The following is a 57,671-nucleotide window of genomic DNA, read 5'->3' on the forward strand; positions in this document are numbered from 1 at the left end:
TGCGCAAGCATCCTAGCTACAAGAGTGGCTTGGCCCCTCTCTTGGTTGGACTTGCACCAACTAGATAATGCGTGCCTCTGGGCACGCCCCAAACACAAAAAAGCCACCCAATGAATTGGATGGCTCTCATCACTTTTGTTCCTGCCTGTTATGGTGTCTCCAGCGTGAACGTCCCCAGCTTGCCGGCACGCAGCTCGTGCAGGAGTGTCCGGGAGGCCTTCTCCAGATCGACACGGCCTCCGCTGATCAGACAGCCGCGCTTGCGTCCGACCGCTTCCATAACGGCCACAATCTCGTCCGGATTTTCCGTGTCCTCAGGAAGCTTGTCAATGCCAAAGCGCTCCTGGAACCGGGAACCGTAATCCTTGATCAGATATTTTACCGCATAATAGGCGATGTCCTCAACGTTGAGAACCTCTTCCTTAATCGCTCCTGTGATAGCCAGGCGGTAACCAACTTCCTGGTCCTCAAACTTGGGCCATAGAATCCCGGGCGTATCAAGCAGCTCCAGGGTGCCGTCCGTCTTAATCCATTGCTGGCCCTTGGTCACGCCCGGACGGTCGCCGGTCAAGGCAATATTGCGTCCCGCCATCTTGTTGATCAGCGTCGATTTGCCGACATTCGGAATACCGACGATAAGCGCACGGTTCGCCCGCGGGTTCATGCCCTTGGCAATCTGCCGGTCAATCTTCTCTTTGAGCAGCAGCTTGACCTGTTCGGGAATTTCCTTTATGCCGGTTCCTGTGGAAGCATCCACCGGATGGGCAACATGCCCCTCAGCCCTGAAATACGCCAGCCATTTACGTGTCGCTTCAGGATCGGCCAAATCGCTTTTGTTAAGAATAATCAGCCTTGGCTTATCCCGTAAAATATCGTCAATCATCGGATTGCGGCTGGAAAGCGGCAGACGGGAATCGAGCAGCTCAATCGCAACATCAATCAGCTTCAGCTTATCTTCAATTTGCCGTCTTGCCTTCGTCATATGACCGGGAAACCATTGAATGGCCATAGCCGTCACCTCCTTCTTGACTTTTGTCAGCATCATTTAGTGGTTAATAATCGAAATATCCTGAATCGGCCAGAATATCAGATCCGCACGGCCGACAATATCACCAAGCGGCACGTAGCCGATCATCCGGCTGTCTGTACTGTCTGAACGGTTATCCCCCATTACAAACACATGCCCCTCAGGTACAGTACCGTCCGGAACCTCTTCATTCGGGAAGTCCTTGTTATTATAAAGGGCGTTATTGGCATGTCTGGCGTCAATGGCCTCCTGAATATACGTTTCGTCCACCGGTTCGCCGTTAACAGTAACAACATCCCCTTCAACCTTTACCGTATCTCCGGCTACCGCAATAACGCGTTTAATAAAATCTCTGCCTTCGGAAGGCACATGGAATACAATAACCTCACCGCGCTGCGGAGAACGGATGTCGTATAAAATCTCATTCACAATGACCCGCTCACCTGTATGGAAATTCGGCTGCATCGAAGGCCCGTCCACAATAAACGGCTTGAACAACAGCCATCTGATCAGGACCACCAGAACCAGTGCAATCGCTATCGCCTTGATCCATTCCAGCACTTCATTTTTTTGCTTCTGGGGTGGCTGCCCGCCCGGGTCCACCGTTTCTCCTTGTCCCTGCTGTAAATCCTGCTGCATAGTTCACCGTCCTCTCTTTATGCTACTCTCACCATACCTCCAATATACAACAAAAAAAACTTCTGCCAAAAACGCCTCCACGAATACTCCTTCAGGAGGCCTTTTCGGAAGAAGCTGATCCTAAGGCATTTATGTTCAAGTCTGGCTTTGTATACAAGGGCCGGAGATGCCTGTAAGAATAAAGAAAAGGGCTTGAAATCAAGCCCCTTTCTTTGCCGCTGATTCTAGCGACGGATTTCTTTAATTCTTGCAGCTTTACCGCGAAGTTCACGCAGATAGTACAGTTTCGCACGGCGAACTTTACCACGACGAGCCACTTCAATTTTCTCGATCTTAGGCGAGTTGATTGGGAACGTTCTTTCCACACCAACACCGTAAGAGATTTTACGAACCGTAAAAGTCTCACTGATTCCACCGCCGCGACGTTTGATTACAACGCCTTCGAACAACTGGATCCGTTCACGAGTTCCTTCGATAACTTTTACGTGCACCTTCAAAGTATCACCTGGACGAAAACTAGGGATATCTTTACGAAGTTGCTCTTGTGTAATAGCTTGTAGGATATTCATTTAGGACTTCCTCCTTCCGTACAGGTGTTCATGCCTCTTCCGGAGAGACCCAAGCTCTCCCTCATTATCCGCAGCGGACCACCGTATTCCACACAACAGAAATAATATTATCATAAAAGATAGGCTTGTGCAATAGCGAGTTTTCAGGTTATAGCGGCATCATATCCCGCTTCTTCGCTTTCACCTTGCAGTCTTTGCATAGTCCGACCACGCTTCCGTCATCCTGGGCATAAAAAATCAGCTTTCCGTTCTTTTTCCGGCACGAGGAACAGGGCTGTATGGCAGCACTCTGTTTAGCTTTGCGGTGTCTGTCCATGGATATAACATTGCTGGGCATGCCCTGCTTCGGGCTCTCCGGCTTGCTGCTGCGGCTCCGGGATCTGAAAGAAACAGCAACAATAACAAGCAATACCACAAAAACCGCTGCATATCCCATTTGCTCATCCGCTCCCTTAACCTTTACTGACTGCATGGTTGGCAATTTTCCTGCCGGCTGGCTCCGCTGCACTTGACAGTTCATCTTTTAGCTATTTTACCATAAAAAAAGTCCGAGTTACAGTTGGTCTGACTGCCCCCCGACTTTAGTCCAGTGAGCAACCCGTCTGCGGCCCGTTCTTCAATTATTTACCATAATATATACTTATGACTATACATAAGCAAATCAGAGATTACACTAGGAGGGTTACCATTGAGAAAAAAACATAACACAGCTATTATCGCTGCCGTTACCGTATTCTCGCTTGTTCTGCTTGCCGGCTGCCGTGAGCTTCCGGGCAAGGAAGCTGCTGACCAGCAGCTCGAAGAGCGCTTATCCGGCAGCAGCAGCGCAGGGTTTCTTGAATCACTAAGTCTGGACGCCGGCGTGGCTGCAGAGGATCTTGGCAGGGAGATTGCCGAGGCTGCAGACGATATGCATGACGCTGTTAAGGAAACTGCAGCAGAAGCGGCGGAACAGATTAATGAGAACAGCCTGAGGCAGGAGCTTACCACCTCGCTGACAGCGGGCGGGTCTACCAGACTCCAGCTGGACAATGCCGTGGGCAAGATTGAGCTTATTTCCGGTAAGGGCGACATCCTTACTGTATCCGCAACCCTCATCGCGCATAATCCGCTTACCCGGGATACAGACCGCAAAATTCTGGACAACGCCGAGGTTTCAATCGAAAATAAAAGCGGCAGCCTGACCGTCTCCGCTCATCCCAAAGAGAATCCTGACAAAAGCCTCTGGACATGGGCACAAAAAGAATACGGCCACTCCGATTTCAGCATCAATTATGTAATTGAGGTTCCTGAAACGGTCACAGCCTATGATATTGCCAATAACGTCGGCTCCATAGAGCTAACAGGCCTTGAAGGCGGCTTTGATATTACCAGTGATGTCGGTACCATCACCCTGAAGGATGCGGTAATTACCGGCAAATCCAAAGTGCAATCCGAAACGGGAAGCATTGTACTGGACCTTGAGGGAATGGACAGCGGCAGCAGCCTTACAGCCAGCAGCACAATCGGTGCCATCAAAACCAGTCTCTCCGGCGGTTTGAACTGCACGGTTAAAGCTGACAGCGAGCTTGGAGCCATTAACGGAGTAACGGACGGCAGGCAGGATTACAACGGGGGCGGGCCCATACTCTCACTCTCTACGGAAATCGGAGCCATCTCTGTTCAGCAGTAGCCAGTATAGTCAGTTACCTGTTCATTCATTCGTTATGTATTAAAAAAGCGGGCTGTCCCGGGTATACCGGGAAGTCCGCTTTTTTGACGTCAGATCAGCGCAATGGCCAGCAGTGTGAACAGGCTCAGGGTTAAAATCTCGCTGCCATAGCCGTAATATCCGCCGTAATAGCTTCCGGGATAAAAGGCCGACGTTTTCATCCGCCCGTTACCCTTTGTTTTCAGATACACATTATTCCGGTCAACATCGACGATGATGCCTTCATGCTTCTTTCCGTCTGTTGTCAAGATACGCACCCTTTTGTTTTTGCAGTACAGACAATTGTAATAAGCTTCCACCAGAGTATCCCTCCTCCTTCGTTTGCTGTATTTTATGAGGGACGTGATATTGCGGCAACGGCAGGGGTACAGGTATACGGTAGGAGGCAGCTTTTTTTTGAGAATCGCACGACAAAGTGAATTTATTGTGAAATAAAGTACTTGTGAACAAAGTGTGTCCTTTTCTGCAGAAAAGGTTTATAATTATTACAAATAGTAAAACGCTTACGGACTTGTACATCTACTATTATAACGACTTTGAGGAGGCAGGAATCATGAGCACAGCAAGCAAAAAATTTATGAATGAAGGGGTCCTCCGGATCGCCATCTTCATCATGTTCGCGTCCCTCACTTATAGCGTGCGGAATTACACCTGGGCCATTGTTGCCTTGCTGGTTGTGGGAACCTATTCACTGGTTACCGGCATTATTCAGCTGAGACGCAGCCGGCATACAATAGAGTAGCCGGACATTTTACAACGCCAAAAACCGCTTCCTCAGGACTTATCATCCTGCAGAAGCGGTTTTTTATCGGAGTAACAGGATTTGAACCTGCGGCCTCACCCACCCCAAGGGTGCGCGCTACCAGACTGCGCTATACCCCGGCGACTTTCTTCACCTGTATTTATATATACTCCAGAGAGGGTTTTCATTCAAGAAAAATTTTCTTTTTCTGCAAAAATATTATTTGAAATTATTGTTTAAATTTTATAGATTTTCAGATTGGGCTGTGCTATACTCTTGTCACAAGGAAAGGAGGTGCGTTCACATCTATCATGATATGCTGAACGTATCCCTTACCCGGACCAACGGCTGATCAGCTTAGCCTTGGTGGCGCGGGATACGGATCACAGTTTTACAAAGCGCCTCGGGTAGAGAGACCGTCTTCGGACGGTCTTTTTTATGTTTTTCGTGGTTATCCTCGAACCAGAACAAAAAAAACTTTAAAGCTGCACCCGCCGGGTACGTCTTTAAAGTTTTTTTGATAAACCCCGTCCTGCCCTATTCAACCTGTCACCAGGTTATTTAAATGGAGAATTTCGATTTACGGTTTGTATAAAACTCAATAATATCGTTAACGGTGCGGAGCGGCTCCGCTTCCTTGTGGACAGTGTCCACGTCAGGCTTGAGTGGTTCATGCGTATTCGTAGTCACTAGTGTTCATTCCTTTCAATAGTTAAACTGCTGCTGTAAGAGTTGTGTACTGCGGCACCTCTATTTATTACCCTAAAATAAGGATGGCAACGCACATTTGCTCGCATTTTATTGTGAAGCTTCTGTGTCTGCTCTCGCAGGTCTGAATCTGATCCGCTGAGATGTATATACCCGTTTGGACATAACAAAAAACGCCTCCTCAACGTAATATACGTTAAACAGACGTTAGATATGACTACTTTTGCAAAAATATGCTTATGCCTTTCCTTGATGCTGCTGCTTCAGTACCTCCAGCGTCTTCTTGTCCTTCGCCGTAAGCTCAGCCGTCTCCAGCAAATCGGGTCTGCGCTCCAGCGTGCGCTTGAGCGCCTGCTCCCGCCGCCACAGCTCAATATTGGCATGATGGCCGCTCAGCAGCATATCCGGTACCTTCCAGCCGCGGAATTCGGCAGGCCGTGTATAATGCGGATACTCCAGCAGTCCGGTGCTAAATGAATCTGTAATAGCCGAAGTCTCATTACCGAGCGCTCCCGGCTGCAGCCGTACCACAGAATCAATAACCGTCAGCGCCGGCAGTTCTCCCCCTGTCAGCACATAATCCCCGATGGACAGCTCATCGGTCACCAGATGTTCTCTGATCCGTTCGTCATAGCCCTCGTAATGGCCGCAGATGAAGATCAGATGCTGCTCCTTGGCCAGCTCCTCGGCGATTTGCTGGTTGTACATTTTCCCTTGCGGGCACATGAGAATTATCCGCGGCTTAACCGGCGCAGCAGTAACCTCAGAAGCTTCAGCCAGTTCTTCGGCAGCCTGAACTGCCCCTGTTGCACCGCCAGCTTCTGCTGCAGCTGCTTCTTCGGCCCGTACAGATTCTGACGTAACCGGAGGAATGCCCAGCACATGCTCCACCGCTGCAAAGATCGGGTCCGGCTTCAGCACCATTCCCCCACCTCCGCCGTATGGCGTATCATCCACCGTATTATGCTTGTTGCCCGAGAAGTCACGGAAATTGACCGCATTCAGGGAAACGATGCCTTTGTCGCGTGCCTTGCCCAGAATGCTTGTGCTGAACACGCCCTCACACATTTCCGGGAAAAGCGTCAGCACATCGATCCGCATCATGGCAGCAGCCCTTCCATCAGATGCACGGTAATCTTCTTGGCGGCAATATCCACATCCAGCACCACATCATTGATAACCGGGATCAGGATATCCTGCCCCTTGGCAGGCTTCACTACCCAGACATCGTTAGCGCCTGGCTGCAGAATATCTGTAATCGTGCCCAGCGGCTTGTCCGCTTCCTGATCGGTATAGACTTCGCAGCCGACGATCTGATGGAAGTAATATTCATTCTCCGGAAGCTCGACCAGATCATCGCCGGGAACCTTCAGCAGGCTGCCTTTATACTTCTCGATCTGGTTGATGTTCGTGTAGCCCTTGAGCTTGGCAATATACATGCCCTTATGTTCTCTGGCCGATTCCACAATAACCTCGAATTTCGGGCTGCCGTCCGCCGGAATGACCAGCATTTTTGAGCCGGGTGCAAACCGCACTTCCGGAAAGTCGGTATGCGACAAAATTTTGATCTCTCCGCGGATGCCGTGTGTGTTAACCAGCCTGCCTACGGTTAATTCTTCTGCCATTCTATCCACTCCTTTAAAGGTCACTTCTCTATATTTGAACAAAAAGGAGCCGGGATATACTATCCCTAGCCCCTCCTTGTGCGTATCAGTTATGATAAAATATCCACGGTTACGCGTTTATCGCTCTTGACTGCTGCTGATGTAACGACTGTGCGGAGCGCTTTGGCGATCCGGCCCTGCTTGCCGATGACCTTGCCGACATCATCAGGATGTACGGAGAGCTCATATACAATCAGGTGATCCTTCTCCACAGTCCGCACCGTTACATCTTCCGGATGATCCACTAAAGCCTTAGCAATTACTCCAACTAATTCTTCCATAGAGGACCCTCGCAATCAGTCATTATTTCTGTTGCTTCAGCTCATGGAACTTCTTCAGCACACCAGCTTTGGAAAGCAGGTTGCGAACGGTATCAGATGCTTGTGCACCTGTCTGAAGCCATTTAAGAGCTTTTTCCTCATCGATCTTAACTACTGCCGGTTGTTCAACCGGGTTATAGTAACCGATTTCCTCGATGAAACGACCGTCACGAGGGGACCGGGAATCGGAAACCACTACACGGTAGAAAGGCGCTTTATGTGCACCCATTCTCTTCAAACGAATACGTACTGCCACGAAATTCACCTCCTTAAAAAAGTATCGAAATATTGGGAAGAGTTTAGGGTAAACCTTTTTTCGAACCCTCCCAAACCCTCCCTTCCAAGGGAGGGCCCCAAGGGCTCTGCCCTCTGGACACCCGCTTAAGTGCAACTGGCGTGGGCGTTCAGACTGGCGGAATCTTGGACTGGGGGAGCAAGGATCGCTTTTCGTCCCTTACGGGACCCGCTTGACTACGGCGGTACCGGGCGACGGGTTTAACACAAACTACTGCTTAAAAGATTAAGGGCAAAAGATTAAGAGCGAAAACCGCTCGATCATCTGATGTTGTACTATGTCTGATCTGTTAAGATCAAAACCTTAGATAAAACCTTAAGATCAACGGAACGGGAACTTCATCCCGGCCTTGCCGCCAAGATTCTTGAGCTGCTTCATGGCGTTTTTCTTACCGCCCTTGCCGCTCATTCCACCCATCATGCCGGAGAACTGCTTCATCATCTTGCGCATTTCATCAAACTGCTTGATGAGGCGGTTGACCTCGGCCACGTTCGTTCCACTGCCGGCGGCAATCCGCTTGCGGCGGTTGTGGTTAATGATCTCAGGCTGGGCTTTCTCGGCTTTGGTCATGGAATGAACAATCGCCTCGACACGGCCCATCTGCTTGTCGTCCACCTTCAGGTCCTTCATACCCTTGGCCTTGTTCATGCCAGGGAGCATATCGAGAATCTGGTCGATCGGTCCAAGCTTCTTGACCTGGTCCATCTGCTCCAGGAAATCGTCGAACGTAAATTCCGCATTGCGCATTTTACGTTCCATTTCCTTGGCTTTCTCGGTATCGATGTTGGCCTGAGCCTTCTCGATCAGGGAGAGCATGTCGCCCATACCCAGGATACGGGAGGCCATCCGTTCCGGATGGAACGGCTCCAGTGCGTCGATCTTCTCGCCGAGAGCGGCGAACTTGATCGGGCAGCCGGTTACAGCCTTGACAGACAGCGCGGCACCGCCGCGGGTGTCGCCGTCGAGCTTGGTCAGCACAACGCCGGTAAGCTCAAGCTGCTTGTTGAAGCTCTCAGCTACGTTTACGGCATCCTGACCGGTCATAGCATCGACTACAAGCAGTACTTCATCAGGCTTCACTGTACTGTGAATCTGCTTCAGCTCATCCATCAGCGCTTCATCAATATGCAGTCGGCCTGCGGTATCGATGATGACGTAATCCAGATTATTATCCTTCGCATGCTGGATACCCTGTCTCGCAATCTCTACCGGACTGACTTGGTCCCCGAGTGCGAATACCGGAACTTTAATCTGCTCACCCAGGATCTGCAGCTGCTTGATCGCTGCCGGGCGATAAATATCGCCTGCTACGAGCAGCGGGCGGTGATTGCCCTTCTGCAGGAGCTTGGCCAGCTTCCCTGAGGTGGTCGTCTTACCGGCCCCCTGCAGACCCGCCATCATAATAACGGTCGGCGGCTTGTTAGCCTTGGCCAGCTTGGACTGGCTTCCGCCCATCAGCTCGGTCAATTCCTTGTTGACGATGTCGATGATCACCATGCCGGGAGTAAAGCTGTCCATTACTTCCTTGCCAACGGACTTCTCCTTCACCTTGGACACGAAGTCCTTGACTACTTTGAAGTTAACATCGGCTTCCAGAAGCGCCAGACGTACTTCGCGCATGGCTTCGTTTACGTCATCTTCGGATACCTTCCCTTTGCCGCGCAGCTTGCTGAACACATTCTGCAATCTTCCGGTTAAACCTTCAAATGCCATATGCGGCTTGCTCCCTTCATGCTACTCTAACCTCTGCAAACGATCCACAAGCTCTGTGAACCGCTGTTTATATTGCTCAGGCAGCATCCCATTATCAGGCAGTCTGCGCAGTTCTTCTAAATACCGGTTACGGTCGTCATGCTTGGCCAGCAGGCCAAGCTTCTCTTCATAATTCTCCAGCACCTGCTCGGCACGCTTGATATGCTCATACACGGCCTGGCGGCTGATCTCAAATTCCGCGGCAATCTCTCCCAGGGAGAAATCATCGTGGAAATAATATTTCAGAAACGTTTGCTGTTTATCAGTAAGCAGCCGTTCATAGAATGCGAATAACAGGTTGATCCGGTTCGTCTTCTCGAGCCTATTCTCCTGACTCATCAAGGGCACTCCCTTCGTCAAGGAAAAACACTTTACAGCTTCACAACGTCCCTTATGATACCGAAAACAAAGAAAGATGTCAAGCTTTTTTGCTTGTCATCTTTTTTTGTGTGCAAAATGCAGGATCTCCCTGTTATTTTCCGGCTCTTTAACGGATTGGCAGCAGATAAATCAGTACGGCGAAGAAGTGTGTCACACTGCCGGCCAGCACGAAAACATGCCAGACTGCATGGTGAAACGGGAACCCTCTCCATACATAAAAGATCGTGCCCAGCGTGTACAGGATTCCGCCAGTCATCAGCAGCGCCATGCCGCCGCCGGCAACAGCCGCAGACAGCGGGTTCCAGGCGATGACGATCAGCCAGCCCATGGCAATGTAGAAGATCGTCGACATGAACAGGAATTTTTTGACGAAGAAAGCCTTGAACGCTACACCGAACAGTGCCACTCCCCAGACGATCCCGAACAGGCTCCAGCCCAGCGGTCCGCGGATCGCGACGAGCAGGAATGGCGTATAAGTACCGGCGATAAACAGATAAATGGAGGAATGATCGAAGAATTCAAACAGGTCCTTCGCCTTGCCCTCCCGCAGACTATGCACCAGTGTAGAGTTGAGATACAGCAGCAGCATCGTTGTCCCGTAGATCGAGAAGCTGACAACATGCCAGGCCGTTCCCTTCAAGCTGGCAAAAACAACAAGCAGAACAAGTGCAGCAACACTCAGTACCGTTCCGATACCGTGTGTAATGGCATTTGCGACCTCTTCCCTGCGGCTGTAGGTATACGTATTGGCCATAACAAAATCCTTCCGTGTGCGGTTTCCTTCTATTATACCGTTAACCCGGAGCTCATTCCAGCCTATCTGCGCACAGACAGGCCGGAATATGGTTACAGCTTATAAAGCTCCGTATACTTCGCTTCCAGATAATCGGCCAGATAATCGGGATTCAGCGGCTCACCGGTAACCTGTTCAATAATCTGAGCCGGAGTCAGGCTCTTGCCGAAGCGGTAGATTTTGTCCGTCAGCCATTCTTTAACCGGAATAAGATTGCCTTCAGCAATCAGACTGTCGAATTCAGGCAGCTCTTTGCGGAGGGTATTCAGGATTTGGGCAGCATACATATTCCCCAGCGAGTAGGAGGCAAAATAACCGAAATCACCGCCGGACCAGTGAACATCCTGCAATACACCAAGCGCATCTGAAGGCGGAGTAATGCCCAGATATTCCTGATATTTGGCATTCCAGGTCTTAGGCAGCTCCTTGACTTCCAGCCCTTCATTAAAGATCAGCTTCTCGATCTCATAGCGGATGATAATATGCAGGTTATAGGTCAGCTCATCCGCTTCAATCCGGATAAAGGAATTAGCTACACTGTTGATCGCCCGGTAGAACTGCTCCACTTCAACCTCTGTGAGCTGTTCCGGGAAATGCTGCTGCAGATCGCCATAGTAACGCTGCCAGAAGGCGCGGCTGCGGCCGATCATATTTTCCCACAGTCTCGATTGGGATTCATGAATGCCCATGGAGGTTCCCCCGGACAACGGAGTTCCAACCAGCTCCTTACTGATATTCTGCTCATAGAGCGCATGCCCGCCTTCGTGCAGTGAGCTGAAAATTGCACTTGTCACATTATCCAGCAGGTAATTGGTCGTAATGCGCACATCCCCCGGGTTGAGCCCGGTAGCGAACGGATGCACACTCTCGTCCAGACGCCCTGCATCAAAGTCATAACCCATCTGCTCCAGAACGAACAGGCCGAACTTTTCCTGCTGCTCCTTGGCATAGATTTGGCTCAGAAATTCCGTGTCCGGCTTATTTGGAGAAGCGCTGATTGCCTCCACCAGCGGAACAAGACGGCTGCGCAGGCGGTCGAACAGCTCGTCCACTTTGGCAACGGTCAGATCCGGCTCATACATATCGAGGAGCGTATCATACCGGGTATCCTTTACACCCCAATAGTCGATAAACTCCTGCTTGAAAGCGACAATTTTGCTTAAAAACGGTTCAAAGGAGGCAAAATCATCATTCGCCTTTGCCTCCTCCCAGATGCTCTGGGAATGGGCAGCGAGCGCGGCATATTCTTCGAATTTTTTGGACGGAATGCTCTTGCTGCGCTCGTACTCCTTGCGGCAGTCCTTGATGATTTTGTTCTGGACCTCGCTCAGCTGTGAAGCTACCTCCGGCGTGCCGAAAAAGGCTGTAAATTCGCCCATCTCCTCAGACGTCTCCAACCGGAACAGTTCACCCGTGAGCACCCCGATCGTTCCGGAGCGGACCTCTATCCCTTTACGGGGTGCACCTGTCTGCAAATCCCAGTGAAGAAGTCCGATGGCTTCATTATAGCTGCTGATTTTAGATAATAATTCCTGAAAAGCTTCCCATTTGTCTTTAACTGCCTGTTCCATTTCCATCCACCTGCCTTCTCTGTTTTCCTTATTCTTCTTGATGATACTTTTTTGGCTGGGGATAAGCAACTTTGCCTGTCACATGCGAAAATGAAGCGCTGCCGGCAACTGCAATCACATCAGGTTATTGACGTCCGTGTTTTATTATCCTTATAATCATTTCAGAGCTTTCAGCTTCAAATTTGAAATAGTTCATTCATTACCAAACTGGTGAATAGACCTTACGTACATACGTAAAGCCTACATTACACAATATTAATTTTAGGAGGAAGCATGGTCATGACACACGTATCGGAGATTTTGAATTTTAACAAGAAATTTGTGGAGGAAAAAGAATACGAAGCCTATCTGACCAGCCGCTTTCCGGATAAAAAAATGCTTGTCATCACTTGTATGGATACGCGGCTGGTAGAGCTTTTGCCAAAAGCGATGAATTTCAAAAACGGTGATGTCAAAGTTATCAAAAACGCCGGCGCCGTCATCTCCCAGCCTTTCGGTTCGGTTATGCGAAGCGTTATGGTCGCGCTGTATGAGCTGGATGCGGAAGAGGTTATTGTAGTTGGACACTATGAGTGCGGCATGGCTTCCCTGAACGCGGACAAAATGATCAACTCCATCAAAGAACGCGGCGTATCCGATGAAGTCCTGTCGACGCTTGAGAATTCGGGAATCAAGCTGACCAAATGGCTGCGCGGGTTTGACAATGTGAAGGACGGGGTAATTCAGACTGTGGAGCTTATTAAGCGCCATCCCTTACTCCCCCCAAACGTACCTATTCACGGCATGATCATCGATCCGGCTACCGGAGCGCTTGAGCTTGTCTCGGACGGGTATGTGGAGAACAAGGCAACTCTCTGAAAATGTTTTTGGCGTGGACGTGATGTCCACGCACTTTTTTTGTCCAAAAAGCGGCCAAAAAATAATCCAAAAGATTTTTAATTAAAATTGAAACCTCCTTGGGCATACTGCGTATTACCGGGCAGAACCACAAAATTTTGAGACAACCTTAGGAGGGTACTCGTACTAAATGAAATCCATGAAACGCGTAATGATGATCGTAATGGCCTTTACCCTGTTCTTCGCTGTAACCGCTCCCGATTTTGCGGATGCGAGACGCGGAGGAGGTTTTAAATCCGGCAGCCGCGGCTTTACCACGACTCCGAAGAAATCAACTACGGATAATGTTAGAAAAAGTGATAGCACTACTGGTACTACAGCCGGAACTGCGGGTACTGCCGGTACTGCAAAACGCGGATTTTTCAGCGGCGGCTCACTGATGAAGGGTATGATGATCGGCGGACTCGCCGGCTTCCTCTTCGGCAGCATGTTTGCCGGAATGGGCGCTTTCGGTAACATCCTTGGTTTCCTTGTTAATATGCTTGCCATCTATCTTGTTGTGGTGCTTGTAATGTCCTTCTTCCGCCGCAGAAGAGAAAGACGCAGACTTGAAGAAAGAGACGGCCGCTACTAATGTCAACAACTGTTCTCAGTATGGATGAAATTATTAACGCCATCTGCCTTCATATGGCTGAGCGTAAGGGCGTCCGGGTTCAGGAGGTTCAAGTTGAGCTTAGCTGGGAGGAAGACACCGGCTATACCGCAGAGGTATGGATCCAGGGCCGCAGCCAGTATCTGGTCGAATCCAACATGATTGAAGCGATTCTCCGCTATCTGCACAGCGAGTACGGTATCCGGGCTTACCGCGAGGATGTACGGCTGGATCTGGATGAGGAAATAACCGCAATTGTGAATACCTGAGGCAGAATGTATACAAGAGACAGCCCACCAGCTGTCTCTTTTTTTGATGCCTACACAATTGATTGGCTATCCATGGAAATATTGTTTCAATGTGCCCCGTCCCCCTGTCACCTCTACCTCGGCGTAAGCACCGTTTACCAGCGTCATCTGAGGCGGAACATGACCGAAATCCAGATCATAAAGTACCGGCAGCTGCAGCTCTTCTGCCAGATCCCGGTACACTTCCTCTGTGGTATACCCGTACAGGGGCTGATTGCCCCCGCTCCGCCCGAACAGAATCCCCGAGCAATTGTCAAACCAGCCGGCATATTTCATATGTACAAGTGATCTGCGGAGATCCGCCGTATTCAGCTCACAGCTTTCGAGATACCACAGAATCGGCTCCCCCTGGATAAAATGCCGGCTGAAGTACTGCACATTGCCATACGGCGTTCCGATGATATGCCGGATAATGTCAATACAGCCGCCGAGCAGACGGCCCTTTAGTGAAACATCCTGGCCCGATACGCTCTTCCATAAGGTTGGAGTGTTCAGGTTAAACAGGTAAGGCGACGTGCTGTCTGTTCCTGCTCCTGCCCCCTGATGCTTATGTGAGGATTGCTGTACAATGCTGCTGCCGGGCGGGGTTGAGAGCACCTCTTGCCACATGATGCTCGTCTCATCGGTCTTCTCTCCGCGCAAATCACCGAGACTTGGGCCGTGTGCGGTAGCTATGCCCGTGCGCAAGGTGATTGCAAGCAGGAGCAGGCTAATGTCGGAGAATCCCAGCACCCATTTTGGTCTAAGCTGGTCAAAATCAATAAACTCCAGCATCTCAATCAGCAGCTCGCCGCCCCATGGCGGAATAATCAGACCGATCGTTTCATCCAGCATCATCCCGTTGAACTCCATCCCCCGCTCCCTGCCCGGAGCAGATCTTGCTTTGTCATGCTTATACACCGTCTGTCCGAGACTCACCTGGTAGCCTCTTTCCTTCATCCGCCCCACAGCCTCGTCAAAAAGCTCCCGATGCTGCTCGTCCGCACCAAACGATGAAGCAGTTACACCTATAACCGCTCCCGGTTTAAGCATTGGATATGTAATCATTCCGATCCCTCCCTTGATTGGCAAACCCTTATCTGTAAACCGGCTTGGAAAATGGTACACTAAGCCTATGTTTACGGTTCTTTCCAGTTTATCACACTGGCCGAGCCGCACCAACCAGAGTAGCTCTTCATAACATAAAAAGACATGACCGGTTATCCTGCAACGCTGCAGCAACGCGGATCATGCCTTTTTTTCATATCAAAACCAGCACTCAGATCAATGAGATAGCAAGCAGCTCGAACAGCACCAGCGGCAGAATGACATTGTTGTTAACAGGACCCGGATAAGGCGGATACGGATAACCCAGCCCAGGGTATGGCTTGTAATAAGGGTTATAGAATCCGCGCGGCGCGTCCATCGTGACTGTGACCATCAGGTACATATTTTTGCTGTCCATCCCGGCAATGATGCCTTCATGCGTCATTCCGTCGAGAGTCTGAACCTTCACCTTATGATTTAAATAGGGTTTACAGGAATGATGCAGGGTCTCGCGAACCCCATGTAAATGCTGCACAACCGCCGGATCAGCCTGATAGATCACTGTAGCCGTCTGGCCGGCATTGTATGTCGACATAGCATCCTACCTCCGTAATTGGATTTGCTCCATTCTATGCAGATGCCTATATGATGGTGTCTTTGGAGAATCCGTCCCGTTGTCCGGCCCACAGCCGTATCCCGGTATTGACTGCTTCCGCCCACGCCAAAAAACCGCACACCGGCACAGGCCAGGTACGGTTCTACGGGCTATAACACTATGCAGAGCAGACCCAGCCGCAGCTTAAAAAGCCACTCCAATCCCGCCTTCACCGGCATATGTCCCCATAACCGGGCCCATGCTGGAGAATACCACCTCTTTGAAGGGGTGTTTTTCGAGAATACGCGCTTTGATCTCCAGCGCCAGCTTCTCGCAGTTGCTGTGAACAATAGCAATCGCTGCTTTCTCGTAATCGTACTGCTTCTCGTCGAGCTTGCTTAACAGCAGATTCAGCGCTTTAGGCAAACCGCGCGTCTTCTCCACTACCTCAACTCTGCCCTCATCGCTGATCTTCAGCAGCAGCTTGATGTTAAGTACAGATGCTACTGCGCCGGACAAACGGTTCAAGCGTCCGCCTTTTATAACGTTCTCTAAAGTATCCAGCGTGAAATAGGCTGTTGTTTCTTCAACTTGCTTAAGTACGCTTTCCTTCAGTTCGGCCAGGCTGCTGGTGAGTGACAGACGCGCCGCCGTTGCCACAAGAAGCGACAGCCCTCCGGAAAATCTTTTGGTATCTATAACTTCGATCGCGTTCGGATGTCCTTCTTCCTCATACATCTCCTTGGCAATCGTGGCTGTCTGATAAGTGCTGCTGATGTTGGAGGACATACAGAGGACCAAGATATCCGTGCCCGGCTCCACCTCCTTGAATGCTTCGAGAAAGCTTTGCGGGCTTGGGCTGGCCGTTGTCGGCAGCTCCTTGGACTCACGCATCATTTCATAAAAGGCTTTGGTCTCCGTGTGCTCAGGCATCAGATCATGCCCGAAATGAACCGGCAGATGAACAATAGTCACATTATACTTCTCAACATACTCAAGGGGCAGATCGGAACCGCTGTCCGTAATTATCTTGATGGCCATCAGGGTGCTCTCCTTTCAAATTCTATATCATTATAGACAGGAGTCCGGATTATCAATAGTACATTTTATAACTTGTCAAAATTGCGGTTTTATGCTTGAGAATTACAATTTGGTACGATTTCCTTTATTACCCTGAATACTGACGATAATATACAGCGGTTTCCCGCCGTCCGGTGCTTTCTAACCTATTCCTGATATGATATGGTGTATAAATCAGCTAAAAAGGGAGTGTAGCAAGTGAGCAAGAACAGAGTATGGAACCGGGGCAAGCATAACGGCGGGGGTCTGCAAAAACGGCAGCATCCGGAAGCAGTCGCAGCAAGATCAGAGGCACCTGACGGAAATATCCAAGAGCCGGTTAATCCGCGGATTGACGCCGTTAAGCCGATGAACCGCAGCAACTGGGTCAGCCGTCCGGCACGGGTGGCTCCGAAGGATAAGGGACGGACGGAACAATAATATAGGTTACTGGAACGGGGCAGCCTGCTTGACTAATTTGCCGACAGATAAATATGATTTCAAGAGTGTTGAACGGTTGTCCTGCTTGGAGGAATCCCAGGTGATACCGCTGATCCCTGAGCTTTTGGAATGGGTGCAGGATATAAACTGGCCTATAGCAGCTGCTGTTGCTGATCTGCTTCAAAAGTATAAGGTTCATACTGTCCCTCATATTGAGGCAGTGTTCTTACTGCGGGACGATTCCATCTGGATATACAATATCCTGGCTTATTTAATGAATGAGTGGGACAGCGGATTAGTATCAGCCCTATCCTCTTCTATACTCAAACTGGCACAGGCATCGGACATCTATGAAGATACTGATTTGCTGGCTGTTGAGATCCTCTCGAAACATCGTTTGATTACCAAAAATGCTGTAGTCATTCTGCTGGAGATAAAGCTGAGCGATGCTGAAGGGTTGTTGAACCGTTTTACAGATGATCAGAAGGCCCTGTATCAGTCAATGGAAAATGAACGGCTGCATCTTCTTGGCACCGATCCTGCACAAATGATGAATCATCTCCTCAATTATAGTGAAGTAACACATAGGCAGAAATGGGAGCTTGAAAATTTGCTTCGCCGTCACGAAGAAATAGCAGCAACGTTAAGCAGAATTATGGAATAGACTTATCCAACTTCAAGTTCCAATCATCCAGTTGGATTTTCGCCACTTAATTTCCGTATTTCTCGTCCTCCACAACGATTAGGTGGAAAATCACCATCTATTTCGGGCTATTTACCGGCTTGAAGGCAATTTCGGCGGAATGAAGTGGCGTTTTTCCAACTAGATTTTCGATAGCGGGGTTTAGCGGGGAATTAGATGGCATTTTTCCACTAAGATAAGTTTTATCGTGACCTTCTATCGGGATAGTCGTAGCGGTTCGCCAGTTCGCACTATCCAGACATGTACATGATTTCTTGGCAAAAAAAGATGACTCCGCAATACCGGAATCATCTTTTTAGGTTACTCATATTCGTTTTAGAACTACTCCGGCTCCTCCGGCTGCGTTACAGGCTTACGCTTCTCATCCCCTGCTCCGGATAACGCGTTCCGGCCGCGCTGCCTTTGGGTGCCGCCTCATTAATACGCGCCAGCTCCCCTTCGCTTAGCCGGATCGCCAGTGCACCGGCGTTCTCTTCCAGGTACTTTGTCCGTTTGGTGCCGGGGATCGGCACGATGTCATCGCCCTGGGCGAGCAGCCAGGCCAATGCAAGCTGTGACGGCTGAACGTCCTGTTCAGCAGCAATTTCCTTGATGCGCTCTACAAGCTCAAGATTCCTGTTGAAGTTCTCGCCCTGAAAGCGCGGGGAATTGCGGCGGTAGTCATCCTCAGCCAAATCCTCAAACGTGCGGATCTGCCCGGTAAGAAAGCCTCTGCCGAGCGGGCTGTACGGAACAAAGCCAATGCCGAGCTCCCGGCAGACCGGCAGGATCTCATCCTCCACATCACGGCTCCACAGTGAATATTCCGTCTGGAGCGCTGTAATCGGATGTACCTGATGTGCACGCTGAATGGTAGCCGCGCCGGCCTCCGACAAGCCGAGAAAACGGACTTTACCCGCCTGAACCAGATCAGCCATCGCGCCTACCGTCTCCTCAATAGTCGTATTCGGGTCTACCCGGTGCTGGTAGTACAGGTCGATATGATCGATACCCAGCCGGCGGAGGCTGGCATCGCATGCAGCTTTGACATATTCCGGCCGGCCGTTGATGCCAAGCATCCTTCCGTCGCTGCTGCGTACATTGCCGAACTTGGTAGCGATAATGACATCGTTACGGCGGCCTTTGACCGCCTGTCCTACCAGCTCCTCATTCCGCCCGACGCCATACATATCCGCCGTATCCAAAAAGTTAATGCCCAAATCAAACGCACGGTAAATCGTCCGCACCGACTCCTGATCATCCCGCCCGCTGTAGAAATCAGACATTCCCATGCAGCCAAGTCCAAGCGCCGATACCTTGAGCCCTTCACGTCCCAGTGTTCTGGTATTCATTATCCACTCCGCCTCTCCTGAGCATAAATTGTACAAACGGCATCTCAGATAATCACATTACTCCGCTCACCGGTAAAAAGCAAAAAAAAGGATGAGCGGCTGCGAGCCGTCCACCCTTCTGCTGTTACTCCTTCAGCCTATGCTGGCTGATTGCCCTTACAAATCCCTGCCCTCATAGCGGAAATATGAGAAATCCGCATAGCTGCCGCCAAACTGGTTCATGTCATGGGCAGCGATGCCCACAAAGTTACCGGTGAAGCCGCCGGAGAGGAAGCCGAGGTCTTGCGGTCCATAGAGGGCTGTCCACTCCTCCGTATCACTGTGGCGGTAAAAGAATTGTCCCGCAGCCCCTTCAACGGACACAGCCAGCTGTACCGGCGACTGGCCGTCAAAAGCAATCGTCTCGGGCTCATAGGTGAAGCTGTCCGCTTCGCATTTCATCAGCCGAAGTACGCTGCCCTGGCCCTGCTCATGCGAGATATATGCGTACAGATAATTGTCCTCGTTCAGATACAGCAGCAGGCCAGCCATCTGCAGATAGCTCTTCGGCTGATATTCCAGCGCCGTTTCCGCGCGGAAGCTTATATCACTCTGGCGTACCGCCAGAATATGATGCTTGAACAGGCTCTGTACAGATTCACCGGCAGTAAGCCGGAGATAACCGGGACGTGCTGTAAATGAACACCAGCTGTCGTCCGCCAGAATCCGCAGGGTGTTCCATCTCTTCTTCAGCTTCGGGCCGTCGAAGCGGTCCTCGAATACTGACCAGCGGCCAGCCCCGCTTACAGTCACGCCCTCTGGAGCAGGAAGCGTAAGCTGCGGCTCATTGCCGCCTGCGCTAAGGCGCAGCCAGCCTGCTTCATCCCAGTACACCTGCTGCAGCGCTGTCTCTCGGCCCAGTATGGCGTACTTGCCGTCCACCGGACGGGTGCAAAGATGGGCCATATACCACTCCCCGCCCGGCGTCTGCACCAGGCTGCCGTGTCCGGCACACTGCAAGGGCAGGTCCGGGTTGTTGCGCGAGGTGAGCATCGGGTTGAGCGGGTCTACCTCATAGGGGCCGGCCAGCTCCCGGGAACGGGCAACTGTAACGGCATGGCCGGAGCCTGTTCCCCCTTCGGCGGTAATGAGGTAGTAATAGCCGTTCTGCTTATAAATATGCGGCGCTTCCGTCTTCTTCAGCGGTGTACAGTCAAACAGCTTGGCCGGCTCGCCGGTCAGCCGCTGCGCAGCAGCGTCATACTCTTGAATCACAATGCCGCTGGATTTGTTGCCCTCCAGAATGCGGTAATCCCACAGGGCATTGAGCAGCCATTTCCGGCCGTCGCTGTCATGGAACAGGGAAGGATCGAAGCCGCTGCTGTTCAGGTAGACCGGCTCTGACCATGGACCTTCAATGGATGGCGCCGTCATCAGGTAGTTATGGCAGTCCTTGAACGGGCGTTTGGTGCTTTTGACATCCGTATACACCAGGTAGAACAGATTATCATGATAGCTCAGCTGCGGCGCCCAAATGCTGCAGTTCTTCGGATTCCCGCGCAGCTCAACCTGCGAGGTAAGAATATCGGTGCAGTGCTCCCACTCCGCGAGATTCCCGGATGTGTAAATCCGTACTCCCGGCAACCATTCAAACGAGGAAACAGCAATATAATAGGTTTCTCCGACACGCAGAATGCAAGGGTCCGGGTTAAAACCCGGCAGTATCGGATTACGGATGATTGCAGTCATAAGCCAGCTAACCCACCTTTCTAGTTTCTTGATTGCTATAGCCAAACTTTGCAGTCCCTTGCCTGGTTTATAACACCAGCCAATCATTTCCCTTAGAGGAGCCGCTAACCAAACCCTACAAATGCTCCGCCAAAAAAGCCTGCCAGGCCACCCGCATCTCCAGCGTCTCCATATGCCCGCCTGTTGCCGTGATGTTCTGCCAGTGCTCCGGTTTTCCCGCAGCCTCATAAGCTTCGGACAGGCCCTCATCCAGCAGCCTTACGCCCTCAGCCGGACACATCCGGTCACTGCGTCCGTTCAGGCTCATCCGCGCCCGCGGAACGATCCGCTGCTGGATCTCAAGCGTCGTGTAGTGCTTTAGCAGCCCCGGAACATAGGAGTAGAAGCCGTGATGATCCAGGCCTCTTTTGTCGATCAAAGTCTGAGCCTCCACCTGTCCGCAAATATCGACCGTTACCTTGACCCGCTCATCCAGCGCAGCCAGCCACCAGGCCATCAGCCCCCCCATCGACATGCCGATGGTGCCGATCCGCTCAGCGTCAATGTCCTCACGGCAGCACAGATAGTCCAGCGCCCGGCGGCTGTCGTAGAGCATCATGCCCCACAGGACTTTGCCCGTCCAGAGCATTTCCTTCACCAGCTCGCTCTCGGCCTTGCCGCCGCGCTCGTTGAAACCCCACATGTCTATGCAGCAGACGGCATAGCCCATGTCTGTCAGCGTCTTGGCGAAGGAAGGCGACTGCAGATAGGTGCTGCTGCTAAGCAGCTCCTTGCGGCCATTCGTGTAATTCCCGCCGTGCGAATGGTTGAACAATACCAGGGGGAACGGCCCGTCGCCTTCCAGTGGCTTAACGAGCGTTGCCGGCACCTTCTCTACCCCATTCAGCTCAAGCAGCAGCGATTCCATCCGGAAGCCGTCATGAATCTCCTGCTTCAGCAGCACCGCTTCAACCGGTCCCGGACCATGCTCCGGCAGATCGCCGAGCAGTGATTCCAAAGGAACTTTCTGATCACTCATCTCAAGCACCGTCCTATCCCTTCAAATTCAGATCAGCCCCTTCAAGCGTTACCCGCTCTTCCAGCTGCTCCGGCTTGCGTGTGTTCCGCGACTGGCAGCTAACCAGCTCGACCTCTTCCCCGTTCTCGATATAGAAGGCCGGTCCCTCATGATTCTCGACCGTCACCTGATGGAACTTCACATTCCGCACATTGCCGAGGTAGAACCCGCGGTTGTTCATATTCTCCATGCCTGTCATCATGTCCGGATGGCCCGGTACCGCATTCTCAGCCATGGAAATGTCAACATTGCTGAACGTTACTTCGGATACATACTGCTCAGCCAGCCCGTACAGGAATCCGGCAGCGGCATGAACATTGCGTGCAGTAATGTTGGCAAAATGAACCCGGCGGAAGCACGGCGTCTCTTCCGTAATGGGATAAGGATTTTTATCCCAGACATATTTCTCCTTGCCGCGCGGGCCGCAGAAGTAATAGAGATTCATCGTAAACGGACACAGCACATGGTCCATTACAATGTTGGAGATGCGGATATCTTCGACTGTTCCGCCCCGGCCGCGCCGCGACTTCATCCGGATCCCGCGGTCCGTCTCCTTGAAGATACAGTTGCTGATGACGACATTGCGGATATCCCCGCTCATCTCGCTGCCGAGCACGACAGCGCCGTGGCCGTGGGCCATGGTGCAGTTCGTGATCGTAATATTTTCACACGGAATCCGCTCTGCCGTATCCTCGGTTCCCGCCTTGATCGCAATGCAGTCGTCCCCGACATCAATGCTGCAGTTGCTGATCCGCACACCGTTACAGGACTCCGGATCGATCCCGTCCGTATTCGGGGAATCGGCCGGATTGATGATCGACACATTGTCCACAGTGACATTGCTGCACTCAATCGGATTAACTGTCCAGCTTGGCGAATTGAGCAGCGTAACGTCCTTGATCGTTACCCGGCTGCAGCGGTCAAAGCTGATCAGCTTCGGACGCGGATACGCCAGCTCGCCGCGGCGGTTACGGAACACATCCCACCATAGTCCCCCGTCGCCGTCAAGCGTTCCGCTGCCTGTGATGGAGATGTTGACCAGGTCGCTGCCGTAGATGCAGGAGGCATAGACCTGCTGCCGGACGCCTTCCCATCTGGATTCCACCACCGGGTAATCTGCCTGATCCGTACTGAAGGACAGCACGGCCCCGGGGCTTAGATGCAGCTCAATGTTGCTTTTCAAGATAATAGCTCCGCTCAGAAACCGCCCTGCCGGAACATATACAGTCCCGCCCCCGGCTTCACTTGCTGCTGCTATCGCTTCATGAATTGCAGAAGTTGCAAGGATTCCGCTATCCCGCTGTGCGCCGTAATCGGCAATATTATACACCTGCAGCATGGGAACCTCCTTGTCCGGACAGCCCGGAAACGCCGGAGCCTGCTCTTAATTGCTCATACTCCGCGCAAGCCTGCAGGAATGCCCCCAGCCCCTTCTGGTCGTTCGTAATAATCGGCTCGCTGATGTAATACGCATACGTTCCGTCACGTTTGTCCGCACCGCCGAGTCCGGCTACCTGGCAGTTTTTGTTCAGGTTGACCCGGCCTTCCTTGGTTACAAGCACAAATTCGGCAATCAGCCCGGCGTAAGCGCGGTCCAGCACCTCTGTCCAGCTGTTATCCAGAGCACCCAACCGGATTCCCTTGGCGATTGCAAATACGATCATGCTGGAAGCCGATGCTTCCAGATAGTTGCCTTTCCGTTCCCCCAGATCTACCACCTGGTACCACACGCCTGCTTCGGCATCCTGATAGTTCTTCAGCGCGTCAAGGGTATCCCGCAGAATACGCACCAGCTCAGCGTAATCAGCATGATCTTCCGGCAGCATTTCCAGCACATCGACCAGGGCCATCAGATACCAGCCCATCGAGCGGCCCCAGAAATTCTCGGACAGGCCGGTCTCCGGATTGCACCATGGCTGAACCTTCTTTTCGTCCCAGGCATGGAACAGCAGTCCGGTTACCGGGTCTTTGGTATGCTTTTCGCACAGGATAAACTGCTTCGTAACATCATCCAAATTTGCCCCTCCCTCAAAAGTCAGCAAATACTCCAGATAGAACGGTGACCCCATATACAGGCCGTCGAGCCAGATCTGGTACGGATAGATTTGTTTATGCCAGAATGCGCCCTCCGAGGTCCGGGGATGGGTCTGCAGCTGATCGCGCAGGTTAGCGGCCGCCAGCTTGTATTTTTCAAGTCCGGTCTCTGCATACAGCGTAAACAGCAGCTTGCCGTTATTGATATGATCAATGTTGTATTCATCCTTGCGGTAGCCGAGGATACTGCCGTCCTCCTGAATGAAATAGTCCATATTGTCTGCGATATAGTTGAAATATTTGCGTTCACCACTCTGCTTCCACAGCAGCTCATAGCCCTTCAGCACCACACCGTAATCATACGACCATTTGCCGTTGTAACCCTTATCCTCGTACAGTCTCGGCAGACGCTCCATCAGCGTATCCGCCGTCTTTACAACCCATTTCTCTCCCACTTTGCATCCTCCTCTTATTGTCAAAAAAAGTCCCTCTAACCTTCAGCGAATCCAGCCGATATCCCCGCCAAAAACGGCCTCGGGCGTAAAACGCTCCAGCTCGCTCTCATGCAGCTGCTTAGACCAGCCCACCCGCTTGTCCACATGTGCCCCCGGCCCCTCAGAACCGGCCTCGCCGTAATGCACGCTATGCCATACACTGGCCTTATCCCAGTCATTCCAGCCCTCACGGCGGATATGTGCGCCCAGCCAGCAATCGAGGAACACCGTCCGCGCATAGTCCCGCCACGGTCTTCCCAGGTATACAGTGCCCTCGGCCGCATCGCTGACCAGGCGGCATCTATGGAACACAAAGCCTGTCTGCTTATCTTCAGGAGTAGCGGCGGCAGTAATATAGCCGTTAATCTCCTTGCCAAGATTCAGGCTGACAATTTCGCATTCATGAAAATAAGCCGTTGCCGAGCCGAAAATAAAATCGATATCCCCGGCGATCCGGCAATGCTCAAAATAATTGCGCCCGCTCCGGTTCACCTTTTCTTCCTTCGGCTTGGCCAGATACAGCGTATCCTGGGCCGCAAGAAAGGTGCAGTTCCTGAATGACACCTTGTCGGCATCTACATAGAGCGCTACAGCCTGACCGACCTCACCGCTGCCGCCGGCTGTATTTTCAAAAATAACATTCTCAACCGTGATATTGTCACCGGTAATATAAGTACTGCATGAGGCGAAGGTGCCCATCGGCGTTCCTTCAATGCCCGGCTTGCGCGCATAATCGTCGTAAACGAGTCTGACCTCGCCTTTGCCGATAATCCGCAGATCCGGTTTATTGATGCGCAGCTTCTCATAATAAACCCCGGCTTCAATGTGCAGGACCGTTACGTCCCCGGCACCTTCCGGTATGCTGTCTACCGCAGCCTGAACAGAGCTGAAGTCGCCTCCGCCCGTCTTGCTGACCAGCATATGCTTCATCCTGTATCACCTCAAATCCCGTATATCCTGCACAACGAACCCACCCGGTGCGGGTGGGCTCGCCAAACTTGACGCAGGTCTTAAAGTCTTACTTCTGAGTCAGCTTGTAAGCTGCTTCATACTCTTCAGTAATCTTGGTTCCGCCGGAATCCTTCCAGGTCTGAACCGCTTTTTTGAAGTCATCCTCAGTCGCCTGTCCCATAATGTACTTGAAAGTGGCATCGGTAATGATCTTCGCAAGCTCTGTACCCTGCTCGTTGTTGGTTGCGGAATCAAGCGGCACAGTCGGGTCAAACACGGCATATTGGTCATTTTCACGAATCAGTTCGTTGGCCAGCTGCTTCTCCGGATTGGCATCCTTCAGCGTATAAGAGATTTCGCTTGGTCTGCTGGAGGAGAAAGGCTGTACATCTGCCTGCCAGAGCTCGGTATTAAGGACTTTATAAGCGCCGTTTTCATCAAATTCATAGTGTGTGCCTTCAATACCGCCGGTCATCAGCATGAATGCTTCTTCATCGATCAGGTCATTGATGAACTGCAGCAGTCTCTTGAGCTCGGCTTCGGTTTTGACCTCGGATTTCGGGAATGCCATCAGACCGCCCACGCCGCTGCCTTCGGACCAGATGTGATACTCGCCGTCACCGTTGGAGATTTTGTTCACCGGCACGAGTTCAAGACCTTCCTGCAGATCCTGGGCCAGTGTTCTCAGACTGGAGATGTCGACCATACCGGTGTAAATCCCGGTTTTACCCTGGGCGAACTGCTGCTGCTGGTCGGTTTTGGCTGTAACAGCAAAGTCCTGGGCCAAGTATCCGTTTTCATAAAGCTTCTTGGAGAAGTTCAAGGTATCCATATATTCCTGTGTATCAAATTCCGGCGTGAACTTGCCGCTCTCATCCACTTTCCAGCCATTTGGTGTGCCGAAGTAGGAGCTCAGTGTTTTGAAGCTGCTGTAGCGCAGATCGTTACGGTCACCGAAGCCCGTTGTATCGTCAACACCGTTGCCGTCCGGATCATCCTCGGTAAAAGCTCTCGCTACCTCATACACTTCATCCAGCGTAGTCGGAACCGGCAGGCCCAGCTTATCCAGCCAGTCCTTGCGCATGATCAGACCGGAGCGGGCCAGATTCTTCTGGAACGGTACGCCGTACAATACGCCTTCGATGGATGCCGCTGCACGGACTTCCGGAGCGATTTTGGCCAGATTGTCGTAATCATCAAGGTAAGGGCCAACATCCCAGAACAGCCCGGATTTCAGCGAGCTCCGCACCGAGGAGTTGGTCATCATGGTCAAAGTTACGATATCAGCCAGTTCACCGGAGGCCAGAGCCGTTGTGATCCGTTCCTCCTTGGAGGCGTCAGGCACCCAGTTGAAGGTGATTTTGGTGTTGGTGTATTCCTCAAGCAGCTTCTTGATTGTATCGGTCGGCGGAGAGGCCGTGTGCAGAATGTTCAGCCAGGTTAATTCCAGCGGTGTATTCTCATCAGCTACGGCAGCGTTTTTCTCTGCTTCTTTATCTCCTCCGCACGCCGACAGTAAGGTGGAAAGCACGGTAACGCAGGCAAGCATACTGACCCATCTTTTTTTCATAATTCTTCTCCTTTAAAGTAGATTAATTGGCACTGCCTTAGTAAACGCCGTCTTCGCCCATTTTTTTGGCCAGCTTGTTGGAGGCCATTACGAGAATCAGACCGACTACGCCTTTGAACAAGCCTACCGTGGTACTGAAGCTGAGCTGGCCGTTCTTCAAGCCCGCCGTATAGATGTAGGTGTCAAAAATTTCGGCCACTTCGCGGTTGAGCGAGTTGAGCAGCAGATACATATGTTCAAAGCCAAGATCCAGCGTGCTGCCGATTTTGAGAATCAGCAGGGTGATAATGACTGGACGGATGGCCGGCAGTGTCACATGCCAGGTTTTGCGCAGACGGGCAGCGCCGTCCATTTCCGCAGCTTCATACAGCTGAGGGTCTACTACAGTAATAGCGGCCAGATAGATGATCGTGGACCAGCCGAGCTCTTTCCAGATGATCTGGCCGATATAGATCGTACGCAGCCATTCCGGCGAGGTCAGGAAGCTGATTTTTTTGAAGCCCATGCTTGCGATCATTTCATTGATGACCCCGCCGTCTACAGTCAGGAATACATAGGTAATGGAGACAATGATAACCCATGACATGAAGTGGGGGATGTACACAATGGTCTGAATCCAGTTTTTAAGATGACGATTCTTAAGTTCATTTAACATTAAAGCGACGATAATCGGCAACGGAAAGAAAATCACGATATTTAGCGCGAACAGGATGAGCGTGTTGCGCAGCAGCATCATAAAGGTTGGCTCCGTGAATAGCCGGATGAAATGCTTGAACCCTACCCATTCGCTGCCCGTGATTCCGAGGAACGGCTGATAGTTCTGAAACGCGATCACAAGCCCGCCCATTGGCAGATACTTAAATATGATGAAGTACACCAGTCCGGGCAGGATCATCAGATATAAGAGCTTGTATTTCTTTACTGCGGTCAGGAACGCGCTGCCTTTCCTCTTTTCCAGATTCAGATTTGATGGTGCGGTGATGCTTGAAACTTTCACTTGTCAGCCTCCTTTGGTCATTCGGGGATTACGCTCCCTAGACTAAAGAATTTCCGACATTACGTATATAATCATTATGTGACTGCGTGGTCCAAACCCTTATGGCTGCGGCGTTTAGGCCCTTTTGACCTCCTGTAATGATTACAGGGTAAGATAATGATTATAGGCTGGCCAAGGCGCTTATGCCGGCGGTAGACCCAACACCTCATGCCCGGATTATATACGTAATTTGTCCCTCTTGTTACAGTTGAAAGGTAACCGAATACGAGGAGGATATGAAATGAACCACAGCTCACGAAGAAAAGAATCACTCGGCGGACAGATCTTCACGGTCGTAAATGCCGGTATCCTGATTCTGATCGCACTAGCTTGTCTGTTACCTTTTGTAAACATTATCGCCAGCTCATTCGCGACCACCCAGGAAGTGATTGCCAAGAAATTCATTCTGTTCCCGACCACCTTTTCACTGGATGCATACCGCTACATTCTGTCCACACCGACGATCTTCAAAGGTCTCGCAGTATCCGTAGGTGTCACTATTGTCGGTACTATTGTAAGCATGATTCTGACAGCACTGATGGCCTACGGCCTGTCCCGCAAATATCTGCCGCTCAGAAACACCATTAACTTTATCGTCGTGTTCTCCATGCTGTTCAGCGGGGGCATGATCCCAACCTTTCTGGTTGTAAAATCGGTCGGCCTCATCAATTCCTACTGGTCCCTGGTGTTCCCGGTGGCGATCAACGCCTTCAATATGATCATCATGCGCAACTTCTTCCAGGCGCTGCCGGACAGCCTTGAGGAGTCAGCCAAGATTGACGGAAGCAATGACTTCGGGATTTTCCTGAAAATCATGCTTCCGCTGGCCCTCCCGTCCATCGCCACCATATCGTTGTTCTACGCTGTTGCTTACTGGAACACTTACATGAATGCCATTCTCTACATCAATGATTCGGTAAAATGGCCGATTCAGGTCCTGCTGCGCCAGATCGTTATCGTCTCCAGCGGGATGCAGGCTGAGGGCACCTCGGTTGATATTATCCCGCCTGCCCAGACGATCAAAATGGCGGTTATCGTAGTCGCTACGGTTCCGATGCTGATCGCTTACCCGTTCGTGCAGAAGCATTTTACCAAGGGTGCCTTGATGGGGGCTGTGAAGGGTTAATTGTATACTAGTAAAAAGAAACGGTAACGCCTTTAAGGGCGATACCGTTTTTTTGTACCTGATCCTACTAAAACTGTTATGCTGATTATTGCTGTGACTTTAAGATTATGCCCTTATGCTATGCACCCTGCTGCAGCTTGCGGTATGTGCCCGGTGTAACCTGCTCCTTCTTGCGGAAGGAACGGATAAAGTTCTGCGGATTATGGTACTGCAGCCGCTCGGCGATCTCACGGATGGTCATGTCAGTCTCCGACAGCCATTTCTTGGCCATCTCCAGCCGGTAATTCATCAGATACTCACTGAATGAGGTACCGTATTCCTTTTTAAAAATACTGCTGAGATAATTCGGATTGTAATGCAGCCGTTCGCCGATGCCCTCCAGCGTCAGCTCCTGGTCGAACTCGGAATGGACAATAGCGGTAATCTTGTCGGACAGGCAGCGGAACTGCTTGCTCGTCTTCTCCTTCATGGCCGTGGTCATCGGGTAGATGACCTCCTGCACCAGCAGGTGTTCAATCTCTTCGGGATTACGGATGTCCAGCACCCGGTGATACAGCTTATTGTTATCCTGGGTCAGCAGAACCTGAATGCCTAGATGCTGCTCCAGCTGAATCAGATTGTTCACCAGCCGCACCAGCATAACCTCAAAATTCAGTGTGCTCTTGTTCTTGCCGATCAGCTGGGCCAGAAACGGATAGAGGGCTTCTGTTACCTGCTCCCTGTCCCCCAGCCGGATGCCGTTGAACAGCTGCGACTCCAGCTCCGCCGGATAATGAAGCAGAACCGGACCGGAGACAACCTTATAAATATCCTCATAAAAGATAATCGATTCCTTGCCGAGATTCAGCCGCTGGTGCAGCGCCTGCTTGCCCATCTCGCAGGCCTCCTTGCTCTCCAGCAGATCACTGTAGCACATGCTGAATCCGATACTGATCGGAACCTTCAGATAATTGCGCACTGCCCTCAGCAGCTCTGTTGCATATTCCAGCAGCTCCTTGTTCAGCTCCTGGTCGCTCAGCTCAGGCAAAGACAGTATGGTCGCCTGGGTATCATCATTGAGGATAATCGGCAGCATCCGCTGCGTCTTCGGTATAATCTCCTCTACCATCTTGTTGATGGCCAGCAGCAGCACGTCCTTGTTCGAGGCCCCCTGTTCGCCCAGGCTGTCCAGCTGAATCAGCATCGTAATATATTTACGGGCTCCGTTAGGCGGATAGCCGAAGCGCTGCAGATTCTTCTCCAGCTCCTCGGCTGTGACGCGGCTGCGGAACAGGTTGAGGATGAGCTGGGTCTCCAGCTGCGGCATCTCCGCTTCAATCAGACTGGCCAGCGATTCTTTCTCTGAAAGGATCGTATCAATAGACTGGATAATGTATTCGAACTCGTTTTTGGTGTTCACCGGCGGGACCACAGCTAAACTGCGCTTGATCCGCTGAATGGGTTTTGTAAAATAAGTAGCGACAATATAAGCGACAACCAGAATCAGCAAGATGCTCAGCAGACCGAGGGCGTACAGGCCGAATTTGGTCATTTTGAGGGTACCGGCGATTTCATCCTGATCCAGCTCCGTCAGGTAAATCCAATTATTATAAGAGGACTTGGAATACAGCAGCTGGAGCGGCTGGTGTCCGCCCGTCTCCATTTCAGTCTTGCCGTTCTCCTCACCTGCAGTAACGATGCCGCTGAGCTCCTCCAGCTGCTCCAGTGTCAGGCTTGTCTCCTTCTGTCCGGAATCGTACAGCAGCTCACCGGATTTATTCAGAATGTACACCTGGGCCTTCTCGTCCGTCTTAATGATGGAATCCAGCGTGTACCGGGAAATGTCGGATAAGGCGATGGCCTGCTTTTTGCTGGAGAACACAGGCAGTGTATTCACGAACCTTATGCCCTTATCCGTCTTGACCCAAAATAAACTCTGATTCTGGTTGTCGATATACTGCTCACGCAGCTGCTCCACATCTGCTTCACTCAGGCTGGTCAGCCGCTCATTCATGATCTGCCAGTTCTGCTCCAGACTGATCAGCGAATATTCCGTACCCTCCGCCGTCATGGAGGCAATATAGTTCAGCTGCGAATTGACACTGCGGTAAGCCTCAAAGTCCTTGATCGTAATCGGATTCGTAACCAGCTCCTGAAAAGAGCTCGTCGTGCTGAACGTATTGAACGCATATTCAATGCTCTGGATTTTGTGCTCCAGATTGTTCTTGATCTGCTCGATATAGCTCTGCTTGCTGCTGGAGAACTGCCCGACCACCGACCGGATCGTACTGATATAAATATAGCTGCCGAAGCTGGCAACCAGTCCCACCCCGAGGATCAGAATGGGAATGAAAATCCCGTAGAACATTCTCCCTTTTTTCATTGCGCTGCCCCTTTTATTTCTGCTCATTAATATTTATTATAGCGCTTTCAAAAAGGGGTTTCCATGATTTTTTTAACGTGTGCAGCAGGTTTTTCCGCTTTTCTGCCAAGCTTGGCCTGTGATTGAGCACGTTAACAATCGGGAGGATTGGTTAATGTTCATGGCTAAGGAACTATATATGATATGAATAAAATAAAAAGCGCTCATGCAGCAGATTTATGCTCTGTAGCACATAGCTTCATTGGGATACAAGGACTTTCACCAGGGATGGGGCTGTCATGACAGCAAATCGGCAAGATCGTTGTTAACGTGTTCAACGTTAAATACTCATTATAAATTTCATCCATTTAATCCAATTTATCCAGTATATGAATTTGGAGGCAGAGGTTATTTTACGCAGAGTGAAAGTTAGGTGAGGTTAGAGTGTGTGGGAATATGATGAATTGTTGATGTACCATACGCTTAAAAAGAAACGAGCCTTACGTGGAGGAATGCTTCATATAACTGCATTTCGTGCAACAAAAAAGCCGGTTTTCCCCCGAATCATCCACATAACTGCTCCAGGATTTCGCCAGCTTTAGCTGCACAAAGTGCAGCTAAAGTACGTATGGCGACAAGTGTATGAACGTCAGACTGTTTCATGCTGAAACGATGCATTATCAAAAAAAGACTCTGCCGCTGCTTCATCCCTCGAAGGAGCCTCTCCGGCCATCTGCTTGAGCAGCTTCTTCATCATGACCGAGCCTTTGACCTTCGTGGTCAGGCACGGAGACACTTCAATGGTATATCTGCCCTGCTGTATAGCTGTCTTAAGCTCCGCAACGGTTGAGCAGTCCTGCTCCAGCCGGTTCACGACGCTGCCGTACTGCAGGCATTGATGGCTGTCGCTGCCGGCAATGACCGGGATACCTAAGCGCGCCGCAAACGGTTCAATCAGTGCCCGGTACGGCTGCTCGCCCTGCATGTAAATATCCTTGGCATTAAAGTCAAAAGCGTCCAGCCGTGTCAGCAGCTGCGGGTCCAGATGATGCAGCGGCGTTGAGGTACGGAACGGGTGGGCACCGATTTTCCATAAACCGTGTGCGTCGGCCAAATCCAGCAGCTGGCGAAACGGGATAAAGGAGTTTTCAAGTGTATTGCCTTCAAGGGCGCAGCGTGCTTCCAGAATGTCCTCTTTTAGTCCGATCAGCAGGATATGGCCGGTCTCGGCAATATCGACCTCCATGCCCGGAAAAATCCGCAGGCCGTCAGCCTCGTAATAATGTCCGTTGTACGGGTACATCCGGTCCAGCGTCTCGTACATCCCGAAGAAATTGGAGGTGTTGAAGTGCTCTGTCAGTGCCAGCGCCTGCAGGCCGTTCGCCAGCGCCTCCGTGACCATTTCACGGAAGTATTCTTCCGAGAAAGCGGATTTCTTCGATAGCTTGCCGTGGGTATGCAGATCTATTTTCATATAGGGATGACACTCCTTAGTTTTCTGGGTTAATAGAGCAGATTAATATAGCAGATTGGGAAAAGAAGCTCCCAGCGGGAACAGCAGGCTGATATATACAGCGGAGAAGGCAACAAACAGCCAGTCCCTGCGCTGCATGGCCAGATAGGACAGACGCAGCTTTTTGACCTTGGGGTTATTGACGGCATAGGTGTAGCCTCTGGTCTCCAGCGCTTCAACCGTGGTGCGTGAACGCTTGGCTGTGTTCAGCATCAGCGGATAGAAGACCAGCACGAGAATCCGCAGGTAATACGCGGCGGTTCGCAGGTAGAGAAACCCGTGCTTCGCCGGCCGCTGCCCCCTGAGCCTGAACGAGAGCAGAATCTGGTGGAACTCCTCCAGCAGCGTCGGCAGAATACGGTAGCCATACGACAGGCTAAAGGCAAAGGCATCCGGAACGCCGAGAGCAGATAATCCGTCACTCAGGCGCTCAGGGTCAAGGCTGGAAAAAACCGTGATGCTTGCCAGTGAAATGACCGACAGCTTTAGCGTCAGGGTCAGCATCGGCAGCAGCGATTCGGCGCCTCCGCCGAAGAACAGCGACAGCAGGAACATCCAGCCGATCTGGCTGACCAAACCGAGACATAGGATAAATACAATATACGGACTGACCTTGGACAATACCGTCGTAACTACCATAAAGATAAACATTCCGAGCAGGATGGTGCGGTTATAAACGAACCACGGCGTAATAGCAAAGAATAAGTACCAGATCAGCAGCATCCGCGGGTCAAGCCTGCCCAGAAACGTGCTGCTGCTGTTATACGCGGTGCCGAGCAGCTCCAGCTTGATGTGCTCAACAGAGATTTTGCCCAGCGCCCGTTTAACGGCTTCCACCATGTACAAGCTCCCCCTTTCTCCCTCCCGCCGCAGCAGTGAATTCTTTCAGGCTGCTGCAGATTTGCGGCAGGTTCAGCAGCCGGCTCATTTCCATGAGCTGGGTTTCGGCCAGCCCGGCGCGCCGCAGCAGCTGCCCGTCTGAAAATATAGCCTCCTTATCGCCGTCGGCTATAATCCGGCCTTCGCTCATCACGATGATCCGGCTGGCCCACTCGGCCACTAGGGCCATGTCATGCGTAGCGATGACAACCGTCTCGACATGACCGCGCAGCGCCTCAAGCACCCGGGTCATCTCCTGCTTGGTCGAAATATCGAGATTGGCAGTCGGCTCATCCAGCAGCATGACTGCCGGACGGACGGCTGCGCCAATCGCCAGCGACACCCGGCGCTGCTGCCCGCCGCTGAGCAGCCGGGCATCCCGCTCGGCCAGCTCCTGCAGGCGGAAGGCCTGCAGCATCTCTTCCACTCTTGCGTCCATATCTGCGAGCTTTCTCGCTTTCAGATAATAAGCGATCTCCCCGCGCACCGAATCGTCGATGAACATATCCTCGGGGTTCTGGAACACATAGGACACGATGTCCGACAGCCGCTCCGGCGGCAATCCGTTCACGGTAATATCCTTGACCTGAACTGTACCGCCGGTCGGAACAGTGATGCCGGCAATCAGCTTCATCAGCGATGATTTGCCCGCTCCATTGTTGCCGATCAGCGCTACGCGCTCTCCGGCGTACAGCTCCAGATTAACGCCGCTGAGCACCGGCTGAAGCGTCTTGTGTATCGTCCGGTATGAGAGCCGGATCTGCTCCATGCGGACGATCGGCTCTGCAGCGGATAAATTGACCGCGGCTTCCGTTGCCGCACGGGCTGCGGCGCCTGTCGGAACCGCCGGAGCACCATCTGAAGAAGCGGCAGCGAAAGACCAGGCATTAGCAGGATCAGCGGCATTCACAGCAGCTGTCCGCCGCCCAAACCATGCCCGCCCCTCCTCACAGCTGAGCGGATAATTCCCCGCCGCCTGCCGGTCCGGCTGGAGCAGCCAGGCCGCCCGGGTGACATCGGGCGGATAGATCCCTAAGGCCAGCAGCTCCTCCACCGAGGTGAGCGCTTCACGGACCGGCTTCTGCCAGCGCAGCCGCCCGCCGTCCATCAGCACCACCGACCGGCAGTACTCCGCAATGAACTCTGCGTGATGCTCAATCACCACAATCGTCTTGCCGTGGTGCTCATTCAGCCGGCGCAGGATCTCATAGATCTGCCGTGCATGCTGCGGATCGAGCTGGGCCACTGGCTCGTCGATGACCAGGATGTCCGGGTCCATTGCAAGGGCCCCGGCAAGGGCCAGCAGATGCTTTTGCCCGCCGCTGAGCTGCCAGATGAATTCGCGGCTCAGACCGCTGAGGCCCGTAAGCTCCAGCGCACGTTGCCCCCGCTCCCGGTAATCGGCCAGCCCGTAATTCAGCGGTGTGAAGCATACATCATCAAGCACCGTCGGCCGGACCAGCTGATTCTCGAAATCCTGATACACATAGCCGATATGCCGGGACAGCTCGCTGACCCGCTTTCCTTCTGCAGATTCACCCAGCAGCTTAAGCTCCCCCTCAAAGTCTCCCGTATAATAATGCGGAATCAGTCCGTTGAAGCATTTGCACAGTGTCGATTTGCCCGAGCCGTTGCTGCCGATGACCGCCACGAAATCCCCCTGCTGCAGGGTGAACGAAACCTCCTGCAGCACCGGCTGTTCCGCACCGGGATAGGTGAATGACACATTACTTAGTTCCAGCAGCGGCTTATCCATCCAGCTGCCCCGCTTCCTGCCGCCTGCGCGAAGCCTTCCGCAGGACTACCGCAATTACAGCTGCTGCAACCACAGCGGCAGCCAGCATGCTGATCCAGATCAGCAGCCCTTCATGCGACTCTGCCCCCGGCAGCTCGAATTCGCCGATGCTCCAGCCTGACTCGGACAGCAGCTCTGCCCCCATCGCAATCAGGGCCAGCAGAACGGCGCCGCCCAGCAGCTTCGGCGACAGCCACGATTTGCTCCCGGAAGCATACTGCATATTCCGTTCGCGAGGCTTCATGCCGAGCAGTGGTTCGATTTTACCGTACAGACGGGGTACCAGATACATCGTCGGCAGCAGCGCGAACAAAATGCCCGAGAACAGCACATCATTCAGAAAACCGACACCTTCGATGATGACGATACTTTCCGCCAGCCCCTGCACCGCCTCAAGCTCCTCCACACCGACCCACACCTTGGCAATGTCGATAACCGAGCTGCAGAACTGGTGAATCGCCACCCCGCTGATCGCCGCGATGCCGACCTGCCTGCGGTTTTTGGGATCGGACACCATCCGGCCGGCGATATACATCGCGAGTGAGAATGTAATGAACTTTTCCAGCTCACCGAGCCCGCCGAACTGCCCCAGCATCAGCTCACCGAAGATCACCTCGCCAACCGCAGCCCCTACCGCCGCATACAGTGGATGAAACAGCATACACAGCGTCAGCGGAATGAAGGCGAAATACTCAACCGACAGCTCAATCGGCCCCAGCTGGACACTTGGAATCAGCTCCGTGAACATGTTCGACAACCCGTAGAGCGACATGGACAGCACGAAGATCATCATTTTCTGGGATTGGGTCAGCGTGTAGCGCGTTTTTAACGTACTCATTTCGTAATGGCCCCCTTCAAGAATTTAACTTAAGTATAGAAAGAGCGTGTCAGCACAGCTTTTCCCGTTTGTTAAGAGGGTGTAATCTTTTTTCCATGTTTTTTAACGCTGTAAAAATATTTACATCACACTGGCAGGCTATAGTGGAGAAGCATCATCATTCCAGGAGGACAACTGCCTATGTATAAGGACTGGAACCGCCGTCCCTTTTCCCCGAACCAGCGGGTGATTGCCGATTTTATTCAAAAGAATGAGCTGCGCGTCCTCTACATGACCGAGCAGGAAATGGCCGACGAGCTGGGTATCAGCATCGCCTCGGTCTCCCGTTTCTGGAAAGCCGCCGGCTACCGCCACGCCAAGGACTTCAAGAATAGCCTGCGCTTCCGCTTCGAGTCCACCCCGTCCGAAAAAATGCGCGATGCCATGCAGCGGACCGGCGGCAGCTCCCTCCCGCAAATGCTGCTGGATGTAGCCTCACATCACCTGCAGGAGACGAACCGCTATTTGAACGAAGCCCACCTGGAGCGTGCTGTAGCCGCCCTGTCCGCTGCCAGACATATTTACATCTATAGCCCCGGCCCCTGTGCCGGTCTGGCTGAGCTGATGTCTTACCGGATGGCCCGCTACGGGCTGAATCTGAAAAAGATGGCACCCAGCGGCCATGAGCTGATGGAGTCCCTGATGCATGCCGGCAAAAAGGATGTCGTGCTCGTCTTCGGCTTCGTCCAGCTGCTGCCCGAAACGGATGTTATCCTCGACTATGCGCGGGAGGCGGGCTATTTCGTTATCCTGATTACCGACAGGCTGGTCTATCCCCGTTCGCAGGATGCCGATATTGTGCTGTATGCCGGGCGGGGCGAGGTGTGGGAGTTTCATTCGATGGTCGGACCCACCTACATTATCGAAAATCTGATTCTCGGCGTCGGCCTGCTGAGCAAGGACCGCAGCCTGAAGAAGCTCGACAAGCTCCAGCAGCTGCGGGCAAGATATGGGAGCAGGCTGCCGCGGAGCTGACTATGTGCGCAGCAAAAAGACGCCAGGCGCAGGACTTATCTGTCCTGATGCAGGCGTCTTTTTTAGGGATCTCATTAAACTAGTTGGATTTTCGTCACTTATTTTCAGTGCTTTTCGATATTTACATCATTTAGTTGGAAAAAGGTCATCTATTTGGGTCAATTCACCTCTCTGAAGGCTATTCCGGCGAAATTAAGTGGCGTTTTTCCAATTAGTTTCCTGATATCGGAATTTATCAGAGAATTAGATGGCGAATTTCCACCTAAATGTATTCTGATCAACAAAGAGCTCCATCAGACAGCTCATTCCGCTTCATTTACACCGCTTCCGGCTCTGCCGTTACAATAGTAGGCACTGTCTCTATCGTCACATTTCCCGCCACGGCCCGCGAAATCATGCACGACTGCTCGGCCTTATGCGCCAGCCGTTCTGTTTTCGCAAGCTCAGCCTCCGTCACATCTGCTCTAAGCACAATGCGCGGCTTATGCGTGATCCGTTCGTACGTGAACACGTTGTTCGTCACATCCACGGTCGCCTCGGACTCCAGTGTCAGCTCCAGAGGTGTAATATCAGAACGCTCCAGCATCGCCGCCAGCGTAATCAGATAACAGGTGGCCGCTGCCCCCAGCAGCATCTCGTCAGGATTCGTACCTGTCCCCGGCCCGCCCATCTCCTGCGGAATCGAAATGACTGTTTTGAGCCCGCCTGCGTCAATATGCCCCTCACTGTTACGCCCGCCGTTCCATACCGCTTTTAAATGAAAAGGATGCTTCATGTCCTAGCCTCATTCCTCTCTTTATCGTTACTGAATCCCTGCTGTACCGAACGTAGCCTCAATAGCGCTTTTATAGTTTGTCCATTCCAAAAAAAACGGGACGCTGATCGGATTCATCGAACCGGCTAGCCGTATTATACCATGGCAAAACAGCATCTCAAGGGCCCTAATCTGTCATTATATTTCACAACACCATATATTTACATATTTTGTTACATATGCTATATTCACTATGAAAGCGCCATCATGAATCAGTAGACTATAAGTTATTCATCCTATTTCATTATGGAAAGGAAGATGACGATGAAAGATTTAGTCAAAAAAGCAGGCGCAATGATGCTCGTAGTTACTCTGCTGCTTGGAATGGTGAGGATTACCCCCGCTCATGCAGAAGCCCCGCTGTACACGATTGAAAGCGAAAATGCCCAGCTCAGCTCCGACCTCCAGGTAGTTACGCAGATTTACGGAACACCCAAGCCCGGCTACTCCGGAAGCGGCTTTGTCTGGATGCAGAACTCCGGCACATTAACCTTCTCAGTCACTGTCCCGGAAACCGGCATGTACTCCATCAGTACCCGGTATATGCAGGAGCTCAGCGCTGACGGCAGACAGCAGTCTTTAAACGTAAACGGCGTTACCAAAGGTTCGTATATGCTGCCCTACACAACCACCTGGAAGGATTTCGATTTCGGCTTCCACAAGCTGAACCAGGGTGTCAACACCCTCCAGATCAAGGCAGGCTGGGGCTTCGCCTATTTCGATACCTTCACTGTCGATTATGCTGATCTCGATCCTCTGGATGTGCAGCCTGTCCTCTCTGATCCCCAGGCCACCCCGGAAACACAGCTGCTGATGAACTATTTAACAGAGGTTTACGGTAATCATATTATCTCCGGCCAGCAGGAGATTTACGGCGGCGGGAATGACGGCAATGCCGAGCTTGAGTTCGACTGGATTCACAATCTGACCGGCAAATACCCGGCCATCCGCGGCTTTGATTTTATGAACTACAATCCGCTGTATGGCTGGGAGGACGGAACAACGAGCCGGATGATCGACTGGGTCAATAACCGCGGGGGGATCGCAACCGCCTCCTGGCATATCAACGTGCCCCGTGATTTCACTGCCTATCAGGCCGGCGAATTCGTAGACTGGAAGAAAGCTACCTACAAGCCGACAGAAACCAATTTTAATACAGCTAATGCAGTCGTTCCCGGCACCAAGGAATATCAGTATGTGATGGCGGCTATCGATGATCTGGCGGAACAACTGCTGATTCTGCAGGATAACAATGTTCCTGTCCTATTCCGTCCTTACCATGAGGCAGAGGGCAACGGCGGGCTGAACGGGGAAGGCGCCTGGTTCTGGTGGGCATCGGCTGGCGCCGGGGTCTACAAGCAGCTGTGGAATCAGCTCTACACCAGACTTACCGAAACGTACGGCCTGCACAACCTGATCTGGACCTACAACAGCTATGTATACAGCACTTCTCCGGCATGGTACCCGGGCAAGACCCAGGTCGATCTGGTCGGCTACGATAAATACAATACGATCTACAACCGTTATGACGGATTGTCCGGCGTGCCTAATGAGGATGCGATTACTTCGATTTTTTATCAGCTGGTCGGGTTAACCGGCGGTACCAAAATGGTAGCGATGACGGAAAACGACACCATCCCGAGTGTAAAAAACCTGACCGAGGAAAAATCCGGCTGGCTCTACTTCCTGCCTTGGTACGGCGAACATCTCATGAGTTCCGCTTTTAATTATCCGGCGACCCTGACAACGCTCTACCAGAGCCATTATGTCATTACCCTTGATGAGCTGCCTGACCTGAGTGTGAACAATCCCATTCCAAATGCATCCATCACACCAGCAAACGTCGAGTTCGACAAGTACACGCCTAATCAGAGTGACAAAGCCATAACCGTGAACCCTAACGGCAATACGCTGACCGCTCTTCGGGCAGGCACTGCCGCCTTGACTGCAACCCAGGATTACACCTTGAACGGAAATACGCTGACTCTGAAAAAAGCGTACCTGGCCCAGCTGCCGGTTGGCGAGCATTCCATTGTGCTGGACTTCAATCAGGGACAAGACCCTGTCCTGAAGGTAAAAATCATTGATACAACGCCGGGGCCGAGCCTGGACGCTTCAATTTCGCCGGTAACTGCAGCCTTTGACAAAGCAGCAGCCCTGCAGCAGGATGTCTCCGTAGCTCTTACCTTGAACGGGCATCTGCTGACAAGTGTGACCAAAGGAACGGCTGCGCTTGCCTCCGGCCAGGAGTATACGGCAACAAGCACTGCTGTTGTTCTGAAAAAATCGTATCTTGCCACACTGCCGGTCGGCCAGCATGTGATAACCTTTCATTTTAACTCTGGAAATAATGCCGTTTTAACTGTAAATGTGACAGACAGCAGTGTTACCGTACCGTCAGGAAACCTGACGATCCAGGCCTTCAACGGCAACACCAGTGCCTCCACCAACGGGATTTCACCAAAATTTAAAGTCATCAACAACGGAACTTCCGCGATCCAGCTTAGTGACGTGAAGCTCCGGTATTACTACACCATCGACGGTGACAAAGCGCAGAGCTTCTGGAGTGACTGGGCCAGTGTCGGAAGCGCAAATGTCACCGCTAATTTTGTGAAGCTGGCAACCCCGGTTGCCGGAGCGGATTATGCGCTGGAGATCGGCTTTACGAGTGCAGCAGGAACGCTGAATCCCGGTCAGAGCGCAGAAATCCAGACCCGGTTCTCCAAAACCGACTGGTCCAACTACAATCAGGCCGACGATTACTCCTTCAAGGCCTCCGGCACCCAGTTCGCCAACCATGATAAAGTCACCGGTTATGTGAGCGGTCAGCTGGTGTGGGGAATTGAGCCTTAGGTAGGCAAAAAAGTGGATCAGGGGATTTCCCCTGGTCCACTCTTCAAGTTGTACTAAAAAAACGTATTAGTGATTTCCCCTCACAACCTGGATGTTATTAATAAACCCGTCCTCAGGCGTAAATAGTGCAGTAAAAGTATTACTTTGCACATTGTATTCATGTAAACCACGCTTGTTTTTAACAATCGCTATCGCATATATTTTATTTCCGTCACTTGAGTAATTGGCTTCCCCTCTTTGCAGCCTTACAGTCCCCCACTTGGTCTCATTCGTTGTTTTCATAGCAATGTCATAATCCACAACTGTAGAAGGGTCTTGGCCCTTATTGTACTCCTTGTCACAAAACGCATAAACATGTCCATCTGTATTCATTAGCATACGAATCCAGTAATTTTTACTAAACAGCTTAGTTTTCTCTTTCAGGTCATAATCTGTTTCATAAACCGTATAAGTTGGCATTTTAAAATTGTTCTGACCTGCTGGTCCGTCTTGATGGGTCTGACTATAATTTCTTTGTTCTAACGAGTAGGCAGAGACATAGATTTTCTGATTCATAAGATCCAGGGTTATCGCCTCTACAAGCATATCCTCATCACCCCAAAGCGTCATCGCATTGGTATTAAGATCAATAGCTCCTAATCGAATAGCCTGCTCCCCTTTCACATTAGCCACAAAGAACAGCTGGTTTCCCGAAGGAATCATGTAGTTAACTGCAAATAAGCTTTCCGTTAATTGAATGCTTGTTCCCTCCGCTAAATCTCTGACAAATATCTGGTCACCGTAATCTTTTTCAGTGTCTACCCTTTGGGTGTAATACACTCTTTCATTAGACTTATCATAAAAGCCCAACGGATATTGAGCTGTGTAGTCAAATTCAAATACCTTTTTCATTTCTTTAGTATCCGGCTCATAGCTTAAAATTTGAGTCTTAATGGCTCCGTTATCATCCGTTGTTGCGTACTGTGAATATGTCATTGTTATGTAATCTGCTATATAGGGCGCTGTTGTGAATTCAACCTGTGGGCTGGAACCCGGTGTGCTAGTAATTGTAACTGAAGCGTCCTGAGAATCGCAAGAAATGAGTAGCATTGATATCCATATCAAACAAAATAAAAGCTTTGCTTCTTTTTTCAATTTGTCTTCCTCCTTCATAACCGTTTTTACTATTAACTATGCCTATGGGACAAAACCATAGGCATAGTCCAGACATTTTAAAACTGATAATAATATCTACCTGAAAATGATAGAATATCACTGTAAGTATAACCAAACTGAACATTATTCCAACCCCAGAAATAGTTGTCAAGTACAGCATCAGGAAGTGAGCCTATATCGTTTTTATATACCGTTTTAACAATATTGGTATCCAGTGCTCTAGCAGTGATTGGTGTTCCATGGACAGCATTATCAATCTGCCGTTTGGTTGCTACATCTCCTGCTCCCAATACTTTGTTACTTGATCCCACTGTCCCAGATCCCCCTACACCAGCACGAAAAACAGTAAATCTTCCTTCGCCGGTTACTGCACCTGCTGAAATAATTACTTTTTGTCCTGAACCGTATGTGTATGTCCCAGCTGGTAATCGTCCTGGATAAGGAACTGTCGACGTTGGAATGTCAGCTGCTACAATAGCTTGTTTCGAACCAATATTCTCATCCTGATAAATACGGTTGATATGTCCATCAGATCCATAAATAACTACAGTTCCTGGGGATGGTTCAGGAAGATCATACCCTAGGTCAGTCACTGGCAGATTCTTAACAGATTCCGCCACTGTTTTGAAAAACTCATCTTCAGCTGCTCTTCCTTCTATATCAGGAACTTCTGCTTGTAAAAGATTTGGTTTACTTTTAATAGTAGCATGATCTACTGCACTTGTATCATATGTTATAGTAGGCTCTTGCTCGACATCATAGGTCAATATTGCTCCAGGTTCTAAAGAAGTTGGTATTTGAAATTTTATTGTCTCCAAATCAATTTTTGGCACACCTGAGGTGAAAATTTCAGTGGCATTCACCGTTACAACATTAGATGATAGTAAAATGAACGCTGATAGGCCAACAGTAATGTACTTCATACTTTTTCCTGCTTTCATTCTAATCTCCTCCTTGGTATTGGTAATTAACCAACCACAAATAGTAATACATACGTTCAACTCTAAAATCTGCTATGACGAATGAAGTATAAACACCCCCTCTAATGTCTAATAATGGTAGTATATAGTATTTTGTTGTAAAATAATGTTACTAATATATTACTTTTTCCCATTATATATATTTTTTAGATTTTATTTTTTACAACAATAAAAATAGTATTAATACCTCGCCATATTTACTGTGCTCCTTTAAGTGACATATGATAAATATTTTTGGTGCAAGTACATTTTTATGACCGTCCCCAATCTCTTATATATCCAATTTTGCTGTCTTAACCGTACGCTTCCCGGTGTCTAATAGGCATATACTTACAAAAAAGCCCCCGCCAAAAATCAGCAGAAGCTTTCCCCTCTTATATTCATCTTGTAAACCCCACTCAACCTACCTATTCAAAATCACATTCACTTCCTCAGCCAGCTTATCCAGGCTCTCCTGGATGTTCAGGTTCTCCAGCCAGATCTCGTTAATCCGGCCGCCCATCAGGTCCTCGATCTCGTGGTATGCGCCGGTCATTGGACGCATTTTGCTGAATTCGAGCTGGTCGGAAGCTACCTGGTAGCCGGGGAATGCCGCGATCGTTTCTTTCATCAGGTCCGTGTCCAGTGAAGACAGGCGGGTTGGCAGGTAGCCCGTGTTGGCAGAAGCATAAGCAGCCTGCTCGGTATCGGACAGCCATTTCATGAATTCGAAGGCAGCTGCTTTTTCCTGATCTGATCCGGTATTAGCCAAGTACGTATTGGAGCCGCCCACCGGCACACCCCGCTTACCGTCTTCTCCTGTTGGAATCATGGACACGCCCAGCTCAAGCCCGCTCTGCTGTGCCATCCCTGCAAACGTTTTGTAGCCGCCGATACTGGCAAAGATAAGTGCCGTACTCGGCTTGGCAATCGCGGCATAGAAAGCATCTGAATCAGTAACGCCCAGCACCTTGACCAGTCCTTTGGACTCCAGATCCTCAATGAAGGTAATCAGCTTAACCGCGCCTTCGCTGTTGATATTTGATTCCGTTTCTTCCGCGTTAACAACTGTAGTCCCGGAATAGGAATGCAGCAGCGCCTCCATCACCCAGAAATCGTAGTTGAACAGGTACATCGGCGGTTCTCCGGTAGCATCATGGGCGGCCTGAAGGTATGCCTCCAGCTCGGCAAAGGTAGCAGGGCCGTTCGCATTAAGTCCCGCTTTTGCCGCCAGCGTCTTATTCACATACATCACCGGCACACTTCTCATATGAGGGAAAGCGTACAGGTCCTCACCGACGTACAGGTTGCCCAGATCTCCAATTTGAAAATCAGACCGGTCAAAATCCGTAGCCTTAATATAAGGCTCCAGGTTCACAATAATATCGTTGTCGGCAAAACCCTTGGTCATCGCCACTTCGTCCACGAATACATTCGGCAGCGTGCCTGCAATGGCCGCGGCATTCACCTTCTGCTGCATCTCCCAGTAATCGCCCTGATACTCGGCGTTAACATGGATGTTCAGCTCGGCACCTTTGGTTTCATTGAACTGGTCCACCAGCGCCTGGTTCACCTCTTCGACAGCGGAGGTCCAGAACTGCAGCTGAATGGTTTCATCCCCCTTTTCATACGGTGCAGCCGATACTTCAGCGTCAGTCTGCGCACAACCAGCCAACCCCATTGTTACAGGAACTGTCATCACCAGCGGCAGAACTTTCTTTTTCCACATACTCATTGTCCACTTCTCCTCCTGGAACTTCTCTAATGTGTACTGCTGAAGCTATGGATCAGCACGGGAGCCTGCGGACGCTACCGCTACTTCACTCCCATGTAAGTAAACGCCTTAATAATCTGCTTGCGCGCCACCACAAATACGATCAAAATCGGCACAATCAGCATCATATTACCGGCCATGACAATCTGCGGGCTTAAGCCCTCAATATCCTGCAGCCTCTGAATACCGAGCGGCAACGTCCGGACAGCATCTGTCGTCGTCCACACCAGCGGAAAAAAGTAACTGTTCCACGTCCCGATAAACGTCAGCAGGGCCAGCGTAGACAGGGTTGGAATCGCGGCGGGCATCATGATCGTGTAGATGATTTTGAATTCTCCGGCATTATCGAGCCGCGCAGCTTCGAGCTGGGAGTCAGGAACCTGCATGAACGTCTGACGCAGCATGAAGATAGCCGTACCGCTGGCGATAAAAGGGACAATCAGCGACACATAAGTATTCAGCAGCCCGGACTTCGCGAACATCACGAAGATTGGCAGAAAGATCAGCTGTCCGGGGATCATCATTGTTGCCAGCACGGTGCCAAACAGCCCGTTTTTCCCCTTAAAATCATATCTCGCAAACGCATAAGCCGCCGGAACAACCACCAGCACCTGACCAATCAGCGTTCCCAGCGTAATAATCAGGGAGTTGCGCGTATAATGCAGGAAATCTATCCGGGTAAAAGCATCCTTAAAGTTCTGCCACTGCAGCGACTGGACCCAGAATTTCGGGGGCATCGCCAGGACTTCGCCCAGTGTTTTGAAGGCGGTCAGGATCATCCAGTAGAACGGCGTCAGGAAGATGACGATCAGCAGCACCGAGATGAGAATTCGCAGCACCAGCCCGGGCGCTCTTATCAATGTTTTCACAAGTCTGCTCCTTTACCGGTAATGGACCCGTCTGTTAAGGGCCTTGAAGTAGAAAATCGTAATCAGCCCCACAATCGCCATCAGCACCACTGCCATCGCCGCCGCATAACCGACCCGGTAGTACTCAAAGCTCTGCTTGTAGATACTGAAGATCAGCGTGTTCGTGGCATTCGCCGGCCCGCCCTGGGTCATGATGTTGATCGTCTCGAACACCTGGAAGGAGCCGATGATGTTCATCAGGATCAGAAAGAACAGGGTCGGGGAGATCATTCTGAGCGTGATTTGGAAAAAGACCGACTGCTTCGAAGCATTATCCAGCGCCGCAGCCTCATACAAATGAGCGGGAATCGAGCCAAGGGCTGAGGTGATAATCAGCGCATTGAAGCCGACCGACTTCCAGACCGACACCAGCACCAGTGAAAATAACGCCACCTGCTTATCCGTCAGCCAGCCCACCGGCCCGGCCCCGAACAGGGAGAGCAGATAATTGAACAGCCCGGTATCGGTATTCATCAGCCACATCCAGATCAGCGAAACCGAGATTAGGGAGATGATGTTCGGCGTGAAGCTCAGCGTCTGGATGAAGCGGTTGATGAACGTATTTTTCTGCAAAAAGAGGGCCAACAGCATCGCCAGCACCATCACCAGTGTCACATCCATCACCATATAGAGCAGCGTGTTACTCAGGATACCGAGAAAATCGCGGCCCTTGAACAGCTCAATGTAATTATTCAATCCCGCGAACTTCATCGGCCCGCGCATGTTCCAGGTGAAGAAGCTCAGATATACGTTATAGAGAATCGGATAGATGTAAAAGATCGTCAGGATCATTACCGCCGGCGCAACCAGCAGATAAGGCAGCAGCTTCATGCTCTTGCTACGGCTCTTCATGCTGTGCTCCCGATGGAAGGAACGGTCACGCCTGCTCTGCTGCCGTCTGCCGGAATCCGCTGCTCCTGTGCGTCGAAAAAGAATAAATGCTCCTTGTTCACATACAGCTTAACCGGCTCCAGGCTGCGCTCGGGACAGTCGAAGCATTTGACGGCTACGCTCTGCCCGCCTGCAAGCCCCGCTTTGTAAATCACCTCTGAGCCAAGCAGCTCGCGGCTGCTAAGGACAGCATCCAGCTCAAGCATCTCCTCACGCGCAAGCCCCGGCTCGGGCACAAATTTCGCTTTTTCCGGCCGGAACCCGAAGAATTTCGCCCCGTGCGGTGTTTCGCTAAGGATGCCGCCTGACCGGGCAATCTCCAGAATGTTCATCGGCGGCGTGCCGATAAAATGGCTCGTGAACATATTGCGCGGCTCATTGTAGATCCCGTGCGGTGTATCCTCCTGCATGATCCGTCCGCCATCCATCAGCACAATCTGTGTGCCCATACTCATTGCCTCCACCTGATCATGTGTAACGTAGATGAAGGTCGCGCCCAGCTTCTTATGAAGCTCAATCAGCTCGATACGCATCTGCTGGCGGAGCTTGGCATCGAGGTTCGACAGCGGCTCATCCATGAGGAAGACCGCCGGCTTCTTGACCATCGCCCGGGCCAGCGCGACCCGCTGCCGCTCGCCGCCGGAGAGAAACTCCGGCTTTTTGTGCAGATGCTTCGTTAAGCCTACCGTTTCCGCAATTTCGGTGATCAGACGTTTCCGCTCGGCTTTGGGCACCTTGTTATTTTTCAGTCCGTATTCGATGTTCTTCTCCACCGTCATTGTGGGATACAGCGCATAATTCTGAAAGACCATCGCCAGATTCCGTTTGCCCGGCTCCACCTGATTCATGCTTTTGCCGCCGATGGAGATTAAGCCGCCCGTCTGCTCCTCCAGCCCGGCAATCATCCGCAACGTCGTCGACTTTCCGCAGCCGGACGGTCCGACCAATACGGTGAAGCTTCCGCTCTCAATCGTCAGATTCAGTCCTTTTATGATGCTTTTATCGCCGTAGGCTTTGCTTACGTTCTCCAGTACAATGCTGCTCATGGTTTCCTCCTTTGGCGGGGTTAGTATGCGATATGGGCATTTGGGCTTCGCCGTGACTCCAGAGAATGTTTGGACTTCCGGCCGCTGTTGTCTGCAGATTTCTTGGATTGTACCGCTGTTAGCGGTTGAAATCCGCAGACTGCTTATGCTTCCGGAGCTAGCTTTTCTACGAAAAGCTTTTAGGCGGACGCTCCGCTCCTCCAGTTCCAAAATTCCCCTCCGCCACTTTCCCTTATTGTTAGAATTCAGTCCAATCTATACCGTCACCCTATTCAGCGCAGCCACGCCGACATCCGGCCGGTTGGTCATAATCCGTGTCACGCCGAGCCGCTGCAGCCGCAGGATTTCTGCTTCATCATCCACAGTCCACGGATTCACCTCATACCCGCTCTTCTTGGCTATTTCCATGAACGAAGCGTCCACGCCAAGATAATACGGATGCAGCACATCTGCCTGGCAGCTGGCCGCATATTGATCCAGCCGGTAATAGCTCTCCATAAAAGCGATCGCTGTGCGCAGCTCCGGATACTCGCGCTTCAGCCGGGCCATCGCATTATGGTTAATGGAAGAGATCAGCGTCTGCTCCTGATAGCCGCTCGCTTTTACCAGCTCTGCTGTGCGGATATTTACTTCCCCGTAAGGGTTGGCATAATCTTTGGTCTCAATGTTGATGTACAGCTGGTGCTCCTTGGCGAACTGCATGACTTCCTTTAACTCAGGAATCCGGCTGCCCTCGGTGCTATACTCACCTTTGAAGGTGTAAGAGAAGTCGTATTGCCGCAGCTCCGCCAGCGTCATTTCGCTCACCCGCCCTTTGCCGTCCGAAGTACGGTCGATCGTGTGGTCATGAATAACGGCCAGCTTGCCGTCCCGGGTCAGCTGCACATCCAGCTCAATCCCTTGTGCCCCCATCCTGCGGGCCAGCTCAAAGGAAGCCATCGTGTTCTCCGGGGCATAGGCGCTTGCTCCACGGTGGGCCAAAATGGTTGTCTTGTTCATCCTGCTACCCTCTCAGTCCGATGCAGACATCCGGCCGGTCCGTAATAATTGCATCCACTCCGGCCGCCAGCATCCAGCCAATATGCTCCGGCTCGTTCACGGTCCAGGCATTGACCTGCACTCCGGCAGCACGGGCTTCGTCCACAGCCTCACGGTTCACTCCGAAGAACACCGGATGCAGCGCGTCAGCCTTGGTCAGCTTGGCGTATTCAGCCCCCTGGTACAGTCCGGCAATGTACAAGAGGCCTGTTTTCATCTCAGGATACTCATTCTTCAGCCTCACCATCGAGTAATGATTGAAGGAGGAGAAAATCACCTGCTCCGTCAGCCCGTATTCCCGCACCAGCTGAGCTGCTGCGCCGGGAAGTCCGGCGTACAGCTCCATTTTGGACAGGATATCCTTGACCTCAATATTCAGGTACAGACCGTGCTCCTTCACCAGCTCCAGCACCTCTCGAAGCGTAGGGATGCGTGCGGTTGTATATTTTTCTGCAAAACCCTTATTGAAATTGAAGGCTTTCAGCTCCTCCAAGGTGTAAGAGGTAATATCTCCCTGTCCGTCCGAGGTCCGGTCAATGCTGTCATCATGAATGACGACGATTTCTCCGTCTTTGCTGAGATTAATATCGATTTCAAAACCGTCTGCCCCCTGCTCTACCGCCAGCCGGAAGGCTTCCATCGTATTTTCAGGGGCATAGGCGCTTGCTCCGCGATGGGCCAAAACCTTGCAGTTGTTCATAATCTGTTCAACCTCCTTGTGAATGGGTCTAGCTTGTTCTTTCATGTATGATCCCCGGCAAAACAATATCGGCCAGCGTGTCCAGCACATAATGCGGCTGAATCTGCATCCGCTCAATGTCGGTGCGCGAGCTTACTCCTGTAAGGACCAGCGCAGTATGCATACCGCTGCCGGTGCCCATCAGAATATCCGTCTCCAGCCGGTCACCGACCATTAGACATTGCTCCGGGGCAAATCCCAGCTTGTGCAGTGCTTCCCGGGCGTAGTACAGCGACGGCTTACCCATCACGAGCTCGGATGGCTTCCCTGCTGCGATCTCCAGCGCTTTGACGATGGCCCAGGTATCGGGGATATACCCGCCCGGCACCGGGCAGACCGGATCGGGATTCACGGCGACCAGCTTTGCCCCCGATCTTGCCGCCGTCATCCCCAGCCGCAGCTTCTCGTAAGTGAAGCTGCGGTCCATGCCGATCAGCACATGCGTTGCCGCTGCCGGTTCATCCGTAACAGCCACGCCGCACAGCTCCATCTGTCTGCGCATCACCTCTTCACCAACCAGATACAGCCTCGCCTCCGGCTCCTGCCGGGCAAAATACATCCCGCTGACATACAGCGCGGTCAAGATCTCCTCTTCCCGGCAGCTCAGGCCCATTGCGGCCAGCCGGTTCAGGCAGTCCAGCGGGGTGTGCACCGCACTGTTGGTGAGAAAAAGAATTTTTTTGCCGCGCCTGCGCAGCTCTGTTACTGCCTGCTCCACCCCCGGAAGCAGCCGGTCGCCTATGAACACAGTTCCATCCAGATCAAAGCAATATGCCTCATACGAAGCGATGTCCATCTGCGGCCACCTCATTTCTCTCATGTTGCCGGTACAACCGGAATTTTGCGCACAAAAAAACCAGCTTCAGATAAGGAAGCTCTCCTCTACGCGTATAGGCATACGTTAGATCGGAACACCAATTTCTGACCGCTGGGTTTTCTCATCGTCTCCACCCCGGGGTGCTGTATGTAGTTTCGGTTGTTTCCATAATGACGCGTCGCCGATTGATACATAGTCTGCGCCGCTCTCCAGTGCACTGCTGATCTCTTCCTCGTGCCGGATCAATCCGCCGACAATCAGGGGCTGCTTGATGCGCTGCTTCATCTCCCTGATAATCCTCGGCATAAGACCAGGCATCAGCTCAACTTCATCGGGGTTACTCGACTTAATCATACGCAGTGCCGTTTCTATGGCCGCCGAGTCAATGGCGAACACCCGCTGAATACTGGCCAGCCCATGCTGTCTCGCTGTGGAGATGGCATTGCTTTTGGTAGTTATAATCCCGTCTACCTTAAAAGCCTCCGCCAAATACTGGATCGCCGCCGCATCCCGTCCGATTCCACCGACCATCTCCACGTGTACAAACACCTGCTTGCCCGCTTCCTGCAAAGGCCGTACAAGCTGTCCCAGATTGTTAATGTTGCCGGTCATCAGGTTTACCCTTTTCACCGTGCAGCTTATAGCCTGCCTGATCTGCGATTCTTCTGTAATGGATGCAATGATCGGGTTATGCTCCACCCTGAGGCACACTCCCTTTCGCTTATCGCCTGGTCACCGGCTTGTATGCTTCCGGCCCTGAAACCCATGTTACAGCTCTTTTGTTGGCTCCGTATTCGGGCTATGTAAAAGTTAGTGTTAACGGAGAAACAGCCATTTTGCCTTCTTTTAACCAAGCAATCGAGAACCTGCCTGCATTCCCGCACACAAAAAGGACACCACCGGAGTGATGCCCCTCTGTGAATCTAATGCTGTTACAGCTCCAGACTCTCTCCATATTCAAGCGCTGTACCGGTAATCCCAGCCTTGTTAAGGGAATCGACAAAGCTGGCCACATCCTGACGGATCGGAGGGAAGGTATTGTAATGCACCGGCAGCACCTGTTTGGCGTTCAGCCATTTGGCGGCAATCAGCGCATGCTCCGGCCCCATCGTGAAATGTCCGCCCATCGGCAGAATCGCCAGGTCGATGTTATACAGCTCGCCGAACATTTTCATGTCACTGAACAGCCCGGTGTCGCCAGCATGCAGCACAGTCTTACCTTCAGCTTCAATAATGAAGCCCGCAGGCATGCCGCCGTAAACAATCCGCTGCTCATCGTCCAGCGTAATGCCGCTGGTGTGGAAAGCGTGAATCATCGTTGCTTTGGCAAACCCGAGGTCCACCGTTCCGCCGATGTTCATCCCTATTGTCTGCTTAACACCCTTCCACCCGATATACGTAGCCAGCTCCACTGTAGCCACCACCGGCGCGTTATTGGCGATGGCGATCGGCGCAGCATCCAGAATATGATCCGCATGCGCATGGGTCAGCAGCACCGCATCTGTCTTAATATCCTCAGGCTTCGTCACCGCAGCCGGGTTACCGCTAATGAATGGATCGATAATCAGCGACTTGCCGCCTACCTCAAGCTGTACACAGGAATGGCCGTGAAAAATAATCTTCATCTCTTATCTCTCCTCTTCTCACATTTAAAAATGATGAACTTGCCGTGCAAAAGCATACCGTTTACGTTACAATGACAAATGAGCGTGGACGGACTTCGCTGCAACAGTTGCGCATTCACTTCTCCCATCGCTCAATATATCTATTTTTATAACGAACGTCTATATTTATAATATATTCGTTATCACTACCTGTCAAGAGAGGCGTGAGAACGTGCTGTCTGTCGAAAAAACGATGCTCTTCCTGCTGTCCCGTGTGGACCGGATGGGCGCTCAGCAATTTGTCGAAATCTATGAACAAAGAGGCTACACCTCTACCTATATCCGCAACAGCCTGTCCCGCCTGAAAAAAGAGGGCTATATCGCCTCACCCGCCCGTTCCCTGTACTGCATCACCTCTGCCGGACGCGCCTACATCAAATCCATCAACAGCAAACCGGCCCGTTATGAGCAGCAGTGGGATCATACCTGGGATGTGGTCATGCTTGAAGTGCCGGAGCAGGAGCGCAAGAAACGGGATGCTTTTCGTACCGCTATTCTGCAGCTTGGCTATGGGCTTTTATATAACAGTGTCTACATCTCCCCCTGGAATTACCGTCGGGAAGTGACGGACTATGTGGAGAGCCTGCAGCTCACCGGCAATGTTTCCATTCTTCGCGGCGAGTTTGCGGAAGGAACCATTACCCCTGCCAAGGCCTGGGACATCTGGCAGCTTGATAAGCTCGAAGCACTTTACTTGGACAAAAGCGCCTGGATTACCCGGGAGTTTATCCCGCTTGCGGATGAAGCCATCCAGAGCGGCGAAGCACTGCCGCTGTTCCTGCTGTTCCTGCAGATCGGCGAAGAAATGAGCGGCCTGATCATGGCCGATCCCTCCCTGCCGGATGAGCTGCTGCCGGACGGCTGGCCCGCCAAAGCCGTTATCGCCGGGCTTCAGGCCCAGTGGCGCAGGCTGGCTGCGGCAATTCCGCGGGATTCCTTTTATGCTCAGTTCACCTGAGTTAACAGGCTGGGCCGGGAATCAAGGGAAAAAGGGGCAGCCCTATCGCGGGCTGTCCCTTTTGTGTTTCTATTATACCTGCCGGCCGGTGGCCAGCAGCTCTTTGACTGCATCAAGACTGGTAAGCGGGGCATGGCAGGCAAAATCACGGCATTCGTAGGCCGTAGCCTGCCCGTCCACTGCCGGCTTATCCTGCAGATGAGGCAGGAGCTTGTGCAGCGCTTCCCCGTCATCCCCTGCATAGTTGACGATCAGCGAGGCATCCGGCAGGTAAGTCTGCTGGACCTGGGCCAGCATGCCATGCAGCACCGGGTCCTCCAGCTTGCCGGACAGCACCCATTCGCGTCCGCCGGAGAGCAGTGCCAAATGTGCCTGCAGGTACATCGAATAACCCGGCGGATATTCTCCCGCCGCAGAAGCCAATACCGCTGCAGTCCGCTCAGCCACTGCCTTCAGCTCCACATCCTGCGTAATCACCGACAGCTTATACAGCTGCTTGGCTGCAACCGAGTTGCCGGACGGCAGCGCCCCGTCATACAGCTCCTTGGAGCGGATCGGCAGTTCTTCTCCGTCTATGCCGGTGAAGAAAAAGCCCCCGCCTTCCTCGTCGCTGAACAGCGCAAGCAATCCATCCTTCAGCTGCAGCGCACGGTCCAGGTGGACCACTTGGCCTGTTGCTTCATACAGCTCAGTCAGGCCCCAGATCAGGAAGGCATAGTCGTCCACATAGGCCGGAATCGCCGCTTCCCCGTCACGGTAACGGGCCAGCAGGCGTCCATCCTCACGCCGGCGCAGCTGCTCCCAGATGAAATCCGCCGCTGCTGACGCAGCCTTGGCATACTCCGGCTTTTGCAGCGCCTTCGCGCCCTTCGCCAGCGCCGCGATCATCAGGCCGTTCCAGGCGGTAAGCACCTTATCATCCTTCAGCGGATGAATCCGTTCCTCCCGGTAAGCGAACAGCTTCTCGCGCCACTCCCCGGTCCGCGTCTTCATGCCGAGCGGATTCATGCCCATCCGTTCAGCCATATCCTCCGGCAGACCCTGCAGCAGGTTCGGAATATTGGCACCCTCGAAGTTGCCCTCAGGTGTAATACCATACACATGGCAGTAGGAGTGCATGTCCTCCAGATCCAGCGCTTCCGCCAGCTCGTCGCGGGTGAAGACATAGAACTTGCCTTCCACACCTTCGGAATCCGCATCCTCGGCAGAGTAAAACGCCCCTTCAGGCGAAGTCATATCACGCCGCACATACGTAAAGATCTGCTCGGCAATCTCCGCATACAGCGGCTTCCCGGTAATCTGGAAAGCCTCCAGGTAAGCGATCGCCAGCAGCGCGTTATCGTAAAGCATTTTTTCAAAATGCGGCACCAGCCACTCCCGGTCTGTCGAGTACCGGGAAAATCCGAAGCCAATATGGTCGTATATCCCGCCGCGGTACATACTGTCCAGCGTCTTCTCCACCATCCGCAGCGCTTCCGGCTGCTGGTAAGTCTGGCTGTACGCCAGAAGGAACGACAAATTATGCGGCGTCGGGAACTTCGGCGCATTGCCGAACCCGCCGTATTCTTCGTCGAACTGGCGCTGGTACAGCGAGAACGCTTCATGCAGCAGCTCTTCACCCGGCAGTGCTCCGCTATCCCCGCCTGCCTGCTGTGCATTCTTGCGGTCCAGCTCCTGCAAGCTTGCGAGCAGATCATCGCCGAGCTGATTCAGCGCATCGCCGTCCTGCTCCCACTTCGTATGGATCTGCTCGAGTATATCCATCAGCCCGATCCGCCCGAGCATCCGCCGTTTCGGGAAATACGTCCCCGCATAAAACGGCTTTTTGTCCGGCGTCAGCAGCACCGTCAGCGGCCACCCCCCGCTCCCGGTCAGCGCCTGACACACCGACATATACAGCCCGTCAATATCCGGCCGCTCCTCGCGGTCGACTTTGATGGCTACGAAGTGATCGTTGAGTAGCTTGGCGACATCCTGGTCTTCGAAGGATTCTCGTTCCATTACGTGACACCAATGGCAGGTACGTGTGAATCAACAACTAGCTATACCCAATAGAAAGGAAGACAGGCTTATTGTCGCGCTTGGCGACTTCAAAAGCCTCTTCCGACCAAGGGAACCAGTTCACCGGGTTATGTGCGTGTTGCAGCAGATACGGTGACTTTTCCTTGGCTAATCTATTGGGTACTTTGTGAGTTGTCATGGGGCATCACCTCGTTTCGTGTGGGATTTGGGTAAAGTATTGCTTAGGGTTAGTTTACCCAAAAAGGTGGGGGAAGGCTCAGCTGTGAATGCAGTTTTTAACCAAAAGAAAAAACGACATCTCTGCCGTTTTTAAAATATTCTTGGTGAATACTACTGGCATCAAAACCAAATACCACTTGCAAGCCATGCAAAAAGGGTCCAACATAGTTGGTCATCTAAAAAAATAACTAAGGACACTCATGTGACCACCTTTAGATACAAATGCTATCAAACCAAATGAGTTATCTTAATTTCTTTTTTATAGTTCTGCAGATACTCCGCTAGTAGTCGTCTATGGCAATGGTGAGGTTTATCTTCACTACATAAGAAACAAGAGGTTTCTTCTTCTAGAATATCATCAATGCGATTTTCAACTTTTCTTTTCTCAAGTAGACCGATATACTGTTTCTCATACTCATCCCAACTCATTAACTTTTTTTTATAAGCACTGAGAATATCTTCTGTTGGAGCAAGTATAACATCATGTTTATATTTTATGCCCACTAATTTCATGACGTATGAGAGATCATTTTTCTTGGCGTAACCGGATAATTGTGATGTGTTGTTAAGACGTGTATCTATAAGACGAGTTACACCTGCTTCTTTCATTAAATCCACAAATTTTTCCAAACTTTTTTTTGCAAATCCAATTGTACAAATTTCTTTTTTCATATACTTAACCCCTAAAAAAGCGTAATTTGTTCTACAGTAATCGGATTTAACTCTTGTACCTCTACCCCATACTGTTCAAAAAACTCGCCAACAAGTTTCCTATGACAATAACGGTGGTCTTTACAAAAGCAAACGAGAACAACGTTCTTTCCACGTAGTAATCGTTTGTACACATCGCGAAGTGCATTCAGCTTTGCATTGGATTTAAGTTCGATTAAAAATCTTGATTCATACTCTGACCACCATTCATCCCCAGGACGGTCTTTCCACTGATTTAGATACGTATGAAACAAGTCGGAAGAAGGGGAGAGATCTCTTACTATTTCAGCACCTGCAATTTCATAACCTGCTCGTGTAATGAGTAAGATATCTGCATCAAAATTGATTTTCTTCAACCCTACTGGATTTGATGTAAATACTTTTCCTTTGGGGTTCATTTTTTGATGCCTCCTTTCAAACTTACCCTTATTGTACCATAAAAGCTTGATTTTAATCCTAAAATTCACGTTCCATAACTCATCTTTCATTCCCTACTAAACATTAACGTATCACTGACGCCACAAGTTTATAATGGCACTGATCTACATTAAAAATTTCTCCTAAACTTATAACCAGTCCTATGTTATTCAAAACAAAACTACCTTCACTTTGATACGGTTTGATAAATGCATCATCTGTTATACTGAAATCAGTATAACTTACGCCATTGTATATAAAGGAAAGCTTGTATTTTAACTTTTCATATTTCTCAACAACCAGCGTAGCTCTTGTAACAAAAATGAACTTTAGTGAATAATTTTTTGATGCAGATAAGCCTGAAACAAACGAACCCAGTAATCGCTTGTCCGAGTTATGAAAAATAAAGGAATCTGCATTCTGATTCACTAATATCTTCACCTTTTCAAGTGAAGAAACCCCTGTTTTTTTCCAATAGTACCTTGAGTCATATTCATAGTTTTCTGGTTGAAAATGTTGAGGGACTGCCTTAGCTAACTCCACCTCTATTATATCAAAAATTTCAGCTTGCAAACCGTTTTCATAAGTCAAATCAACTCCCGGTACTGCACAATGAATATCTGCTTGACTTGACACAAGTCTGATCCATTTGCCAGTATGGAAATCCACGCCAGCAATACAATAATTATTATACTTTCGTGACTTTGTAAGCAGTACAATCTTAACATTCAATTGAGTCATCCCCTTCAGCCGCATCTATAGACCTATTCTAACTTCATTCTTCCGAATTTAATGTCGGAACTCGCTGTCGGATTATGAATTTTTTGATTATTTAGGCAATTTGATGTATTAATAACGCTCCTGCAAACTGCTGGAGCCTTATCTGATGTAGTTTTATATACCTTTTTCAATCACCGTATTGCACCAGCCCGTAAACCTAGACACCAATCGTACCAATAAATTGGCTTATCCTTAGCTTGAAGTGTACTTGATTCCGTCTTTACGGCTCTCGATACCGCCAATGATCGTCCGAAGTATCCTATTCTGTTATCTTGTTGTAGTCTGGTAAACACATTGCACCAGTTAGGATGTGTTGCTACAATGTCACTATTTCTCTACTCAATCCGTTCGGCTTCACCCTCACGTCTAGCTTGCTCAACTTGCTAATCAAAATATAAAAGCCCAA

The 57,671-nt window shown here is 51.2% G+C and carries 58 protein-coding genes and 1 tRNA gene; 11 read left to right on the plus strand and 48 right to left on the minus strand.

Annotation, left to right across the window (positions count from 1 at the left end):
* Window positions 1–148: 148 nt before the first annotated feature.
* The 4 genes from ylqF to BLR64_RS18670 all read right to left on the minus strand — a co-directional run bounded on the left by ylqF (window position 149) and on the right by BLR64_RS18670 (window position 2,707).
* Window positions 149–1,009, minus strand: coding sequence for a ribosome biogenesis GTPase YlqF (ylqF, locus tag BLR64_RS18655; protein WP_090716423.1), 861 nt, complete (start codon window positions 1,007–1,009; stop codon window positions 149–151).
* Window positions 1,010–1,045: 36 nt separating this feature from the next.
* Window positions 1,046–1,666: a signal peptidase I gene (gene lepB, locus BLR64_RS18660; RefSeq protein ID WP_090716425.1), complete on the minus strand. Its 621-nt coding sequence runs from the start codon at window positions 1,664–1,666 to the stop codon at window positions 1,046–1,048.
* A gap of 224 nt (window positions 1,667–1,890) precedes the next feature.
* Window positions 1,891–2,235, minus strand: coding sequence for a 50S ribosomal protein L19 (gene rplS, locus BLR64_RS18665; RefSeq protein ID WP_042128973.1), 345 nt, complete (start codon window positions 2,233–2,235; stop codon window positions 1,891–1,893).
* A gap of 148 nt (window positions 2,236–2,383) precedes the next feature.
* The gene (locus tag BLR64_RS18670; RefSeq protein ID WP_090716426.1) at window positions 2,384–2,707 is read right to left on the minus strand and encodes a hypothetical protein; all 324 of its coding nucleotides are present in this window, start codon (window positions 2,705–2,707) and stop codon (window positions 2,384–2,386) included.
* Between the two features lie 216 nt (window positions 2,708–2,923).
* On the opposite strand from BLR64_RS18670, the gene BLR64_RS18675 reads away from it, so the two are divergent.
* On the plus strand, window positions 2,924–3,907 hold the full coding sequence (locus BLR64_RS18675; RefSeq protein WP_090716427.1) for a DUF4097 family beta strand repeat-containing protein: 984 nt from the start codon (window positions 2,924–2,926) through the stop codon (window positions 3,905–3,907).
* Between the two features lie 89 nt (window positions 3,908–3,996).
* Here the strand turns inward: BLR64_RS18675 and BLR64_RS18680 are convergent, their stop codons facing one another.
* The gene (locus tag BLR64_RS18680; RefSeq protein WP_090716428.1) at window positions 3,997–4,245 is read right to left on the minus strand and encodes an LSm family protein; all 249 of its coding nucleotides are present in this window, start codon (window positions 4,243–4,245) and stop codon (window positions 3,997–3,999) included.
* A gap of 254 nt (window positions 4,246–4,499) precedes the next feature.
* Between BLR64_RS18680 and BLR64_RS18685 the strand changes: the two genes are divergently transcribed.
* On the plus strand, window positions 4,500–4,688 hold the full coding sequence (locus BLR64_RS18685) for a hypothetical protein (protein WP_090716430.1): 189 nt from the start codon (window positions 4,500–4,502) through the stop codon (window positions 4,686–4,688).
* 66 nt (window positions 4,689–4,754) lie between these two features.
* Here the strand turns inward: BLR64_RS18685 and BLR64_RS18690 are convergent.
* The 10 genes from BLR64_RS18690 to BLR64_RS18730 all read right to left on the minus strand — a co-directional run bounded on the left by BLR64_RS18690 (window position 4,755) and on the right by BLR64_RS18730 (window position 12,172).
* Window positions 4,755–4,828, minus strand: a tRNA-Pro gene (locus BLR64_RS18690).
* Between the two features lie 421 nt (window positions 4,829–5,249).
* Window positions 5,250–5,378 carry a hypothetical protein gene (locus BLR64_RS31045; protein ID WP_260509852.1) on the minus strand — a complete coding sequence of 43 codons (129 nt, stop codon included), beginning with the start codon at window positions 5,376–5,378 and terminating at the stop codon, window positions 5,250–5,252.
* Between the two features lie 255 nt (window positions 5,379–5,633).
* A complete protein-coding gene (gene trmD, locus BLR64_RS18695; protein ID WP_090716519.1) occupies window positions 5,634–6,497 on the minus strand; it encodes a tRNA (guanosine(37)-N1)-methyltransferase TrmD in 864 nt (287 codons plus the stop codon).
* The gene (gene rimM / locus BLR64_RS18700) at window positions 6,497–7,021 is read right to left on the minus strand and encodes a ribosome maturation factor RimM (protein WP_090716432.1); all 525 of its coding nucleotides are present in this window, start codon (window positions 7,019–7,021) and stop codon (window positions 6,497–6,499) included. The genes trmD and rimM overlap by 1 nt, the downstream gene beginning before the upstream one ends.
* 89 nt (window positions 7,022–7,110) lie before the next feature.
* Complete coding sequence (locus BLR64_RS18705) at window positions 7,111–7,341, minus strand: KH domain-containing protein (protein WP_019910364.1); 231 nt, start codon at window positions 7,339–7,341, stop codon at window positions 7,111–7,113.
* Window positions 7,342–7,363: 22 nt separating this feature from the next.
* Window positions 7,364–7,636 carry a 30S ribosomal protein S16 gene (gene rpsP / locus BLR64_RS18710; RefSeq protein WP_068725592.1) on the minus strand — a complete coding sequence of 91 codons (273 nt, stop codon included), beginning with the start codon at window positions 7,634–7,636 and terminating at the stop codon, window positions 7,364–7,366.
* 360 nt (window positions 7,637–7,996) lie between these two features.
* Window positions 7,997–9,388, minus strand: a complete 1,392-nt coding sequence (ffh, locus tag BLR64_RS18715) for a signal recognition particle protein (RefSeq protein WP_090716433.1) — start codon at window positions 9,386–9,388, stop codon at window positions 7,997–7,999.
* Between the two features lie 21 nt (window positions 9,389–9,409).
* The gene (locus BLR64_RS18720; protein ID WP_039874354.1) at window positions 9,410–9,766 is read right to left on the minus strand and encodes a putative DNA-binding protein; all 357 of its coding nucleotides are present in this window, start codon (window positions 9,764–9,766) and stop codon (window positions 9,410–9,412) included.
* 148 nt (window positions 9,767–9,914) lie between these two features.
* Window positions 9,915–10,562, minus strand: a complete 648-nt coding sequence (gene trhA / locus BLR64_RS18725) for a PAQR family membrane homeostasis protein TrhA (RefSeq protein ID WP_068725587.1) — start codon at window positions 10,560–10,562, stop codon at window positions 9,915–9,917.
* Between the two features lie 92 nt (window positions 10,563–10,654).
* On the minus strand, window positions 10,655–12,172 hold the full coding sequence (locus BLR64_RS18730) for a carboxypeptidase M32 (RefSeq protein ID WP_090716525.1): 1,518 nt from the start codon (window positions 12,170–12,172) through the stop codon (window positions 10,655–10,657).
* A gap of 279 nt (window positions 12,173–12,451) precedes the next feature.
* Between BLR64_RS18730 and BLR64_RS18735 the strand changes: the two genes are divergently transcribed.
* The 3 genes from BLR64_RS18735 to BLR64_RS18745 all read left to right on the plus strand — a co-directional run bounded on the left by BLR64_RS18735 (window position 12,452) and on the right by BLR64_RS18745 (window position 13,930).
* Complete coding sequence (locus BLR64_RS18735; protein WP_068725583.1) at window positions 12,452–13,030, plus strand: beta-class carbonic anhydrase; 579 nt, start codon at window positions 12,452–12,454, stop codon at window positions 13,028–13,030.
* A 169-nt stretch (window positions 13,031–13,199) separates the two neighbouring features.
* The gene (locus tag BLR64_RS18740; RefSeq protein WP_446676289.1) at window positions 13,200–13,643 is read left to right on the plus strand and encodes a hypothetical protein; all 444 of its coding nucleotides are present in this window, start codon (window positions 13,200–13,202) and stop codon (window positions 13,641–13,643) included.
* The gene (locus tag BLR64_RS18745) at window positions 13,643–13,930 is read left to right on the plus strand and encodes a YxcD family protein (RefSeq protein ID WP_068725581.1); all 288 of its coding nucleotides are present in this window, start codon (window positions 13,643–13,645) and stop codon (window positions 13,928–13,930) included. Before BLR64_RS18740 ends, BLR64_RS18745 begins: the two co-directional genes overlap by 1 nt.
* A gap of 66 nt (window positions 13,931–13,996) precedes the next feature.
* Here the strand turns inward: BLR64_RS18745 and BLR64_RS18750 are convergent, their stop codons facing one another.
* The 3 genes from BLR64_RS18750 to BLR64_RS18760 form a co-directional block, all read right to left on the minus strand.
* Window positions 13,997–15,016, minus strand: coding sequence for a S66 family peptidase (locus BLR64_RS18750; RefSeq protein WP_090716435.1), 1,020 nt, complete (start codon window positions 15,014–15,016; stop codon window positions 13,997–13,999).
* A gap of 211 nt (window positions 15,017–15,227) precedes the next feature.
* The gene (locus BLR64_RS18755; RefSeq protein ID WP_090716436.1) at window positions 15,228–15,590 is read right to left on the minus strand and encodes a hypothetical protein; all 363 of its coding nucleotides are present in this window, start codon (window positions 15,588–15,590) and stop codon (window positions 15,228–15,230) included.
* Window positions 15,591–15,794: 204 nt separating this feature from the next.
* Window positions 15,795–16,631 carry a DegV family protein gene (locus BLR64_RS18760; protein ID WP_090716437.1) on the minus strand — a complete coding sequence of 279 codons (837 nt, stop codon included), beginning with the start codon at window positions 16,629–16,631 and terminating at the stop codon, window positions 15,795–15,797.
* 237 nt (window positions 16,632–16,868) lie between these two features.
* Between BLR64_RS18760 and BLR64_RS18765 the strand changes: the two genes are divergently transcribed.
* Together BLR64_RS18765 and BLR64_RS18770 are read left to right on the plus strand one after the other, a co-directional pair.
* Window positions 16,869–17,090, plus strand: a complete 222-nt coding sequence (locus BLR64_RS18765) for a hypothetical protein (RefSeq protein ID WP_090716439.1) — start codon at window positions 16,869–16,871, stop codon at window positions 17,088–17,090.
* Between the two features lie 37 nt (window positions 17,091–17,127).
* Window positions 17,128–17,754 carry a DUF5071 domain-containing protein gene (locus BLR64_RS18770; protein WP_279615475.1) on the plus strand — a complete coding sequence of 209 codons (627 nt, stop codon included), beginning with the start codon at window positions 17,128–17,130 and terminating at the stop codon, window positions 17,752–17,754.
* Between the two features lie 383 nt (window positions 17,755–18,137).
* Here BLR64_RS18770 and BLR64_RS18775 read toward each other — a convergent pair whose 3' ends face one another.
* From BLR64_RS18775 to BLR64_RS18810, 8 genes are all read right to left on the minus strand, one after another.
* Window positions 18,138–19,124: an aldo/keto reductase gene (locus tag BLR64_RS18775; protein ID WP_090716442.1), complete on the minus strand. Its 987-nt coding sequence runs from the start codon at window positions 19,122–19,124 to the stop codon at window positions 18,138–18,140.
* A 156-nt stretch (window positions 19,125–19,280) separates the two neighbouring features.
* Window positions 19,281–20,852, minus strand: a complete 1,572-nt coding sequence (locus BLR64_RS18780) for a glycoside hydrolase family 43 protein (RefSeq protein ID WP_090716444.1) — start codon at window positions 20,850–20,852, stop codon at window positions 19,281–19,283.
* 115 nt (window positions 20,853–20,967) lie between these two features.
* Window positions 20,968–21,870, minus strand: a complete 903-nt coding sequence (locus tag BLR64_RS18785; protein ID WP_090716445.1) for a dienelactone hydrolase family protein — start codon at window positions 21,868–21,870, stop codon at window positions 20,968–20,970.
* 13 nt (window positions 21,871–21,883) lie between these two features.
* Window positions 21,884–23,245, minus strand: a complete 1,362-nt coding sequence (locus BLR64_RS18790; protein ID WP_090716529.1) for a glycoside hydrolase family 28 protein — start codon at window positions 23,243–23,245, stop codon at window positions 21,884–21,886.
* Complete coding sequence (locus BLR64_RS18795) at window positions 23,232–24,398, minus strand: glycoside hydrolase family 88/105 protein (RefSeq protein ID WP_279615473.1); 1,167 nt, start codon at window positions 24,396–24,398, stop codon at window positions 23,232–23,234. The genes BLR64_RS18790 and BLR64_RS18795 overlap by 14 nt, the downstream gene beginning before the upstream one ends.
* Window positions 24,399–24,440: 42 nt before the next feature.
* Complete coding sequence (locus tag BLR64_RS18800) at window positions 24,441–25,367, minus strand: pectinesterase family protein (protein ID WP_244157764.1); 927 nt, start codon at window positions 25,365–25,367, stop codon at window positions 24,441–24,443.
* Between the two features lie 88 nt (window positions 25,368–25,455).
* Complete coding sequence (locus BLR64_RS18805; protein ID WP_090716447.1) at window positions 25,456–26,958, minus strand: extracellular solute-binding protein; 1,503 nt, start codon at window positions 26,956–26,958, stop codon at window positions 25,456–25,458.
* A 37-nt stretch (window positions 26,959–26,995) separates the two neighbouring features.
* On the minus strand, window positions 26,996–27,955 hold the full coding sequence (locus BLR64_RS18810) for an ABC transporter permease (RefSeq protein WP_279615474.1): 960 nt from the start codon (window positions 27,953–27,955) through the stop codon (window positions 26,996–26,998).
* Between the two features lie 280 nt (window positions 27,956–28,235).
* Between BLR64_RS18810 and BLR64_RS18815 the strand changes: the two genes are divergently transcribed.
* Window positions 28,236–29,120 (plus strand): carbohydrate ABC transporter permease, encoded by an 885-nt coding sequence (locus BLR64_RS18815; RefSeq protein WP_090716449.1) that lies wholly within the window; start codon window positions 28,236–28,238, stop codon window positions 29,118–29,120.
* A 118-nt stretch (window positions 29,121–29,238) separates the two neighbouring features.
* Here the strand turns inward: BLR64_RS18815 and BLR64_RS18820 are convergent, their stop codons facing one another.
* The 5 genes from BLR64_RS18820 to BLR64_RS18840 all read right to left on the minus strand — a co-directional run bounded on the left by BLR64_RS18820 (window position 29,239) and on the right by BLR64_RS18840 (window position 36,486).
* Entirely contained in the window at window positions 29,239–31,482 is a 2,244-nt protein-coding gene (locus BLR64_RS18820) for an AraC family transcriptional regulator (protein ID WP_090716450.1), read from the minus strand.
* 628 nt (window positions 31,483–32,110) lie between these two features.
* A complete protein-coding gene (locus tag BLR64_RS18825) occupies window positions 32,111–32,935 on the minus strand; it encodes a PHP-associated domain-containing protein (protein ID WP_090716452.1) in 825 nt (274 codons plus the stop codon).
* 42 nt (window positions 32,936–32,977) lie between these two features.
* Window positions 32,978–33,814, minus strand: coding sequence for an energy-coupling factor transporter transmembrane component T family protein (locus BLR64_RS18830; RefSeq protein WP_090716454.1), 837 nt, complete (start codon window positions 33,812–33,814; stop codon window positions 32,978–32,980).
* Window positions 33,798–35,609: an ABC transporter ATP-binding protein gene (locus BLR64_RS18835; protein ID WP_090716456.1), complete on the minus strand. Its 1,812-nt coding sequence runs from the start codon at window positions 35,607–35,609 to the stop codon at window positions 33,798–33,800. The genes BLR64_RS18830 and BLR64_RS18835 overlap by 17 nt, the downstream gene beginning before the upstream one ends.
* On the minus strand, window positions 35,602–36,486 hold the full coding sequence (locus tag BLR64_RS18840) for a DUF8171 family membrane protein (protein WP_090716458.1): 885 nt from the start codon (window positions 36,484–36,486) through the stop codon (window positions 35,602–35,604). The genes BLR64_RS18835 and BLR64_RS18840 overlap by 8 nt, the downstream gene beginning before the upstream one ends.
* Before the next feature lie 180 nt (window positions 36,487–36,666).
* Between BLR64_RS18840 and BLR64_RS18845 the strand changes: the two genes are divergently transcribed.
* Window positions 36,667–37,500, plus strand: coding sequence for a MurR/RpiR family transcriptional regulator (locus BLR64_RS18845; protein WP_090716460.1), 834 nt, complete (start codon window positions 36,667–36,669; stop codon window positions 37,498–37,500).
* Window positions 37,501–37,816: 316 nt separating this feature from the next.
* Here the strand turns inward: BLR64_RS18845 and BLR64_RS18850 are convergent, their stop codons facing one another.
* Window positions 37,817–38,275, minus strand: a complete 459-nt coding sequence (locus BLR64_RS18850) for an OsmC family protein (RefSeq protein WP_090716462.1) — start codon at window positions 38,273–38,275, stop codon at window positions 37,817–37,819.
* Window positions 38,276–38,578: 303 nt separating this feature from the next.
* Between BLR64_RS18850 and BLR64_RS18855 the strand changes: the two genes are divergently transcribed.
* Window positions 38,579–41,167: a glycosyl hydrolase gene (locus tag BLR64_RS18855; RefSeq protein WP_090716463.1), complete on the plus strand. Its 2,589-nt coding sequence runs from the start codon at window positions 38,579–38,581 to the stop codon at window positions 41,165–41,167.
* 66 nt (window positions 41,168–41,233) lie between these two features.
* Here BLR64_RS18855 and BLR64_RS18860 read toward each other — a convergent pair whose 3' ends face one another.
* From BLR64_RS18860 to BLR64_RS18910, 11 genes are all read right to left on the minus strand, one after another.
* On the minus strand, window positions 41,234–42,301 hold the full coding sequence (locus tag BLR64_RS18860; RefSeq protein ID WP_244157765.1) for a TolB-like translocation protein: 1,068 nt from the start codon (window positions 42,299–42,301) through the stop codon (window positions 41,234–41,236).
* A gap of 77 nt (window positions 42,302–42,378) precedes the next feature.
* Window positions 42,379–43,263, minus strand: coding sequence for a hypothetical protein (locus tag BLR64_RS18865; protein ID WP_090716465.1), 885 nt, complete (start codon window positions 43,261–43,263; stop codon window positions 42,379–42,381).
* Between the two features lie 442 nt (window positions 43,264–43,705).
* Complete coding sequence (locus tag BLR64_RS18870; RefSeq protein WP_090716467.1) at window positions 43,706–45,016, minus strand: ABC transporter substrate-binding protein; 1,311 nt, start codon at window positions 45,014–45,016, stop codon at window positions 43,706–43,708.
* Window positions 45,017–45,096: 80 nt separating this feature from the next.
* On the minus strand, window positions 45,097–45,924 hold the full coding sequence (locus BLR64_RS18875; protein ID WP_244157766.1) for a carbohydrate ABC transporter permease: 828 nt from the start codon (window positions 45,922–45,924) through the stop codon (window positions 45,097–45,099).
* Window positions 45,925–45,936: 12 nt separating this feature from the next.
* Window positions 45,937–46,815 carry a carbohydrate ABC transporter permease gene (locus tag BLR64_RS18880; RefSeq protein ID WP_244157767.1) on the minus strand — a complete coding sequence of 293 codons (879 nt, stop codon included), beginning with the start codon at window positions 46,813–46,815 and terminating at the stop codon, window positions 45,937–45,939.
* Window positions 46,812–47,900 (minus strand): ABC transporter ATP-binding protein, encoded by a 1,089-nt coding sequence (locus BLR64_RS18885; protein ID WP_090716469.1) that lies wholly within the window; start codon window positions 47,898–47,900, stop codon window positions 46,812–46,814. The genes BLR64_RS18880 and BLR64_RS18885 overlap by 4 nt, the downstream gene beginning before the upstream one ends.
* Before the next feature lie 255 nt (window positions 47,901–48,155).
* Window positions 48,156–48,899, minus strand: a complete 744-nt coding sequence (locus BLR64_RS18890; RefSeq protein ID WP_090716470.1) for a glycerophosphodiester phosphodiesterase — start codon at window positions 48,897–48,899, stop codon at window positions 48,156–48,158.
* A gap of 4 nt (window positions 48,900–48,903) precedes the next feature.
* On the minus strand, window positions 48,904–49,638 hold the full coding sequence (locus BLR64_RS18895) for a glycerophosphodiester phosphodiesterase (protein ID WP_090716472.1): 735 nt from the start codon (window positions 49,636–49,638) through the stop codon (window positions 48,904–48,906).
* A 28-nt stretch (window positions 49,639–49,666) separates the two neighbouring features.
* A complete protein-coding gene (locus BLR64_RS18900) occupies window positions 49,667–50,473 on the minus strand; it encodes an HAD-IIA family hydrolase (protein WP_167360726.1) in 807 nt (268 codons plus the stop codon).
* Between the two features lie 105 nt (window positions 50,474–50,578).
* Window positions 50,579–51,193 (minus strand): glycerol-3-phosphate responsive antiterminator, encoded by a 615-nt coding sequence (locus BLR64_RS18905; protein ID WP_090716473.1) that lies wholly within the window; start codon window positions 51,191–51,193, stop codon window positions 50,579–50,581.
* A gap of 233 nt (window positions 51,194–51,426) precedes the next feature.
* Complete coding sequence (locus tag BLR64_RS18910; RefSeq protein ID WP_090716475.1) at window positions 51,427–52,119, minus strand: metal-dependent hydrolase; 693 nt, start codon at window positions 52,117–52,119, stop codon at window positions 51,427–51,429.
* A 211-nt stretch (window positions 52,120–52,330) separates the two neighbouring features.
* On the opposite strand from BLR64_RS18910, the gene BLR64_RS18915 reads away from it, so the two are divergent.
* Window positions 52,331–53,116 carry a hypothetical protein gene (locus BLR64_RS18915; RefSeq protein WP_090716476.1) on the plus strand — a complete coding sequence of 262 codons (786 nt, stop codon included), beginning with the start codon at window positions 52,331–52,333 and terminating at the stop codon, window positions 53,114–53,116.
* 72 nt (window positions 53,117–53,188) lie between these two features.
* Here BLR64_RS18915 and BLR64_RS18920 read toward each other — a convergent pair whose 3' ends face one another.
* The 5 genes from BLR64_RS18920 to BLR64_RS18940 form a co-directional block, all read right to left on the minus strand.
* Complete coding sequence (locus tag BLR64_RS18920; RefSeq protein WP_090716478.1) at window positions 53,189–55,117, minus strand: thioredoxin domain-containing protein; 1,929 nt, start codon at window positions 55,115–55,117, stop codon at window positions 53,189–53,191.
* Between the two features lie 37 nt (window positions 55,118–55,154).
* The gene (locus tag BLR64_RS31050) at window positions 55,155–55,316 is read right to left on the minus strand and encodes a DUF255 domain-containing protein (protein WP_074108930.1); all 162 of its coding nucleotides are present in this window, start codon (window positions 55,314–55,316) and stop codon (window positions 55,155–55,157) included.
* A 269-nt stretch (window positions 55,317–55,585) separates the two neighbouring features.
* Window positions 55,586–56,029: a DUF488 domain-containing protein gene (locus BLR64_RS18930; RefSeq protein ID WP_090716480.1), complete on the minus strand. Its 444-nt coding sequence runs from the start codon at window positions 56,027–56,029 to the stop codon at window positions 55,586–55,588.
* Between the two features lie 11 nt (window positions 56,030–56,040).
* Window positions 56,041–56,466 carry a DUF488 domain-containing protein gene (locus BLR64_RS18935; RefSeq protein WP_090716482.1) on the minus strand — a complete coding sequence of 142 codons (426 nt, stop codon included), beginning with the start codon at window positions 56,464–56,466 and terminating at the stop codon, window positions 56,041–56,043.
* A 103-nt stretch (window positions 56,467–56,569) separates the two neighbouring features.
* Window positions 56,570–57,217, minus strand: coding sequence for a dual OB domain-containing protein (locus BLR64_RS18940; RefSeq protein WP_090716483.1), 648 nt, complete (start codon window positions 57,215–57,217; stop codon window positions 56,570–56,572).
* Window positions 57,218–57,671 lie beyond the last annotated feature (454 nt).

Source organism: Paenibacillus typhae (assembly GCF_900099765.1).
GTDB classification, from domain to species: Bacteria; Bacillota; Bacilli; order Paenibacillales; family Paenibacillaceae; genus Paenibacillus_AQ; species Paenibacillus_AQ typhae.

Coding starts and splice junctions, on each gene's coding strand:
- ylqF (WP_090716423.1), bottom strand. CDS start 1,009: ATGGCCATTCAATGGTTTCCCGGTCATATGACGAAGGCAAGACGGCAA.
- lepB (WP_090716425.1), bottom strand. CDS start 1,666: ATGCAGCAGGATTTACAGCAGGGACAAGGAGAAACGGTGGACCCGGGC.
- rplS (WP_042128973.1), bottom strand. CDS start 2,235: ATGAATATCCTACAAGCTATTACACAAGAGCAACTTCGTAAAGATATC.
- BLR64_RS18670 (WP_090716426.1), bottom strand. CDS start 2,707: ATGCAGTCAGTAAAGGTTAAGGGAGCGGATGAGCAAATGGGATATGCA.
- BLR64_RS18685 (WP_090716430.1), top strand. CDS start 4,500: ATGAGCACAGCAAGCAAAAAATTTATGAATGAAGGGGTCCTCCGGATC.
- trmD (WP_090716519.1), bottom strand. CDS start 6,497: ATGCGGATCGATGTGCTGACGCTTTTCCCGGAAATGTGTGAGGGCGTG.
- rimM (WP_090716432.1), bottom strand. CDS start 7,021: ATGGCAGAAGAATTAACCGTAGGCAGGCTGGTTAACACACACGGCATC.
- BLR64_RS18705 (WP_019910364.1), bottom strand. CDS start 7,341: ATGGAAGAATTAGTTGGAGTAATTGCTAAGGCTTTAGTGGATCATCCG.
- ffh (WP_090716433.1), bottom strand. CDS start 9,388: ATGGCATTTGAAGGTTTAACCGGAAGATTGCAGAATGTGTTCAGCAAG.
- BLR64_RS18720 (WP_039874354.1), bottom strand. CDS start 9,766: ATGAGTCAGGAGAATAGGCTCGAGAAGACGAACCGGATCAACCTGTTA.
- trhA (WP_068725587.1), bottom strand. CDS start 10,562: ATGGCCAATACGTATACCTACAGCCGCAGGGAAGAGGTCGCAAATGCC.
- BLR64_RS18730 (WP_090716525.1), bottom strand. CDS start 12,172: ATGGAACAGGCAGTTAAAGACAAATGGGAAGCTTTTCAGGAATTATTA.
- BLR64_RS18735 (WP_068725583.1), top strand. CDS start 12,452: ATGACACACGTATCGGAGATTTTGAATTTTAACAAGAAATTTGTGGAG.
- BLR64_RS18740 (WP_446676289.1), top strand. CDS start 13,200: ATGAAATCCATGAAACGCGTAATGATGATCGTAATGGCCTTTACCCTG.
- BLR64_RS18745 (WP_068725581.1), top strand. CDS start 13,643: ATGTCAACAACTGTTCTCAGTATGGATGAAATTATTAACGCCATCTGC.
- BLR64_RS18750 (WP_090716435.1), bottom strand. CDS start 15,016: ATGATTACATATCCAATGCTTAAACCGGGAGCGGTTATAGGTGTAACT.
- BLR64_RS18755 (WP_090716436.1), bottom strand. CDS start 15,590: ATGTCGACATACAATGCCGGCCAGACGGCTACAGTGATCTATCAGGCT.
- BLR64_RS18760 (WP_090716437.1), bottom strand. CDS start 16,631: ATGGCCATCAAGATAATTACGGACAGCGGTTCCGATCTGCCCCTTGAG.
- BLR64_RS18775 (WP_090716442.1), bottom strand. CDS start 19,124: ATGAATACCAGAACACTGGGACGTGAAGGGCTCAAGGTATCGGCGCTT.
- BLR64_RS18780 (WP_090716444.1), bottom strand. CDS start 20,852: ATGACTGCAATCATCCGTAATCCGATACTGCCGGGTTTTAACCCGGAC.
- BLR64_RS18785 (WP_090716445.1), bottom strand. CDS start 21,870: ATGAGTGATCAGAAAGTTCCTTTGGAATCACTGCTCGGCGATCTGCCG.
- BLR64_RS18800 (WP_244157764.1), bottom strand. CDS start 25,367: ATGAAGCATATGCTGGTCAGCAAGACGGGCGGAGGCGACTTCAGCTCT.
- BLR64_RS18805 (WP_090716447.1), bottom strand. CDS start 26,958: ATGAAAAAAAGATGGGTCAGTATGCTTGCCTGCGTTACCGTGCTTTCC.
- BLR64_RS18815 (WP_090716449.1), top strand. CDS start 28,236: ATGAACCACAGCTCACGAAGAAAAGAATCACTCGGCGGACAGATCTTC.
- BLR64_RS18820 (WP_090716450.1), bottom strand. CDS start 31,482: ATGAAAAAAGGGAGAATGTTCTACGGGATTTTCATTCCCATTCTGATC.
- BLR64_RS18825 (WP_090716452.1), bottom strand. CDS start 32,935: ATGAAAATAGATCTGCATACCCACGGCAAGCTATCGAAGAAATCCGCT.
- BLR64_RS18830 (WP_090716454.1), bottom strand. CDS start 33,814: ATGGTGGAAGCCGTTAAACGGGCGCTGGGCAAAATCTCTGTTGAGCAC.
- BLR64_RS18835 (WP_090716456.1), bottom strand. CDS start 35,609: ATGGATAAGCCGCTGCTGGAACTAAGTAATGTGTCATTCACCTATCCC.
- BLR64_RS18840 (WP_090716458.1), bottom strand. CDS start 36,486: ATGAGTACGTTAAAAACGCGCTACACGCTGACCCAATCCCAGAAAATG.
- BLR64_RS18845 (WP_090716460.1), top strand. CDS start 36,667: ATGTATAAGGACTGGAACCGCCGTCCCTTTTCCCCGAACCAGCGGGTG.
- BLR64_RS18850 (WP_090716462.1), bottom strand. CDS start 38,275: ATGAAGCATCCTTTTCATTTAAAAGCGGTATGGAACGGCGGGCGTAAC.
- BLR64_RS18855 (WP_090716463.1), top strand. CDS start 38,579: ATGAAAGATTTAGTCAAAAAAGCAGGCGCAATGATGCTCGTAGTTACT.
- BLR64_RS18865 (WP_090716465.1), bottom strand. CDS start 43,263: ATGAAAGCAGGAAAAAGTATGAAGTACATTACTGTTGGCCTATCAGCG.
- BLR64_RS18870 (WP_090716467.1), bottom strand. CDS start 45,016: ATGAGTATGTGGAAAAAGAAAGTTCTGCCGCTGGTGATGACAGTTCCT.
- BLR64_RS18880 (WP_244157767.1), bottom strand. CDS start 46,815: ATGAAGAGCCGTAGCAAGAGCATGAAGCTGCTGCCTTATCTGCTGGTT.
- BLR64_RS18885 (WP_090716469.1), bottom strand. CDS start 47,900: ATGAGCAGCATTGTACTGGAGAACGTAAGCAAAGCCTACGGCGATAAA.
- BLR64_RS18890 (WP_090716470.1), bottom strand. CDS start 48,899: ATGAACAAGACAACCATTTTGGCCCACCGTGGAGCAAGCGCCTATGCC.
- BLR64_RS18895 (WP_090716472.1), bottom strand. CDS start 49,638: ATGAACAACTGCAAGGTTTTGGCCCATCGCGGAGCAAGCGCCTATGCC.
- BLR64_RS18900 (WP_167360726.1), bottom strand. CDS start 50,473: ATGGACATCGCTTCGTATGAGGCATATTGCTTTGATCTGGATGGAACT.
- BLR64_RS18910 (WP_090716475.1), bottom strand. CDS start 52,119: ATGAAGATTATTTTTCACGGCCATTCCTGTGTACAGCTTGAGGTAGGC.
- BLR64_RS18920 (WP_090716478.1), bottom strand. CDS start 55,117: ATGGAACGAGAATCCTTCGAAGACCAGGATGTCGCCAAGCTACTCAAC.
- BLR64_RS31050 (WP_074108930.1), bottom strand. CDS start 55,316: ATGACAACTCACAAAGTACCCAATAGATTAGCCAAGGAAAAGTCACCG.
- BLR64_RS18930 (WP_090716480.1), bottom strand. CDS start 56,029: ATGAAAAAAGAAATTTGTACAATTGGATTTGCAAAAAAAAGTTTGGAA.
- BLR64_RS18935 (WP_090716482.1), bottom strand. CDS start 56,466: ATGAACCCCAAAGGAAAAGTATTTACATCAAATCCAGTAGGGTTGAAG.